The organism is Niveispirillum sp. KHB5.9, from assembly GCF_048066115.1.
In the GTDB taxonomy this organism is placed as follows: Bacteria; Pseudomonadota; Alphaproteobacteria; order Azospirillales; family Azospirillaceae; genus Niveispirillum.
Genome location: NZ_JBLTYX010000011.1, coordinates 112,198 through 169,868, shown reverse-complemented (window position 1 = coordinate 169,868; position 57,671 = coordinate 112,198). Strand labels below are relative to the sequence as shown.

Sequence of the window (57,671 nt, the reverse complement as noted above, 5' to 3'; positions counted from 1 at the left end):
AGCGAATAATCCAGGGTGAACATCCGCGTCAGCCAATTTTCATTGGCATTGAAATAGTTCAGGCGGCACTGGATGCAGGCGGTGTTCTCCGGCGCCTTGCGGAAGGCGACGACCACCTTCTTCAGCTGGTCCGGCTCCGGCTGGTCCTCGGCATCGAAGATCACCAGATATTCGCCACGGGCGAACCGCAGGGCATAGTTGCAGGCCTTGGGCTTGGTCTGCGGCTTGGTCGGCGGCACGCGGATGATCTCGAAAATGCCCTCCAGGCCCAGCTTCTTGGCGGCATTGATCGTCTCATGGTCGCCGGCTTCCAGCACCAGCTTGATGTCCAGCTTGGCGATGGGATAGTCCAGCCGCCTGAGCGCCGCTGCCAGGATGGGCAGCACCTCCGGCTCCTTGTACATCGGCACCAGCACCGTGAAGGTCGGCAGGTCGTCATCCTGCAGGGCCGCCACCTCGGCATCGGTGACCTTGCGGTCCACCTGCTTGGCATCCGCCCCGTACCAGACCAGGATGGTCTTCAGGGCGAAATTACCCAGATAGAACATGCCCATGATGACATTGGCGGTGATCAGCGTGCCGATCGGCGCGAAGGCCAGGCCCAGCAGGAACACCGACAGCAACCCATAAAGGAACAGGCTCTGCCCCGGCGTCACCACCGTGCGGGCGGAACTGGTCGGGTCCATGTCGGCCAGCGCGTGCACGGCCAGATGGTTGAACTCATCCTCGAACAGGCGCTGCAAAGTCCAGACGATGTCGAACTTCGACGTCACCACCATCCTGGTCCGGGGCCCATAGGTCTGGCGGGCGAACAGCATGGCCTTGGGGCCGGGATCGGCGGTCGCCACCGTGACGACATCGCCCTCCTTCTTCCAGGGCAGCAGCAGCAGGCGGCTGTATTCCCCCATCATCTCCTTCTGGGCCAGGCCATCCTGCGGCCGTTTCGCCATCATGTCGATGAAGGGCAGGCGGAAACGGTCGGCCAGGGCACGATAGAAATCCCGGGCCTTCACCATGCCCTGGGAGATGACGACGTCGCCGAACGGCACCTTCCATTGCCGTTGCAGCTCCAGCGCCTTTTCCACCTGCGCCACGGTCAGCAACCCCTTGGCCAGCAACAGCTCGCCGATGGGCGGGACCATGTCACCCGTGGGTGGCACCATGGGGGGCGGGTTCGGGGCCATGGATGGATCAGGCCTTCGGCGCGCGGTTGCGGTACCAGCGGCGCAAGCCACCCACGGCGACCAGCGTCAGCAGGCCCCAGGCACCCAGCACCAGCACGATGCGGAAACGATCCAGCCAGTCGGCCCAGCCATCGTCACCGGCCACCACGACGCGCACGGCGCGGTCGCGGACGGTGTCGAACGCCATCAGCAGGCCCGTCTGGTCGGCAAAGGCGACATTGCCCTTGTCGAAGGACAGGCGCGGCAGGCCGGCCGGCACCTTGCCATCCGAACTGGACAACGACAGGCCGGGCGTACCGTCGATCGTTGCCAGCTGTGCGGTCAGCAAGCCTTGCGCGCCGGTCACGTCCAGCAACGTCTGGCCGCCGCGATCCTTCACCGACACCGCACCGCCATCCAGGCGTACCGGCAGGTCAACCTTGCCCGGCAGCGTGGTGCCCGGCAGCTGGATGAAGGGCGTGGCCGGCTTGGTCTTGCCGTCACCGACGATCACCGACAGCGGTGCCGACGCCGGCACCAGATCGGCCGCCACACGCGCCGCCAGGTTCAGGGCGTCGATATCGCCCAGCTGGGCCTGGGTCACCACCAGCGTGGCGCCCTTCTGCATGGAAGGCGACAATGTATAGAAATCAGTCGGTGCGGCACCGTCCGGCGTCAGGGTGACGCGGCTGCCGGGCAGGATCTGCGCCGGGCTGGCCATCGGCGCCTCGCGGCAATCCCCGCCGGCCGGCTGGCGCTGCAGCACCGCGCGGATGGCATTGGACCGGCCCAGCAGCCCATCGGGCAGCGGCACGGAAATGCGCTGCACCTTGCCGCCATCGGGCAGGGCCACGCTGCGCAACAGGGTATTGTTGACGAAGACATGCAGCAGCTGCGGCTTGTCACCCATGGTGCTGCCGGGCGCCAGCTCGATCTCCAGCGCTGCCGGACGCTGGCCCTGCGGCACCTGGGTATAATCCAGACGCAGCGGCCATTCCGCCCGATCCACCAGTTCCTGCACGCCCTGGCCCAGGCCAAGGGCGGCGAACGGAATACCGTCATTGCCGGCCATACTGCCCGGCTGCGGCCTGGCACCCGTCACCTTGGCATTGAAATCATTCACCAGCGGCGACCAGCCATCCAGCAGCAGGCGCACCTTCTCCCCGTCGATCCCGTCCAGCAGGGCGATGGCGGGTATGCCCCCGATGTGGAACAGGGAGACATCGTCGCCTTCCCCGGCCGGCAGGCTATAGCGCTCCGCAGCACCGGAACCGGCCTGGGCGCGCAGACGGTCCTTAAGGGCGTTCAGTTCCGCCCTGGTCGCCAGGAAGATCGTGCCCGTGTCCATCTCCGCCAGCGTCGGCATCGGCGGGGGCGGCGGCAGGTCGACCTTGGGCGCGTCGGGCGCGGGCGCCTTGGCCTCCCCCGGTATCCGGATCAGGTGGACGCGGCGCCCCTCACGCATCAGGGTCGCGGTCAACTGAACGGCGGCCTGGAACTGCGCCGGCGTCAGGGCGTCACCGATGAAGATGGTGACCCGCGGCCCCAGCGCCGACCAGGCCGCCCGCACGCTGTCGATCTTCGCCGGGTCGATGCTGTAGGTCACGGCACTGTCGGGCGACAGGGTGACGAAGCCGCCGGGCAGGCGCTGGTCGACGCAGCGATTATCCGTCCATTGGGCGCCCCAGGCGACGGTGGCCTTGGTGAAGGCCTCGCGGACATCCGCGCGCGGCAGGGCCAGCGACAGGGCGTAATCCTGCGTCCCGGTCTTGACGGCCCCGGTCCAGCGCGGTTGATCATTGATCATCACCTGCACCGACCCGCGCTGCCCCTCGGCCAGGGCCCCGGTTAGCTTGGCATCCAGGGTCAGGCCGCTGGTCGGCACCCAGGCCGGCAGCGGGAAGAAGATGTCCTGGCGGGCGGCGATGCCGGACAGGGTCAGCCCGTCCGGATAGCCCAGGTCGCGCAGCGTGACGCTGCGCGCCTCCGGCTTGGCCGGGTCGGCCGCATGGGCGGCGGATACCAGGGCAGTGCCAGTGAACAGGGTCGTGAACAGGGCGGTGATCAGGGCGTTGCGCATGGGGCTTACCATTGACAGGAGGGCCGTGACCGGTGCCCGATGGCGCCCGGCATTGCGTGGAAGGAAGGAAGCGGGTGATGGCAAAGATCGCCTCGCGGCGGGGAATTCTGCGGATGGGGGCCGGTCTGGCAGGGCTTGGCCTGCTGCCGGGCGGCGGCACCCGGGCCGTCGCGGCCCCATGGCGCGGCGCCAACCTGATCGCCACGCCGGAGGCGCCGCTGGGCTCGCCCGCCTGCGGACAGGCCTTGAAAAACCTGCGCGACCTGGGCGGCAATGCCGTGGCCCTGATCCCCTTCCTGTGGCAGCCGGCACCCGCCAGCCCGGAGATCGTGCTGGGCGACGCGGTCAGCCCGGAGACCTTGCGCGCCGGCATCCGCCAGGCGCGGGACCTGGGCCTGCGCGTCATGGTCAAGCCACATGTCTGGGTACCCCAGACCTGGGCCGGCGCCATCGAATTCAGCAACGCCGTTGACCAGACCCGCTGGATCGGCCGCTACCGCGCCATCCTGCTGGATCTGGCGCACCTGGCGCAGGATGAGGGGGCCGAGGCGCTGGCGCTCGGCACCGAACTGCGCGGCGTCAGCGGCGATCCCGCCTGGCCCGGCATCATCCGCGCCGTCCGCGAGCGTTTCAAAGGTACGGTGACCTACGTCGCCCATTGGGACGGCGAACTGGAAAAACTGCCCTTCCGTCCCCTGCTGGACGTCGCCTGCAGCAGCCTCTACCCGCCCTTGGGCGATGATGATGCCGGCCTTGCCGCCCGCATCGACGGGCTGGCCGCCGATCTGGCCCGGCGGAAGCCGCTCTGGATCGGTGAACTGGGCCTGCGCAGTGCCGTGGGCGGACAGGCCAAACCCTGGGAAAGCCCGGAAGAACGCGATGCCCATCCCGATGGCGACCTGCAGGCCCGCGTGCTCGACCATTGGCTGGCGGCTCTCGCCCGCCACGGCCTGCCCGACGTGCTGGTCTGGCGCTGGTTCAGCGACCCCGCCGCCGGCGGCCATCACGACACCGACTTCACGCTCCAGGGCAAGCCCGCCGAAGCCGTCCTGCGCCGCCATTTCAGTGGCTGACACCCCGGCTTTCTCCTCACGCCCGGCCATAGGTATCTTCCAGGCGCACGATATCGTCCTCGCCCAGATACGAACCCGACTGCACCTCGATCAGGTTCAGCGGCACCTTGCCGGGATTCTCCAGCCGGTGGACGCTGCCCAGCGGCAGATAGATCGACTCGTTCTCGCGCACCAGCACCTGTTCCCCGTCGCGGGTGACCAGGGCCGTGCCATTCACCACGATCCAGTGCTCGGCGCGGTGGAAATGCTTCTGCAGGGACAGCTGATGCCCCGGCTTCACCGTGATGCGCTTCACCTGGAACCGGTCGCCGGCATGCACCGACTGGTAATAGCCCCAGGGACGATAGACGCGGGGGCGGCTCTCCGCCTCCTTGCGCTTGTCGGCCTTCAGCTTCTGGACGACGCCCTTCACATCCTGCACCGCGTCCTTGTGCGCCACCAGGATGGCGTCCGACGTGGCGACCACGACGACATCCGACAGGCCCAGCACCGCCGTCAGCACCCCGTCGGTGCGCACATACGATCCCGTGCAGTTGCGCACGATCACGTCGCCGCGCAGGGCATTGCCGGCCTCGTCCTTCTCCACCACCTCATGCAGCGCCGACCAGGAACCGACATCCGACCAGCCGATGGAACAGGGCACGGTGGCGGCACGCGTGGTGCGGGCGAAGACGGCATCATCGATGCTGACCGACGGGGCGGCCTTGAAGGCATCGGCCCCCAGGCGCACGAAATCCAGATCGCTGGCGCGGCCCGACACGGACGCGGTCACGGCCTCCAGGATCGCCGGCTCGAACGCCTGCAACTCCTCCAGCATGCTGGCCGCGGAAAAGATGAACATGCCGCTGTTCCAGGAACAGCCATCGCGCAGCAGTTCCTCCGCCTTGGACAAAGCCGGCTTTTCGACAAACCGGTCGACGCGGAAGGCGCCGTCGATCCCGTCCAGCCCGGCACCGGGCCGGATCCAGCCGAAACCGGTTTCCGGCGTTTCCGCCTTGATCCCGAAAGTGACCAGATGCCCTGCCGACGCCGCCTTCGCAGCGACATGCACGGCTGCCGCCCAGGCGGTACCGTCACGGATCACATGATCGGCCGGCAGCACCAGCAGCAGCGCTTGCGCGTCGATCTCACGTGCCAGCAGGGTGGCGGCGGCGATGGCGGGTGCGGTGTTGCGCGCCGCCGGCTCCAGCACCAGGGCGCGGGGCGTGATGCCCATGTCGCGGAACTGCTCGGCCAGCACGAAACGATGCGCCTCCGCCCCCACCAGGATCGGCGCCCCGAATCCGGCCGTCATGCAGCGTTCGACCGTCTGCTGCAACAGGCTGCGGCTCCCGGCCAGCGGCAGGAACTGCTTGGGATATTGCTCACGCGAAAGCGGCCACATGCGCGTACCGCTGCCACCGGACAGGATGACGGGGATGATGGTGGGGGACATGACTGCCCTTGTCGTTCATTGGGGGAGATGCTCTGACCCAACCTTTCGAATAGGCGCTAACCTTTTGAATAGGAAGGGAGAACGGGGACTCTTCTCTCTTCGACATGTCTAGTGGATCAAGCCCGGACGGGCCACACGCGGGTGCGTATCCTGAAGAATAGGTTAAGGATCGCAGCCGCAATGATTGAAGAATACGGCAGGCCGGCAACCCTTCCAAAAGGGGGAATCCCCCGCCGAACGGCCTATGCCCCACACCCGATGGGCGGGGGCCAAAATCCCGCTGCGCCCCCGAAACGCACGGTCACCACCGTTGCCACCCTCTTTACCGTCACCCCGGCGAAGGCCGGGGCCCAGGTCGTAGAGCAAGGTGCTTGTCATCTGGGCCCCGGTCTTCGCCGGGGTGACGGTGGATATTGCTGGAACCCTTACGGCCCAAGAGTTTCGCGGGGGAGGTAAAAAGGCTGCTCCAGGAACGGTTCTCTACAAATCCGACAGACCCGCTCACAACCCCGCCGCGACCGCCAGCTCGTCCAGCGCCACCAGGCCCGTATCCTTCCAATGGCGGGTGCGGCGCAACTCGTCGCGGACCAGCACCATCAGCGCCGCCGCCAGATCGCGTTCCCCGTCGCGCAAGGGGTCCTCCTGGCGCAGCCGGTCGGTGACGGTGCGCACCAGCCCCTTGTCCAGCAGGGTGATCCAGCTTTCCGCCCCGCCGCCCAGCGGCTTGGAGATTTGCAGCATGCGCACCGCCTGGGCCAGCCGGTCGGACGGCGATACGGCACGCGGATCGGACAGGGCCTGCTGGAACGACGCCTTGGCATGCTCCAGCACCTGTTCCTTGAAATTGGTGTGGCCGGAGCCCCAATGCATGACCCGGCCGATGACCGCGCGCCAGCGCACGCACAGGCCCAGCGCCCATTCCAGCGCGTCCTGGTCCGGCAGCGCGCGTTCGATAGTGCGGCCGGCGGCGATGCAGCGATCGACCAATGCTGGATACAGATTACGCTCCACCGCCTTGACCATCAGGTCCATGTAATCGCGCGCCTGGGCACCCAGGCGCGGATCGTCCAGGATCTCGAACTCCTCATAGATGCCCAGGATGGCATCCAGATGCCCCAGTTCCTCGCCCAGCGTCAGCCGGCGCAGCGTGGTGGCGGCAAGCGGTCCCTTGATGGGGTGGCCGGCCCCGGCCAGCGCGCCCCCCTCCTGCCCGATGCGGGCACAGGTGCGGCCGAAATGGCTGTCCAGCGCCTCCAGGATGCGGGCCTGCACAGTGGGTGAACCATCCAGCAGGAAGGGCACCACGGCGCGATAGGCGCGGCGGCGATGCATCAGCGACAAGGGCACCATGAACAGCGCCATGCGCGCTTCCGGCGTGGTCAGCGATTGCAGCGGATGCAGGGCGAAGGACGCCGCCAGCTCCACCATCACACCCGCCGACCCGCTGCCCGCCAGTACGGAATTGGCGATGGAACGCAGGGCCGCCCCATGGGTCAGCACGCCGCGGATGGTGATCAGATCCTCGGTGGTCAGCGCCCGGGGCGTGAAATCCACCCCCATCCGGCGCAGCTCCGCCGCCCGCCAGCTGTTCAGCGCCGCCAGCACCTTGTGCAGCCGGGCGGCATCGCCGCTCAGCCATTCCAGCGCGCCGCGCCGCGCCTGTTCCTGCAATCCCTGGATTTCCGGCAGGGCCAGCACCAGGTCCAGCGGATGTTCGGCCACCAGGGCCGGCATCTTCGCCTCGATCTCCGCCGCCAGCTTGGCCAGCGGCCCCGCCGCCGCCTGGGTCCAGACGGCCCCCATATCCACGGCGTGCAGCACGCCCAGGCTGGAGAAGCCGGGCCGCAGCATCTCCATATCCGCCGTCATGAACGGTTCGAACAGCTGGGTGAACAGTCGGCGCCCATGCTGCTGGCGCGAGGCGTTGATCCGCTCCACCAGGGCGCGGCGCACCACGGCCAGCTTGCCATTGGTCTCCCCTGCCCCCGCCAGCTCGCCATAGAGCAGGCGCGCCGCCCCCGTGGGCAGGCGGGAAACCAGGGCCGCAACCGTCTTGCCGATCTCGTCCGGGCCGCTCATGCCGCACCCACCGACGACAGGGTGACATCCATGTGCGGCCAGGGCATCTCCGCGGCGATCTCCGCCGCCAGCGCCATCAGGCCGGAACCATTCTCCGCACCCTCGACCAACAGGGAGAATCTGCCCCCCTCCCCGCGGCAGACCCATTTGTCGGCCCGGTCATTGACGCTGGAAAACACCTCGATCAGCTTGTCCCTGATCTCGTCCGCGCCATGCTGGCCCAACTCCAGCTTCAGTTCCGGCCAGTCGGGCAGGCTGACATCCAGCCGCACGCCGCGCACGAAGATGCCGTCCAGCGCCTGCCGGCAATCGACACTTTTCAGCCGCGCCCCGGCCGGCGGGCGCAGTGCGGTGCGCAGCCGGGCGGCCAGCGCCACGGGTGCGACCGGCTTCACGATGTAATCGGTGGCCCCGGCGGCAAAGGCCGCCGCCAGGCTCTCGCTTTCCTCAAGCGCGGAGATGACGATCAGCGGAATATTGGTCAAACGCGGATTGGCATGGATTTGCGCTGCCGCACTGATCCCGTCGATCCCCGGCAGCATCACATCCATCAGGATGGCGCGCACATCCGATGCGGGGCCGGACGCCCTGTCGATCTCAAGCAGTTGCAACGCATCCTCGGCACTGGCCACGGCCTGGGCGGGGCCCAGGTTGGAATGGGTGATGATGGCCGACAGGATGATGCGCTGTTCCTCGCTATCCTCGACAATCAGGATCATCACCGCCCCTCCCCACCGGTTCCGGGACTTTATCCCCGGCTGAATGCTACTGCATAGCTATCCAGATTATCACGGGTGGATGGGGCACATGCCAGATGCTTTACGTTGCGCGTGCCCCCCAATCCTGCCGGCCGGCCCATTCCTCCAGACTGGTCAGCCGCACGGGCAGGTCGGCCAGGATCGGCGCCATGTCCACGGTGAAGGGCTTCTCCTCCCCGTAATTGTACCATTCATAGATGCGGCGCAGCTCCCCCGTCAGCCGGTCGCGGTCCAAGGTCGTCACATCCTTGAACACACCCGCCATGGCGTCGCAGAAATCCGGGATCGGCCGGAAATCGAACCGCAGCGGGCGCCCCAGCACCGCCCCCAGCCGTCGCGCCAGGTCCGGCCCTCTGATCGCCTCCGGCCCCCCGACATTATAGGCGCGGCCCGACAGGTCCGGCCGGTCCAGGGCGGCGATCATCAGGTCGGACACATCATCCTGGCAGATCCAGCAGACATCCAGGTCCGGGTGATGGGGATAAAGGATGCGGCCCTCTTCCAGGATGTGCTGGCGCGCCCAGGCGCGCAACAGATTGTCCAGATAGATCACCGGCTGGATCGACACCGTCGGCACGCCGCTGTCGCGCAGCCTCTCCCGCATCTCCCAGCGTGCATCATGGGCCGCGAAGCCACGCTTCTCGTCCTTCACGATCATCGAACTGTTGAACACCGCCATGCGCAGCCCTTGGCGCCGCGCCGCCTGTCCGATGGCGTCCACCGCCCGGATCAGCGGGTCCGCCGCCTGGAACGATGTCGACGGCATGGTGACGAACAGCGCATCCACCCCGTCCAGGACGCGGGCCAGACTGTCGGGATCGCGGTAATCGGCCGCCACGCTGTCCACCCCCGCTACACCCAGGCGGGACGGGTCGCGGGCCACGGCCACGGGCGTATGCCCGGCCGCGATCAGGCGGCGCAGCTGCGCCGCCCCCTGGTCGCCCGTGGCCCCGAAGACGAGGATTCTCACGACGCTTTCTCCAGTTCCGCCTGGGCGGCACGGAAGGCGCCCAGGCCGCGCAGCATCAGGACAGAGGCACCGATGCTGGAGGCTGAACAGACCAAAGCCAGCGACCAGCCCACCATGCCCGGATCACCGAACAGCCGGTCGGTGATCAGCGCGATGAAGGTGGGCGCCAGGCCCAGCCCGACGATGGAAACGGTGAAGACATAGAGGGATGAGATGACGCCGCGCATGCGGTTCGGCGTCACCATCTGCAACGCCGACGCCGCCATCGCCATGGGCAGCGTGTAGAAGAAGGTCACCCCGATGGCCATGCTCAGCGCCAGCTCATAGGTCGGGCAGAAGGGCAGCGCCACGGCGAAGGGCACGACGCCCAGCGTGGCCAATGCCGGCGTGCGGAACGCCGCGTCGCCATAACCACGAGCGGCCAGGAACTTCGCCAGATACGGCCCGCACCACACGCCGACCGAGCCGGCGATCAGCACCGACGCCCCATATTCCAGCCCGACCGACGACATCGACACCCCGTAATGCCGGATCAGGAAGGAGGGTATCCAGGCCGGAAAGGCGTAAAGGGCGATGACATGCAGCGACATGCCGCCATAGAACGCCCCATAGAAACCGCGCCGTTCGCGCAGGAAGTGCCATATCTGGGCCAGGGTGAACCGTTCCTGCTCCCCCTTCCCGCCCTTCGACCGTACCGGTTCCAGCACCGTCAGCATCAGTGCCGCCAGCACCATCCCCGGCACGCCCACCACGATGAAGGCCAGATGCCAGGGGTCCAGCAGACCGAACGGCCCGGCATTCACCGGCCCGACATGGCCCAGTTCCTGGATGATCAGCCCGCCGAAGATCAGCGCCAGCCCGCCACCCAGATAGGGTCCCATCAGTAAGATGCTCATGGCGCGCGGCAGCTTGTCCTTGCTGAAATAATCCGACAGCAGCGACCAGGCCGCCGGCATCAGGCAGGCCTCCGCCCCGCCCACCCCCATCCGGGCGCCGAACAGCTGCCAATAGCTTTGCGACAGGCCGCAAAAGATGGTGAAGACCGACCAGATGGTGACCCCGGTCCAGATGATGGTGCGGCGGTTGCCGATATCGGTCCACCGCCCGAACAGCGGCCCCATCAGCACATAGGCCAGCGTGAAGGCCAGACCCTGCAACAGGCTGATCTGCGTGTCGGTCAGCAGGAACTGGCCCTTGATGGGCTCCACCAGCAGGTTCAAAATCTGCCGGTCCACGAAGGCCACGGCATAGGCCACCGTCAGCAGCACCGTGACATACCAGGCGTAAAGCCCGTCACGCGGCACCGGGCGGGCCTCAGGCTTCGCGGAAAGGGTGACGCCGGACATCAGGCTGTGGGTCATCAGGCGGCACTCTCCCCCGACTGGTGGTACAGGCGCCAGCTGGGCAGTGGTTCGGGATAATCGGCCGGGCGGCGGTCGCCATAGGCGCGCTGGCGCAGCGGATCGCCCAGCGCCTGGGCATATTCCGTCACCGGCAGATAATAGAAGAAGGTCAGCAACCGGTCGGCGAACCGCCATTTCCCATCGGCCCCGCGCCGGTATTGATCATTGTAACGCAGCGCCGTCAGCATGGCCTGACCATTGCGCCAGACCTCGGCATGGGAGGTGACGATGCCCGTCGCCCGGTCGGGGTCGCCCTCATCGAAATCGATGACATGATCATGGGTGAAATGGTTGCACGGCCCCAATGCCGCGAACCGGCCGCGATACTGCTCCATCACCGCCGCGCGCCCCTGCGCATTCAGCACGCCATCCTTGGACCGGAAGGCCCCATCCGGCGTGAACAGATCGCCCAGCCCTTCCAGGTCGCGGTCATCCACGGTCAATCCATAGCGGCCGATCAGGTTGGAGATCGCGGCCCGCGCCTCCAGCCGGTCGATGCGCTGTTCCAGGGTCAACATGCCGTATTCTCCTTGGCCGTAGGTCAGGTCGAGCGTCAGCGAGCCCTGACAAGCGACGGTGCCGAAATTGTCAGGGCTCGCCTGCGGCTCGACCTGATCTACGCATCAAAACTTCGCCGACAGCTCGATGCCGTAGGTACGCGGCACGCCGCCCCACACCGCGCGATGCGTGCCGCCATCGAAGCCGAAATCATAATATTCGGCATCACCCAGGTTACGGCCGAACACGGAGATCGTGTAGCTGTCATCCAGGGAATAGCTGACCGAGGCGTCCCACAGCCCATAGGCGTCCAGGGCCAGCGACGGGCTGTTCAGCGTATCGATGAACTGGTCATCCACCCAGGTGTACGACGTGCGGAACCGCAGCGAACTGTTCGCCGATACCGGCACCTCGTAACTGGCCGCCACCGCGTACTGCCATTTCGGCACGCGCTCGAACTTCAGATCCTTGGCGATGGGACCATCGATCGCCGGCTCGTACACGCCGTTGCGGTTGGTGTCGATATTGGCAAAGCTGTCATAGGAGGCGTTGGTGTAACCCAGCGAGGCATCCAGGGTCAGCGCATCGGTGACCAGATAGGAGCCTTCCAGTTCCACGCCCCAGATCGTGGCCGACGCGGCGTTGCGCGGCACCTGAGTCACGGTGGGCAGACCGTTGACGATCACCGTGTCGGATACGGTGCGCTGGATATTGGTATAATCCGACAGGAAGGTGGCGGCGTTGAAGCGCAGGCGCCGCCCCATCAGCTCGCTTTTGAGACCCGCCTCGTATGACGACACCGTCTCCTGGTCCACCGGCCCCAGCACGGCGGCGTTGGTGGCACGGGCATTGAAGGAACCGGAGCGGAAACCCTTGGTCCAGGACGCGTAGGCCAGCACATCCTCATCGATCTTCCAGTCCAGGCCGACCTTGGGGGAGAAGCTGTTCCACTTGTCATCGCCGCTCAGGCGCGCCACCGGACAGGCATTGAAGTCCAGCGAGTTGTAGAGTGCGGCGTTGAACGGGCACAGCTCGATCTCCTTCTTCTCCACCGTATAGCGGCCGCCCAGGATCAGCGACAGCTGGTCGGTGAACTTCACCGATCCCTGGCCGAACACGGCGTAGGAACTGTCGTCGGTCTTGGCGATGCCGACGGTGCGGGAGATGACGGGGGCGGTCGCCGGGCCGCTGGCGTATGCGGCACGCCGCTCGGCGATATACATTTCCTGGGTGAAATAATAGAGGCCGGCGGTGAACTCCACCCGGTCGGAGAAGCTGGACGCATAGCGCAGCTCGCCCGAATATTGGTGCTGGCTTTCGCGGTTGTCCGGAAACTCGAACACCGTATAGGGCGACCCGTCGAAATCGGTGGAGGAATTGAACTTCACGTCGCGATAGCCGGTGACCAGCGATACCACGCCATGGCCCACATCCAGGCTGGCATCGATGATGCCATGGGCGGCCGTGGTGTCGACATAGCCCTGGTCATTATGATTGATGTCGTACTTGTCGGCTGGCGGCGCGTAGCCGAAGACGCGCTGGACCGTGGCGGGAGAGGCCACCAGCTGGCCGTTGACCAGCAGCATGCGTGGATTATTGCGGCTGTCCAGGTTCTGGGAAGCAGACGAGCCGCCCTTGTCCCGGTAATATTCGCCGATCAGGTCGATGGTCAGCACCTCGTTGGGTGTCCAGCGGAAGGTCGGGCGCAGGATGGATGTATCCACGTCCGGCTTGTTCCGCCCCGTGATCAGATTCTTGAAATAGCCGTCGCGGCTTTTCGACATGGCGGCGATCTTGCCGGCCAGCTGCCCCTCGATAATGGGGAACTGTACCGCCGCCGACACGTCCAGCCGGTCGTAATTGCCATAGGTGATCTTGATATCGGCCCCCAGCTCGCCATCGGGCCGGGTGGACATCACGGATACCGCACCACCGGTCACGTTCTTGCCGAACAGCGTGCCCTGCGGGCCGCGCAGCACCTCGACCGAGGCGATGTCGAACGTGTCCTGCATGGAGGCCGGGCCGAAGCCGATATAGATGCCGTCGACGAAGGTGCCGACCGCCGGATCGACGGTGCGGATCGTGTTGGACGACCCGATGCCGCGGATGAAGAAGTTGGAAAAGCCGCCGAAGGTGCCCGACTGGTTCAGCTGGATATTGGGCGCCATGCGGCCCACATCCACCAGATCGGTGGCGAAGCTTTTTTCCAGGGCGTTGGCGTCGAAGGCGGTGATGGCGACCGACACGGCCTGCACATCCACCGCACCCGCCCGCTTCTGGCTGACCACGACGATCTCGTCCAGCATCGGGGCTGCATCGGTCTTCTTCTCCTGCGCCGTCGCCGGCAACACACCCGACAGCAGCGCCAGGCCCAGGACCGGCAGGGATGGACGCCAGGACAGTTCCGCACGCTTAGACATCTTGAACCTCCCCATGGGACCGTTCAGGCCGGCCCCCTTGCTGTGCGGCGCCGATATCGCAGCGTATATGGGAAAACCCATCCAGGTCCACCACAGGCGCTGTTCGATCCAACGCTATCGCTTGTTGTGTATAAATTCTATACGGTTTGTGTATGCATGACGGCAAGGACAAATCACCCGCCAAACCAAATTTTTTGTAACGAGCGTTGGAAATCAGGTTTGGGCATGGCGAAGCCATACCAAAGGCTTACGGCATGATGTACCTTGAAGGTCGCAGTTTGCTGCCGCTGCGGCGCACGCGCCCGCACCAGGGACCGGCAATGTCGCCGGGGCCTTCTCCGTATACAGAATCGGCAATCCCATATGCCGTGCACCGCGACGGTTGGAACCGATGCCCGGGAAGCAGCCTGGGCGATTATCCCTGCGCACCGGCACGCGGCATGGTAGATTCCGCCCGCCGGAACGAACGGAGAAGATGGATGCAGGTGTCGGGTTTTCCAGGCCGCAAGGCATTGCTGCTGGCGGCATCCCTGTCCGCCCTGCTGCTGGTGTCAGGCTGCGGCGACCCGCAGGCGGAGGCCAACAAGCGGGTGGTGGAGGCGGCGCAGACCCTGTCGACGCTGACGGAAAAGACATCGGCGGCGGAACGCGTGGCCGCGCTGGAGAAGGCGGAAAAGCTGCTGGCCAGCATCCCGGCGGAGCTGGCGGAAACCAGCGTCGCCGTCGATATCGTGGCGGGAAAGCCCGTGGGCGGCCACCGGCTGGCGGATATCAGGGTGACGTTGGTCGTGGCGCGCCGGCTGGCGGCACAGGAGAAGTGCCAGACCGAACCGTCCGAACAATGTCTTGTCGACCTCTATGTGGCGGCGTTCGACACCCTTAAGAAGGATAGTGACCGCGACTACTGGCGGATCATCTGGGTAGAATATCTGATCCGGTCGGACCGGCTGGAAGAGGCCAGGGCGGCGGCCAAGGATCTGTCGCGCGCCGATGCCGCGCTCTTCGCCCATGCACTCGAAGGACGCTCGTTCGTGGAGGCCGCGGCGGAGTTGCTGCGGTCGGGCGGCAATCCGATCACCATTGTCGATGATGCCGCCAAGGCCGGCGACAAGGCCGCCCTGACGGCATTGCTGTCGGACCCGGCCATCATCCCCCATCTCAACATTTACCACATCTCCGCGCTGGACCTGGACGGCGTGCAGATTGACGCGGCGGCACGCCAGCAGCTGATCGACGAGACCTGCCGCACGCTGTCCCCTCCCGAGTATGGCGACACCATCCTGGCCCCTTACAAGGCGTCACATTTCGTCAAGGCCATGGACAAGCTCGGCGCCCGTGACACGGCCAGGACATTGGTGGAAAAGCTGGAGGAAAGCTGGCGGCGGCGCCTGGCCTCCCAGGGCCCGCTGAACGACCTCCTGACGGACGGGCGCCTGTTCGCCAGACTTTACAATGATCTGGGGCTGGTGGACCGCCGCAACGCCGTCAGCGCCACGGTGCTGGAAACCGCACTCAAGGCGCCGGACAAGGGCGTCAGCCAGCTGGTCGAGAAATGCGAAGATGTCTGCCTCTCATTGACCGACGCCCATCTCGCCCGTCTGGTGGAACTTTTGGAACGCGACCGGGACGGTCGCCGCCGGGCACAGCTGGGTCTGGCCCTGATACAGACGGGGCGCGGGGAACTGGGTGAACGGCTGCTGAAGGGCAACGAGGGGACCTTGACCGACCTCGACCTGCTTCAGTACCTGAGCCGGCCCGGGGATTATCCGCGCTACCTGCAGCTGGCCCAGGGCATCAACGAGCCGGAGGCGTTCGTGCGTGCCGAGATTTTGCGCCTGGGATGGGCCAAGGGCAAAGACCGTCAGGACGCGATCAACCGGCTGGTGACGCTGATCCCCCAGGTCCGCTCGCCCGATCAGCGTTACTATTACACCCAGCGGGCCTTGACGGAAATTCCCGAACCCCGGGACAAGTGATCCCTACTTCCCCGCCACCTGCTTCAGCACCCCGTACACATAATCCACGCCCTCATGCACCGACTTCACCGCCACCCGCTCATCATGGCCGTGAACACGGGAGCCGGTGTCCGGATCGGTGGGAAACGGCCGGATGCCATAGACGGGCACGCCGCGCGCCCGCCACGGCCCGGCATCGGTGGACGCCTGCAGCATCACCGGCAGCACCTGGGCCTGCGGCCAGACCCGCTTGGCCTGTTTCTCCAATGCGGCGAACAGGTCGGTTTCGGTGCTGGAGGGCTGGATTTTGCTGCGCTCGCGGAAGAACGCTTCCTGTTCCTCCTTGGGCCTGGAATTGACGATCTCCACCTCGATACCTTGATTGCCGATCAGGGCCTTCACCTGTTCCACGAACTGGTAGACATCGACACCGGGCATCAGGCGGGCATTCATGATCGCCTCGGCCTCGCCCGGAATGATGTTGGGCTTCACCCCGGCATTGATCATGGTGACGACCATCGTGTCGCGCATCAGGGCCGACAGGGTCGGCGCCTCCTTCGGATGCGCGGCCAGCAATTCCTTCGCCGCCACCAGCCGTGCGGCATCGTCACCCGCCGCCAGCAGCCGATCCACCGCCCCCGACAGCGGCCCGGGATAAAGCTTCGCCAAGCCCTTGAAATAGGCCACCGCCGGCGGGGTCAGCTTGATCGGTGTCTCCGCAAACGCGATCTTGCCCAGGGCCGCGATCAGCTGGCCATTGGCCGTCTCCATCGGCGGCACGGCCAGCGACGAATGCGCCGCCTTGCCCCGCGCGGTCAGCTTCAGATTGAGGGTCTGCTTGTCGGCGACGGAGATATTGATCTGCCGGACCTTGCCGTCAGGGTCCAGCATGGTATTCCCGCCCTCGTTCAGGGCCACGGCGGCATCGATCTTGGCCCAATGGTTCTGGGCCAGCCAGCCGGTATTGAACCGCCCCTGCTCCTCGTCCGCCTCGGCCAGGAAAATGATGTCGCGCTTCAGCCGCACCTTCTCCTTGGCAAGCCGCATGACCGCACGGGCGAACACCGCCACCGCACTCTTATTGTCCAGCGCACCGCGGCCATAGACGAACCCGTCCTGGATGGTCGCGGCGAACGGATCGACGGTCCAGAATTCCCGCTCCACCGGCACCACATCCGTGTGCGCGGCCAGCAGCACCGGCGCCATGCTGCCATCCCCCTTCAGCCGGGCGATGAAATGAGCCGCCTTGCCATTGGGCGACAGGATGATCTCCGTCTCCACCCCCAGCGGCTTGAACAGGCTTTCCAGATGGGCCGCCAGTTTCGTGGTGTCGCCGGGCGCGTTCACCGTGTCGAAGCGGATCAGCTCCTGCAACAGGGCGACAGCGGCATCGCCCTCCGCATTCTTCGATGCGGCCTGGGCTGCGGGTGCCGACAGGGCCAGCAGCAGGGCCGGAACCAGCAGATTGCGAAGGGGATGCCTCATCGTCGGATACTCCGTTACTTCACGGTGATCTGATAGGAACCGGCGGATTCATGCCCGTTGGCCGCGATCACAGCCCAATCCACCTTATAGGAACCGGGCGCCAGCTTGGCCTTCGGCGTCACGGTCAGCGACTGCTCATCAGCACCGTCCGTGACGGTGACCCCACCAGCCGGTGCCGGCGACAGGGTGACGCTGGCCTTGCCCGGCGTCAGCTTCTCCGAAAAGGACAGCGACAGGGTGGCGGGCGCCGGCCCGGTGCTGTCCACCGCCGGATCAGCCGCCTTCAGCTTGGGATGGGCCAAAGCCGGGGCGGTCAGCAGCAGCGACAGGGCGGCGGCGGTGAAAAGGCGATGGATGCGCATGGGAATGGTCCTTCTGGTTGGGGGGAGGGAGCGAGAGAGAAGCGTTAAAACCGATACGTCGCCTTCACATGGAAGGCCCTGCCATTCACCCCGTACGGCGCGATATAGGCGTAGGGGAAGGTGCCGTTATTGTCCGCACCATTGGTCCCGGTGGCCACCGATGCGGCGGTCGAGGCGATCTGCTTTTCCGGATACTTGTCGAACAGGTTCGACACGCCGGCCGACAGGGTGAAATCCTCGGTCAGGTCGTACCCCGCCTCGACATCCACCACGATGTCGGCGCGGTAATACTGGATGATGTCGGAATTGGCCGAACCGGGGGCCGCCGGCACCAGCTTCACCTTGTAACCCGGCGTCAGCGCCGCCACCTGGGCCGGCGTGCGGTTGGTCAGCGCCACCTGCGCCACCTCGCCATAGCGCGTGCCGGTCAGGCTCAGGCGCATCGCGTCCTTCTGCCAGTTCAGGTTGGCGGTGATCTTGTCCTTGGGCATGCTGTCGGTGAAGCGCACCTGCTGGGTCAGGTCGAACAGCACGGTGGTGATGCCGATGGCGGACAGGGCGGCCGGCGTACCGGCGATGCGGTCGAACTTGGTGTCGTTGAAGTTGGCGGCCAGCGTGCCGGTCAGCACACCCAGGTCGTCCAGGTCATGCTTGTACCGCAGGGTGACGTCCAGGCCCTTGGTCGTCGTATCCACGGCATTGGTCAGGTAGGAGATGGCACCCAGCCCCGGATAGCCCTGTGCCGCCAGCATGTTGGTCAGCGCCGTCGACTGGAAGTTCGACGACATGGCGATACGGTCGGTGATCTCGATCCGGTAATAATCCACCGTGGCATCGAAATCGCCGCTGCTGAACACCACGCCCGTGGAGATATTGTCCGACTTCTCCGGCTTCAGCGGCCCGGCACCGACCAATGCTGCCGTCGGATGATAGACGGAGATGTTACGGATGCGCAGCGGCTGGCCGTTGACGAAGCTGACATTGGTCGAACTGAAATAGGACTGGGCCAAAGCCGGGGCGCGGAAACCGCTGCCGAACGACCCGCGCACCGCCAGTTCGTCGGTGATCTCGAACCGCCCCGCCAGCTTGTAATTGGTCGTGTCGCCGAAATCGGAGAAATCCTCGTAGCGCAAGGCACCGGACAGGGTCAGGCGCTCATCGAAGAAATCGCGCTCCAGCTCCAGATAGGCGGCCTTGCTGTTGCGGCTCTGGTCGGTGGCGTCCTCCGGCGTGTTGCCGCCGCCGGGCTGGGCCCCCACCGGCGCCGGGCGGCCGGCATTGGGGCCGTCCAGGATGGGCACGCCGCCATTGGCATAGCTGTCGGGCTCACCCACGCCCAGCTCATAGAATTCCTTGCGATATTCCAGGCCGAACGCGACCTTCAGCGGCTCGCTGTCGCCCAGCGGGATTTGTCGGGTGACATCCAGGTTGGTCGTCCATTGCCGGAAATCGTTGAAGCCACGGTCGAAGCTGGTCTTGCTGGCCGTGCCCTGGGAAACGTTGGCGGTGTTGGAATAGCCGGTATTGATCCGCGACCCGCCATACAGCGTCGACAGGTCCCAGCCGAACCCGGCCAGATCATCCCCGCGCACGCCGAACGCACCGGAACCGTTGATGATCTCGATCTCCTGGATGGGCATGAACCCGTCGGGATAGAAGGCACGCAGCGTCTCGTCCTGGCCGGCACGGCGGTAGAAGTTGAAGCTGTTGCCCTTCACCCGGCTGTACCCGCCGAAACCATAGGCCGTCACATCGTCCGACAGCGGCTTCTCGGCATTCAGGAACAGGGCAAGCTGCTCGTATTTCGGCTCACCGAACTGCCACATGTTGCGGTCGATGGTCGCCTCGCGCGGGTCCAGCGTGCCGTTGGATGGCGTCAGGCCGATGCCGGAACCATAATTGGCCGATGGCATGACCAAGGCGCCGGCGGCGTTGCGGCCGAAATATTGCTGGCGGGTGTCGGGCGCGGCGCGGTTGGTCTCCTCATGGTCCTTGTACTGCACCGTCAGGCGGGCAAAACCGTCATCGCCCAGCTCGATGCCCTTGGCCACCGACACTTCCACATGCTGGCCGTCACCTTCCTCGGTGATGCCATACATGGCCGATGCGGTGCCATCCGTGCCCTTGGCCAGCTGCACATTCATCACGCCGGCGATGGCGTCCGACCCGTACTGGGCGGCGGCACCGTCGCGCAGCACCTCCACCCGCGTCACGGCGGCCGACGGGATGGCGTTGAAATCATAGGCCACGTCGCCGCGCCCGATCTGGTTGCCGGCATTCACGCCGGGGGCGGTGTGGCGACGCTTGCCATTGACCAGCACCAGCAGCTGACCGGTCGACAGGCCGCGCATGGTCGGCGGCGTCAGGAAGTCCAGGGCACCGGCCGCCGTGGGGCGCGGCGTGCTGAAGCTGGGCACGACCACCTTCAGCATGCTCTGCAGGTCGGTGGCACCGCCGCGCGTCAGTTCTTCCGCCGAAATGCTGTCGATCGGCGTGGCGCTTTCGGTGACGACGCGCGGCTCGAACCGCGAGCCGATGACGATGATCTCCTCCAGCTCCGCCGGCTGCGCCAGGACGGGGGCCGCCACCAGCAGCAGGGCCGTGGTGGAAAGGCAGGCTTTGGTGAGTTGCTTCAGTCCCTTACCCATGATGATGGTTCCCTGTTCTCGTCTGTTGGTTTGGTGGCTTGGGGGCACCTCTGCCGGGTGCCTTTGGTGCGCGCCTGGTGCTTTCGGGCATGGATCGCCCGTTCACGGATGGCGATGCCTCCCGTGGGGAAATGGTCCGGTGATGTCGGGGGATGGGGCGGTTTATCTCATGGACGCTCCATGCGGGTTTGCGGTGACATCTCCATCCCTAAGTCCGTGGGCACCTTCATTCCCGCCTCCCCCACCGTCACCCCGGCGAAAGCCGGGGCCCAAGTGACAAGCACTTCGCTCTACGACATGGGCCCCGGCTTTCGCCGGGGTGACGGTAGAGATTGCTGTTACCCCAGCGGCCCAAACCGCCGCGGGGAAGGCGGGAATACCCCCCGTCAATGCAGCACCTGGCCCAGGAACGTCCGGGTCCTTTCATGCTGCGGATTGGTGAAGAATTCGGCCGGCGGGGCCGCTTCCACGATCTGGCCGGCATCCATGAAGATGACGCGGTCGGCCACCTGCCGGGCGAAGCCCATCTCGTGCGTGACGCACAGCATGGTCATGCCCTCACCGGCCAGTTCGACCATGATGTCCAGCACCTCCTTGACCATTTCCAGGTCAAGCGCACTGGTCGGCTCGTCGAACAGCATGATCTCCGGCGACAGCGACAGGGCCCGCGCGATGGCCACCCGCTGCTGCTGCCCGCCCGACAATTGGCCGGGGAATTTGCGCGCCTGATCGGGGATGCGCACGCGGGCCAGATAGGCCATGGCGATCTCTTCCGCCTCCGCCCTCGGCATGCGCTTCACCTGGGTCAGAGCCAGGGTGCAATTCTCCAGGATGGTCAAATGCGGGAACAGGTTGAAGCCCTGGAACACCATGCCCACCCGCCGGCGCACCGCCTCCACCGACCGCGCATCGCCGGTCAGCTCCGTCCCCTCCACCGCGATGCGCCCGGCCTGATGTTCCTCCAGCCGGTTGACGCAGCGGATCAGGGTGGATTTGCCCGACCCGGACGGACCGCAGATGACGATCCGCTCCCCCTTGGCGACGCTCAGGTCCACATCGCGCAGGACATGGAAATCCCCGTACCATTTATTGACGCGGGCCATTTCGACGGCGGGTTGTTTGTTCCCAGGCTGGGTGTTCATCGTGCGGCTCCCCGTGACATCCGCAATTCCAGCCAGCGCGCATAGCGGGAGATGGAAAAGCAGAGGATGAAATAGATCAGCGCGATCAGCAGATAGGTCTCTGCGAACGGCGCCGGCCAGTCGGGATCGGCCAGGGCGGCGCGTCCGGCACTCAGCAGGTCGAACAGGCCGACCACCAGGACCAGGCTGGTATTCTTGACCATGACGATGATGGTGCTGGTCAGCGGCGGAATGACTTTGGCGATGGCCTGCGGCAGCACGATCAGCCGCGTGGTCTGCCACCAGTTCAGGCCCAGCGCCTGTGCCGCCTCGTTCTGCCCCCTGGGGATGGCCTGCAACCCGCCGCGCAGCACCTCGGCAATGTACGCCGCCGACACCAGCGTCATGGCGGCCAGGGCGCGCACCAGCTTGTCGATGCTCACCCCCTCCGGCAGCATGATCGGCAGCAGGATCGACGCGATGAACAGCAGCGACAGCAGCGGCAGCCCACGGATCAGCTCGATGATCCCGATCGACAGATACCGCGGCACCGGCAAACCGGCCCGCCGCCCCAGCGCCAGCAGCACCGCCAGCGGAAAGCCCAGCCCCAGCGACCAGACGGTCAGCAACAGGGTGATGGGCAGCCCGCCCCAGGCGGACGTGGGCACGGGCTTCAGCCCCAGCACACCCCCGCCCATCAGCACCAGACTGGCCAGCATGCCGCCCACCCACAACCCGATGGTCATCCTGGTCCAGTTGCGCGGGGCCAAGCTCCATAGCCCCAGCCCCAGGATCAGCACACAGACCGCAACCGGCCGCCATTGTTCGGCCGGCGGATAGATGCCGAACAGGATCTGGGGATATTTCTGCGCCAGGAACGCCCAGCAGGCCCCGGCCTGCCGGCATTCATCGCCCCCGCCGCTCCACACGCCATTGACCACCGCCCAGGACAGCAGATGCGGCAGCATCCAGACCAGCGCCAGCAATCCGGCCAGGGTCATCGCCGCACTGGCCATGTCCCCGAACAGCAGCAGCCACAGCGGCCGCGACAGGGCCACCGGTGCCGGGCGCGGTGCCGTGGCTCCCTGGCGGACGAAGACGGGCGTGGGTTGGGTCATGTCCGTCATCGCGTCACCAGGGCGATCCGCCGGTTGTACCAGTTCATGAACACAGACGCGGTGACCGACAGGGTCAGGAACACCAGCATCAGGATCAGGATGCCTTCCACCGCCTGGCCGGTCTGGTTGATGGTGGTGGCCGCGACCAGGGCGATGTCGGGATATCCCACGGCCAGCGCCAAAGTCGTGTTCTTGGTGATGTTGATATACTGGCTGGTCATCGGCGGGATGATCACGCGCAGCGCCTGCGGGATGATGATCAGGCGCAACAGGCGGCGCTCATCCAGGCCCAGCGCCCGTCCCGCTTCCCACTGCCCGCGATCCACGGCATCGATACCGCCCCGGATGATCTCGCCGATGAACGCGGCGGAATAGAGCAGCAATCCGGCGAACACGGCGGTGAATTCCGGCGACAGGCCCATGCCGCCCGTGGCGTTGAACTTGCCCATCACCGGCTTGTCCAGCGCCAGCGACAATCCGGACGCCGCCCACACCACCCCCATCAGCAGCAGCGCCGACACTGCCCCGATCATCCCATACCGGTTCGACACACCCGTCCGCAGCCGCAGCCGCTTGCCAAACCGCCAGGCCGCCACCGTCCCGCCCAGCCCGATCAGCAGGGCCAGCAGCAACGGCCCCTTGTCGCCCAGCACCAATGGACGCGGCAAATACAGCCCCCGGTCGGCCAGGATCACCCCATCCACCGGCGTGAACGCCGCATGGATATTGGGCAGGCCCAGCGTCACCAGCGCGTACCAGAACAGCAATTGCACGACGAGCGGCGTATTGCGCATCGCCTCGACATAGACCGTGGCCGCCCCCGACGTCAGCGGATGCGACGACCGCCGCGCCAGCGCCACACCCAGCCCCAGCAGCGTGGCCGCAAAAGCCACCGTCACCGCCAGAAACAGCGTATTGCCCAGCCCGACCAGAAAAGCCCAACCGAAACTGTCCGTGGGCCGATAGCTGAGAATGCTCTCGGCAATGGGAAACCGCGCCGCCCGGTCCAGGAACCCGAAGCCACCGGCAATGCCGCGTTCCTCCAGGTTGGCCATGGTGTTATGGACCAGCCAGGCCACACCCCCGACCAATCCGGCCAGCAGCAGCGCCTGCAACGCGATCTGGCGCGTGCGGGTGTCGTGCAGCAAATCCCCAATCTTTCTTCTCCCGTCATCCCGGCGAAAGCCGGGACCCAGGGGCGGCGCGCCCGACCTACCGGCAGCTTTGATCGACGCAGCGTCGAGGATCGTTCCTGTGGCCCCTGGGTCCCGGCTTTCGCCGGGATGACGAGGAAGGGGGGAAGCGGATGTCATCTGGCCCCCCTCAGTTGAACGCCATGGGAACCATCAGGCCCCCGTCGCGGAACAGGCGGTTGGGCCCACGCTCCAGCTTCAGCGCACTGCCGGCACCGACATTGCGCTCGAACATCTCGCCGTAATTGCCCAGCTGCTTGACGACGCGGTACGTCCATTCCTCATCCAGGCCCAGGGCGGCGCCATTGCCCGGCTCCACACCCAGGAACCGGCGGATGGTCGGGTCCTTGCTGTCGCGCATCGCATCGACATTGGTCTGGGTAATCCCCAGCTCCTCCGCCATCAGCAGCGCCTGGAACGACCACTTCACGATGTCGAACCATTGATCATCGCCATGGCGCACGGCGGGCGTCAGGGGTGACAGCTTGCCGTCGGCCGGGAAGATCACGAAATCATCTGGATTGCCGGCCATGGTGGCCCGCACCGACGCCAAACCTGATGCATCGGTGATCAGCGCGTCGCACCGGCCGGAGAAAAACGCCTGCCTTGTGGCCTGCGTACTGTCGAAGATCACCGCCTTCAGGTTCGGTGCCACCCCCGCCACCAGATTGGTGAAGGTCACCTCCGTCGTCGATCCCGTCTGCACACAGACCGACGCCCCATCCAACTCCTTGGAACTGTTTACGCCCATGGCTCGGCGGACCATGATCCCGTCATAGTCGTAATAATTGGGCAGGGTGAAATTCACCCCGTTGGCATCGCGCGACAGGGTCCAGGTGGTGGTGCGCGGCAGGATGTCGATCTCCCCGCTTTGCAGGGCGGTCAGCCGCTGCTGGCCCGTCAGGGGCACGAAGCGGGCCTTGTCCTTGTCGCCCAGCACGGCGGCGGCCACGGCGCGGCAGGTCTCGATATCCAGTCCGCGCCAGTAACCCTGCGCATCCGGCGCCCCGAAGCCCACCGTGCCCGTGCTGGCCCCGCAATTGATATGGCCCCGGTCACGCACCGCCTTCAGCGTGCCACCCGACGGTCCAGCAGCCGCCTGCTTCTTCTCCGCCGCCGCCTGGCCGCATCCGGCCAGCGCCAACAGGCACAATCCCGCCAGAAGCTGCTTGCCGATCCGCCGCATGGCCCCGCCCTCCCCGCTTCAGCTCAACCGGCCAGAACGGGTACGGCCAGCGCCGCGAACAGGGCCTCCAGGTCGGCCCACAAGTCGGCCGGGTCCTCCATGCCCACGGAAATGCGCAGGATCACCCCCTCGTCGGTCCAGTCGGTGGCCACCCGGTCGGCCTTGATCGCCATCGGCACGATCAGGCTGCGCGTACCGCCCCAGGAGGCACCGATGGCGAACGTCTTCAGAACGCCGAACGCCTCCTCGATCACCGCGTTAGCCTCTGGTTTCAGCACCACGGAGAACACACCCGACGCACCGGCGAAATCGCGCTTCCAGATTTCATGCCCCGGACAGGTGGGCAGCGACGGATGCAGCACCCGCTCCACCGCCGGCAGTTCCACCAGACGCCGGGCGATATCGGTCGCCACCGCATCGGCATGGCGCATGCGCACGCCCATCGTCTCCAGCCCGCGCAGCGCCAGCCCGCAATCGTCCGGCGACACACCGATGCCGATCATCCGCATCGTGTCCTTCAGACGCCGGAACAGCGCCACATCCTTGACGCTGATCGACCCCATCAGCAGGTCGGAATGTCCGCCGACATATTTGGACAATGCCTCGCTTGAGAAATCCACCCCATGCGCCAGCGGCTTGAACAAAAGCGGGGTGGCCCAGGTATTGTCGCAGCCGGTCAGGATGCTGCGTTCCTTCGCCACCTTGACGATGGCCGGCACATCCTGGAATTCCATGGTGGTGGAACCGGGGCTCTCCATCCAGATCAGCTTGGTATTGGGCTTGACCAGGGCCTCGATCCTCGCCCCGATCAGCGGGTCGTACACGGTGTACTCAACCCCGCGCAGCTTCAGGTAATTCTCGCAGAACCCGCGGCAGGGCGGGTAGGCGGTGTCCGGGATCAGCACATGATCACCCGGCAGCAGCACGGTCAGGAAGACGATGGTGATGCCCGCCTGTCCCGACGGCACGATCACCGTCCGCTCCCCCTGCTCCAGCGCCGTCAGCTGCGCCTCCAGGGTGCGGGTGGTCGGCGTGCCGTGTAGCCCGTAGGTATAGCCGTCCGGCCCCCGGTACTTGCGGTTCGTATAGGACTTGGCATCCTCGAACACGATGGTGGAGGCGCGATAGGTGGGCACGCCCAGGCTGGCGAACCCCTCATGCGATACGGGCGGATGGATGACGCAACGGGACAGGTCGCGCATGACGTTCCTCGTAATGTTGATGACAGGAGTGTGTCGGCGCTGGGGTACAATTTCAATTGACCGGTCGGCACGAGTCTATGCATTGATGTTATAGGTTTGCCATCTGAGGCCACATCCATGCATTTCAGGCAGCTTGAGATTTTCCGCGCCGTGATGATCAGCGGGTCGGCCTCACGCGCCGCCGAACTGCTGTCGATCACTCAACCGGCCGTCAGCCGCGCGTTGGTGGAACTGGAGGAAAGCCTGGGCTTCTCCCTGTTCGACCGGGTCAAGGGCCGTCTCGTCCCAACCCCCGAAGGCCAGATGTTCTTCCGCGACGTGAATACCAGCTTCGTGGGCCTGGACCGTTTACGGGCGTCCGCCGCGCGCATCCGCGATTTCGGGTCCGGCAGCCTGCGCATCGCCTCCATGGCGGCCTTCGGCACCACGGTCGTGCCCAAGGCCATCCACGCCTTCCGCAAGAAGCACCCGCAGATCGCCATCACCCTGCAGGTCCTGTCATCGTCGGCCGTGCGCGACCTCGTCGCCAACCAGCAGTTCGATATCGGCCTGGCGGCGGATGAGGTGGATCTGTCCGGCGTCGATCACCGCGTCTTCGGCAGCTTCCCCGCCGTCCTGGCCCTGCCCCCCGGCCATCCGCTGGCCGAAAAGCCGGTGATCACCCCCACCGATCTGCATGGCCAGCCCTTCATCGCCCTGGCCCCCGAAGACCGCGCACGCCACCGTATCACCGAGATTCTGGATGAGGCCGGTGCAAGGCCCGAAATCGTGGTGGAAACCCCCAGTGCCGGCACCATCTGCGCCCTGGTCCTGGAAGGTGTCGGCGTCGGTCTGGTCAACCCGGCGGCCACCGACGGCTACGCCCAGCGCGGCCTGATCTTCCGCCCCTTCAAACCCGACGTGCAGTTCAAATCCCACCTGCTCTTCCGCCCCGACGCGCAGAAGGCACAGCTGGTGAAGGCCTTCGTGGGGGAGTTGCTGACATTCAGGAACAAGGTGACGATGCAACACCATCTACGATAAAATATATGGCACATATTTATTTTAAATAGATTTTGTAATATCTTTTTCGTCACATCTCAATGGCAGGTGGCGGAGAGAGAAGATGGCAACGGTAGTCATTGATCCCGGACATGGTGGCGCCAACGCAGTCGGCGGTTCCAGCCCCAACAATGCACAGGGACCGACGGGATTGCTGGAAAAGGTGGTAACGCTCGATCTGGCGAAGCGAACCGCACCGTTGCTGAAGGCCGCCGGCATCACCGTACTTCTAACACGGGCAACAGACGTCAATCTCGGCCTTGAGGCCCGCGCGACCGTTGCGAAGAATGCCGGCGCCGATGCCTTCGTTTCAATCCATCTCAATGGTTTCGACGGCGAAGCCCAGGGTACGGAAACCTTCCACCACCCCGACGCGTCCGCCGACAGCAGGGCCCTGGCCGACCATGTGCTGAAGGGCGTTCTGACCGCCACGGGGTTGAAGAACCGCGGCGTGAAGGTTGACAGCCTTGGCGTCCTGAAGCCCAGCTACCACGCCGACAAAACCGCGGCCTGTCTGTTGGAAGTCAGCTTCATGGACGTCCCGGCGGAGGAGGCCAGATTGAAGACCGACACATACAAGGACGGGATCGCCAAGGCGCTGGCCGATGCGATCAAGGCCTGGCTCTCGGCCGACGGCCGCCTCCCATAGGCGCTCCGCCATGCCGCTGGCGATTGGTGGGCCCGGAGGGACTTGAACCCCCAACCAGACCGTTATGAGCGGCCGGCTCTAACCATTGAGCTACAGGCCCCCACCATGCGCGGGGGCGCACAATGCCCCAAACGGCTCTGCCCTGGCAATACGGGATTTACAACCCGGCATTTCCCCTTTTCCGGTCGGGCACAATGCCCCCCGCCGCGCTTGCCCCTTGCAACGGCGGCACAAGGCTGGCAACCCTTGGCCCGCCTGAACCCCAAGCGGAGTGCCGACCGTCATGCCCGGTCCCGTCACCGTCGATTTCTATTTCTCGCCCGCCAGCCCCTATGCCTATCTGGCCGGCACGCAGATGATGAAGCTGCAGATCGAGACCGGCTGCCGTGTGGACTGGTACCCCGTCGCCGCCCGGCTGGTGATCAAGGCCGCCGGCTATGACATGGAACAGGCCGTCCCCCATTCCGGGCAGTTCCGCCCCGATTATCGCCGCACCGATCTGGCGCGCTTCGCCCGGCTCTATGGCGTGCCGCTGCGCGATTACAAGGATGTGGTGATGCCCAACCCGCCGCGCCTGGCCCTGGCCTGCGTGGCGGCGCGGCGCTTCGATGCCGGCCAGGTCTTCGCCCGCGCCCTGATGAAGGCCATCTTCGTCGATGGCGTCAGCCCGGCCGACGATGCGCTGTGCGTGAAGATCGCCAACGACACCGCGGGGATCGAGCCGCACCTGTTCCAGCCCATGCTGGACGATCCGGAGACGGCCCGCATCCAGGACACCTATGTCCAGGCCGCCGTTGCCGCCGGCTGTTTCGGCGTGCCCAGCTTCGTGGTCAATGGCACGGAGATGGTGTTCGGCAATGACCGCCTGCCCCTGCTGCGCCAGGCGGTGCTGGAGGCCAAGGCGGCGGGCTGACCCAAATTCCGGCAAGTTCAGCTTGCCGGAATTTGGACGGCGGCAACGGCCGCCGCGCCGCGCGTGCGGCGTGCCGCCGGACAGTAGCGCCGGCGATTGAGGCCCGCTGATCGGTACGATCAGCAGGAACGCGCATCAAGCCACCGCGGTGTCGCCATTGCGGTTGGCCACCGGCGGCGGGGCCGGGAAGACGGAAACGACGGAATAGCCCTGTTCGGGACCGTAGCGCTTTTCCACCTTGGCGCGGGCCACATGCTCGTCGGGCGCCCAGACGCGGAAGCGGCGCTGGCCTTCCCAGGGGGGCCCGTGGCGGCCGATATTGACCATTGGCGCCTCCACCGTCACATGCCAGCCGACATCGGCCCCGCCGCGCTTCTCGTCCAGCACGAAGGTGCGGTTGGCGGGGTGGGCCAAGCGTTGCAGCTCGCCATCGACCTGGCTGATCTCCTCGATCAGCACATCGGCCGTGCGCTGCTGGTTGCGCACCTCGCGGCCCAGCGTCAGGCTTTCGCGACCCGCCACGCGCAACCGGTCCACCTGCTGCTGGCGCTTGGTGAGAAGCTGGGTCACGCGGCGGCGCGTATCCTTCACCCGGCGCATGGATTGTTCCAGGGCCACGGCAAAGGCCACCGCCACGATCATCACCACCAGCAGGATGGGACCGGTCATCGGCCCCTCAACCTGCTGCTGCTTCAGCGGGCGCCGTGGCGCTTTCCACCGTGATGTTCAGCAGGGAGAAGCCCAGCGGCATGGGGAAGATGCGACCGACATCGCGCTTGGCATCGGACAGGCTGTCGGCCCAGATCTCGATCACCTGCGGATTGGCCCATTCCATGTCCAGGGTCGCATGGCGCTTGCGGTCGGTCAGGGCCTGCTGCACCTGCCGGTTCACCATCCAGGCGCGGAACTTGACGATCGCCTGCCCCTCCGGCCCGACGATGCGCACGGGCGAATTCGCCTCGCGCCTGGCATCGACCAGGGCCTTTTCCTGGAGGAAACGGCGGCGGCGCAGCTCACCCAGTTCGGACTGAAGCTCGGTCAGCCGCGCCTTGCGGTCGCTGCGGCGCAGGTCGAACTTGGCTTCCAGCAGGGAGCGGCGGGGCAGAACCTCTTCGATCCGCTTCAGGTCTAGGCCCGACTGGATGGAGCTTTCCGCGTACCGGCCCATCAGATAGGTGAAGAGATAGGCGCCGAGGCCCATCACCATCCCCATCATCAAGGCCTGCGTCCAACCCATGGTCCCGCCATCCCCGTCAGCGGCTGCACAATCAATATGCAACCTATAGGATCAAACTCTATCTGGCATTTAAGATAAACGTTCGCGAGACTCAAGGAAACCTCTGATCCGATACCACTGAAGCCCAGGCCTGCGACAAGTTGGACAGGGCCACCCTACCGCTTTTGGTGGTGCCCGATCGGACCGCCCCCACATCCCTATGCGGTATAATGGCCGGTGGCTGGCGTCCACGGGAACACCCTCCAGGCCGGCGACCGCCGGCCCGCGACCCCATGGTCGCGTGAGCCAAGGGCGCGGATGCGCCCGCCCGGCGCCTGAGGGCGCATGTATCATGTATATAGTTATCAGGCATGAGCCGATGAGCACCCGGTCCCCTTGCGGCGCCTGCCCGCCCTGGCTAGGGTACGCGCCGCAAATCATGCCGCATCGGGTCGAGGTACGAAGGTGTCCTATATCAGCACGCGCGGCCAGGCGCCCGCCCTGGCGTTCGACGATGTCCTGCTGGCGGGTCTGGCCCGTGATGGCGGGCTGTACGTCCCGGCCGCGTGGCCGACGCTGACCCATGATGATCTGCGCCGTTTCCGGGGCCTGACCTATGCCGAACTGGCGGTCGAGGTGATGCTGCCCTTCCTGGGCGGCACCATCTCCCGCGAGGATTTCACCCGCCTGGTCAATGCCGCCTATGGCACGTTCCAGCACAAGGCCATCGTGCCGCTGGTGCAGCTGGACGCCAATCAATGGATGATGGAGCTGTTCCACGGCCCCACCCTGGCGTTCAAGGATGTGGCACTACAGCTGCTGGGCCAGCTGTTCGACCATGTGTTGGCCAAGAAGGACAGCCGCGTCACCATCGTCGGCGCCACCAGCGGCGACACGGGTTCGGCCGCGATCGAGGCCTGCCGCGACCGGGAGCGCGTGGATATCGTCATCCTGCACCCCCATGGCCGCACGTCGGAGGTGCAGCGCCGGCAGATGACCACCGTCCTGTCGTCCAACGTCCACAACGTCGCCTTGGAAGGCACGTTCGACGATTGCCAGGACGCCGTGAAGGCCATGTTCAACGACCAGGCCTATCGCGACGCCCTTAACCTGTCGGCCGTGAACTCCATCAACTGGGCCCGCATCATGGCCCAGATCGTCTATTACGTCGCCGCCGCCGTGGCCCTGGGCGCACCCGACCGGGAGGTGGCCTTCGCCGTGCCCACCGGCAATTTCGGCAATGTCTATGCCGCCTATGCCGCGCGTCAGATGGGCGTGCCGGTGGCCAAGCTGATCATCGGCACCAACGAGAACGACATCCTGGCCCGCTTCTTCGCGTCGGGTGAGATGAAGGCCGACGGCGTGGTCCCCACCCTGTCGCCATCGATGGATATCCAGGTCTCGTCCAATTTCGAACGGCTGCTGTTCGATCTGATGGACCGCGACGGTGCCGCCACGGCCCAGTGCATGGCGGGATTCCGTGAGACCGGCCGGTTCGAGGTCAGCCAGGGCCAGCTGGCCCGCGTGCGCGAACTGTTCGCCGGCTACCGCTGCGACACCGAACAGACCCTGGCCACCATGCGCGACGCGTATGAAGGCTCGGGCTATCTGGTCGATCCGCACTCCGCCGTGGGCGTGGCCGTGGCGCGGGAAGCCGGTCTGGACCCGTCCATCCCGGTCGTCGTCATGGGCACCGCCCATCCGGCCAAGTTCCCCGACGCGGTGGAACGGGCCACGGGCCTGCGCCCGCCCCTGCCGCGCCATCTGGCCGATCTATACGAACGTGAAGAACGTATGGATATCCTTCCGGGCGATATCCAGATATTGAAGGATCATGTGCGCGCCCGGTCCCGCGTGGCGCGCGGCCAGGCCTGAACCGATACAGGAATTACGTGAGCACCAGCCCCTTCCCCGCCGCCCCCGGCACCCGCGTCACCACGCTTCCCAACGGCCTGCGCGTCGCCACCGACGTCATGCTCCATGTCGAAACCGTCACGGTCGGCATCTGGATCGGCGTGGGCAGCCGGCATGAACCGCTGGCCGCCAACGGGGTGGCGCATCTGGTCGAACATATGCTGTTCAAGGGCACGCCGACCCGCGATGCCTTCGCCATTTCGGCGCAGATCGAAAATGTCGGCGGCCACCTGAACGCCTATACCAGCCGCGAACAGACCTGCTACTACGCCAAGGTCCTGAAGGAAGATCTGGGTCTGGCACTCGGCATCCTGTCCGACATGGTCCAGCATCCCCTGTTCGATGAGGGGGAGCTGGAAAAGGAACGCCAGGTCATCCTGCAGGAGATCGGGCAGGCCGAAGATACGCCCGACGACATCGTCTATGACCATTTCCTGGCCACGGCCTTCCCCAGGCAGCGGCTGGGCCGCCCGGTCCTGGGCACGGCCGATGTGGTGGAAAGCCTGCCGCGTGCCGCCATGGTCGATTACGTGACCGGCCGGTACATCCCCGCCAACATGGTGGTGGCGGCATCGGGCAATGTCACCCATGAACAGGTGGTGGAACTGGCCGCCCGCCTGTTCACCGATCTGCCCCAGGGCGACGCGACCGTCGCCGAACAGGCGCTCTATACCGGGGGCGAGTTCCGTGAGGATCGCGACCTGGAACAGGTGCATGTGCTGCTGGGCTTCGACGGCGTGTCGAACAACAGCGACGAGCTGCACACCGCCATGGTGCTGTCCACCCTGCTGGGCGGGGGCATGTCGTCCCGCCTGTTCCAGGAGGTGCGGGAAAAGCGCGGGCTGGTCTATTCCGTGCACAGCTTCAACTGGTCCATGGCCGACAGCGGCGTGTTCGGCATCTATGCCGGCACCGGCCCGGACCGCACCGCCGAACTGGTCCCCGTCATCTGTGACGAGGTTTGCCGGCTCGCCGGCAGCCTGACGGAGGAGGAGCTGGCCCGCGCCAAGGCGCAGCTGAAGGCCAGCCAGCTGATGGGCCTGGAAAGCACCAGCAACCGCGCCGAACAACTGGGCTCCCAGCTGCTGACCTATGGCCGGGTGATCCCGCCGGCCGAAACCGTGGCCCGTCTGGATGCCGTCGATCTGGCTGCCGTGGCGGCCTGTGCGGAACGCATCTTCGCCACCGCCCCCACCCTGACGGCGCTGGGGCCGCTGGACGGGCTGGAAGGCCTGGACAGCGTCACGCGCCGTCTGGCGGCGTGACGCAAACCCGCATAAACTGAACGTAACAAGAAACCGTCAGCGCGGGGGGACAGCAACAGGATGATCCGTTTGATCCCTGATGGTCTGTTGAGCCCCCCGCCATTGCGCATCGACGGCAATGCCGTGTTCATCCGCCCGGCCCAGCCGCGCGACTGGAAGCAATGGGCGGATCTGCGGGAGGCCAGCCGGGAATTCCTGGTGCCGTGGGAACCAACCTGGCCGCCCGATGCCCTGACCCAGACCTCCTTCAACCGTCGCCTGCGCCGTCAGGCCGCCGAATGGCGCGATGACGAAACCTACAGCTTCCTGACCTTCGAACAGCGCACCGAACAGGTGGTGGGCGGTATCGGCCTGACCAATGTCCGGCGCGGCGTGGCCCAGATGGGCTCCATGGGCTATTGGTCCGGCCGCCCCTTCGCCCGGCGCGGCTATACGTCGGAAGCCGCAAGGCTGCTGCTGTCCTTCGCCTTCGGCCAGTTGGGCCTGCACCGGGTGGAAGCCGCCTGCCTGCCATCCAACCAGGCTAGCAGCGGCGTGCTGGAAAAGGTCGGCTTCACCAGAGAGGGCTATGCGCGGGCGTACCTGCGCATCAACGACAAATGGGCCGACCACGTCCTCTACGCCATCCTGCGCAACGACTGGGTGGCGCAGCAGGGACGGTAATAGCAGCCCCCGCTCTCCCCCTACCCCGTCATCCCGGAGAAAGCCGGGGCCCATGTCGTAGAGCAAAGCGCTTGTCACTTGGGCCCCGGCCTTCGCCGGGGTGACGGTAGTGAGGATGGAATTGGTCTGCTCAAACGCTTAACTTAGCGCCCATGGGCTTTCGCCGGGATGATGGAGAAGGGGGAAAGCATTTACCCGCCCAACAAAAAAGCCCGCCCCTCACAGGGCAGACTTTTCTGGAACCACACATCCCAACGGTCACCTCCGTGACCGTTGGAGGCCGCCGACTGGCGGCCCGGCGCACGTGCGCCGCAAGCCAAGCCGCCGGATGGCGGCGCCCGGCTTCTTGAGGGAAAACTTACAGACTCTGCTCGATCCAGCTCTTCAGCTGGCTCTTCGGCAGGGCGCCGATCTTGGTGGCGGCGACTTGGCCGTCCTTGAAGATCATCAGCGTCGGGATGCCGCGCACGCCATATTTGCTGGGGGCAGTCGGATTCTCATCGATATTCAGCTTGGCGATGGACAGCTTGCCGTCCAGTTCGCTGGCCAGGTCCACCAGGCTGGGGGCCAGCATCTTGCAGGGCCCGCACCATTCGGCCCAGAAATCCAGCAGAATCGGGCCTTCGGCCTTCAGCACGTCGGCTTCGAAGCTGGCGTCGGTGACATTGATGATTTCAGCCATTTTTCCCTCGGGGGGTTCCGTGTCAGTGGTGCAGCCCCCTCACGGGCCGCCTCTCAACAGGAAATGTAGGCACCCCCCCGACCCCTGGTCAAGCCGCTGCCCGCCGCACGCCTGCACTGCGCGATGCTTGTCTTGAAATCACCGGTTGGGGCCACGGAAAATTGTCCAACTCGCTAAAATACGAGATATAACAAAAGGCATGCTGCGATTGCGCACAATGCCCGGCCCCGGTCGGGTACGGCGGCGACTGGAACCCGCTGATCGGCGATGACCGGTGGGAGCGTGATGGATGGTTCGACGGATTGGCGGGCGATGACGGATCAGGCGGATGGCGGGCGCACCCGCAAGATGATGGAAGAGTTCGCGCCCGCAACGTTCGAGGAGCGCGGCGTCACCGTCCCCTTCACCACCCCGCTGCTGAGCCAGGCGCGCCTGCGCCGCGACCAGAACGAGAAGTTCGAATTCCTGCTGCCCAACTTCACCGCCGGCAAGGGCACCTATGTCCTGCCCTGGAAGGGGTTGCCCAGCGTCATGACCCTGACGCTGCATGACCGGCTGCTGTTCGAGGCGATCGAACAGCTGGAGACCCATTCGCCCGAACAGATCCGCGCCTGCGCCCTGTCGGTGCAGGCCACCGGCGTCTGCGGCCCCGACGCCGCCACCCGTGCCGCCGAACTGCGCGACCAGGATGCCCAGTATCTGGTGCTGACCCAGTTCATCCTGGTGACCGAACTGCTGAAGCTGGTCAATATCAGTGCGGCCGACCTGCTGCGCCCCGGCATGACGGCGGATGACAGCAAGCGCGTGGCCCGCCAGGCCCTGGCCAAGGTGGCCGGCATGGTCGATATCCAGCCCGACGACATGACCATGCGCGTCGACCAGCTGGGGGAGGCGGTGGCCCCCGTGGGCCTGCCGCACGCGCCCAAGCCCGGCCGCCTGCGCTCGCTGGCCAACCGGCTGGACGCGTTCGCGCAGGGCACGCAGCATTTCGCCGATACCGACCCGTCGGAGGCGGCGATGCTGGGCACCTATGTCGCCGCCGTCGCCAACCACACGCTGACCTTGGCCCGCCAGCGCATCGGCAAGCTGGACGCCGCCTGCCGCGATGCCAAGCAGATCATCAACGACGCGCCCAGCCTGCACAAATCCATCCAGGAATTCGTGGCCCGCATCTCCTGGCTGCTGGATGGCTGGGAATTCCTGATCGTCATGTGGGAAAGCGTGAAGGACGAGCCGTCGGCCACCCGGCAGACCAGCATCACCGACATTTCCCGCCTGCTGCCCATGATCCCGAAGGAGGAGATCAGCGCCGCCGCCGAAGGGCTGGATCTGGACGCCATCCAGCGCCTGCAGAAACGCTGGGTGCGCATGAACCAGGACTGGCGCACGGGCGTGCTGGATATGGACGCCGTCATGCGCCTTGAAGCCATGAAGACGGCCATGGGCTGAGGGGCGGCGACAGCATGAACGACAAGAACAAGCCCACCCAAGCCGCCGCACCCAAGCCCGTCAGCGACTGGGCTCTGCTGGGCGCCGACGTCTCCCGCCTGCCCGACCGCAAGCTGCTGCAGATCTACCGCCTGCTGGAACAGGTGGGCGACAAGCCGGAAGTGTCGAACGCGTTCGATGCGATGCGCCCGCGCCTGACCACCCTGCGCCCGCCGCGCCGGCCGGCCTTGTCGCGGCTGTTCTTCCTGCCATGCGAAGACCTGCTGGACGATCCCGACCATTATACCCGCCGCCTCAACCGCATCTGCCGCACCACCCTGGCACCCTGCTGGCAGGCGGCGAAGGAATTCATCCCCGCGCCCGTGCTGCAGGAGGCGCAGCGCGAGACCGCGACCGTCGATTATCGCGACGGTGCCGCCATCGCCGTCATCTGCGAGCCGCTGTGGCAGGCGGGGGTGGAGGCGCTGGCCAAGGTCATCGCCGAATGCCAGAACAACCTGAAATACAAGATTTCCCTGTTCGGCCGCGATGACGACGTGCAGCGCCAGCTGGACACGCTGCGCCAGGTGATGTCGGTGGCGTTCCGGATCGAGAAGCTGAAGGCGGCCCTGCCGCCCAAGCCCATCCTGGACCTGGCCGAATCGCATGTGGAGACCATCCGCAACGCCCTGATCGACTTGGGCAAAGAGGATGCCGGGCTGACCCAGCCGCTGCTGCTGGTCCTGGCCTCGCGCATGCAGCGTCCGGGCGAGCTGCTGCGCATGCTGGGGGAGGTGCGCCTGGGCGGCACGGTGGCGGAGAAGGAGAACCTGACCCGCGAGATGTCCGGCTATGTGGTGGGCAACCTGCTGCGCCAGACCTCGGATTTCGACCGCGAAAACCCGATGGTGCAGGGCGACCCCGCCAGCCTGGCCGCCGCCGCCGAACGTCTGGCCGACGGTCTGAATTCCGTGAACGACACGGTGCAGAGCCTGAAGGACAAGGACATCACCAACAAGGTGAAGAATGCCCGCGCCGAGATCGGGCAGTTCGTCCTGAAAAACATCTGCGCCGATGTCGACAAGGGCCTGACCGAGGCCCTGTTCGGCCACGGTCCCGGCCCCGCCAGCGACGAGGCGGTGAAGAAGGCCGAACAGTTCGCGCTGGCGCTCCGCCGTTCGTCCAAGCTGGCCGGCCCGCTGGGCATCCAGCGCGAAGTGGCGGCCAAGATCACCGAGGCGCGGCAGCAGGTGGTGACCAACACCGTCGCCTCCCTGCGCAACGCGCCGCGCAACCGCGACGGCTCCATGGGCCCCGACGCCCAGCGCCAGATGTTCAACGGCCTGCGCATGGTGGAAATCCTGGCCGGCTCCGACGAGGCCGAACGCCTGTTCCGCGAATGGAGTTCGCAGTACCGTTAAGAAACGGATTTCCAGCAATATCAAGGCCGGCGACCGCCGGCCCGCGCCACGTGGCGCGTAAGCCAAGCCCACGGATGTGGGCGCCCGGCGCCTGAGGGAACAAACAAATACCACCAGATGCGAAACGTTCGCAGCTGTGATAACCTCCGCATCCGTTTTGACAGCAGAAGGGGGGCCGGCCCATGGCCGCCAATGTCCGCATCGAAACCGACAGTTTCGGGCCGATCGAGGTACCGTCCGACCGTTACTGGGGTGCGCAGACCCAGCGGTCGCTGCATAATTTCAAGATCGGCGGGGAGCGCATGCCCCCGGCCCTGATCCGCGGCCTGGGCATCGTCAAGAAGGCCGCCGCCAAGGCCAATGTCGCCCTGGGACAGCTGGATGCCGGCATCGGCGACGCCATCATGCGCGCGGCGGACGAGGTGATCGACGGTACCCTGATCGATCATTTCCCGCTGGTCGTCTGGCAGACCGGGTCCGGCACCCAGACCAACATGAATGCCAACGAGGTCATTTCCAACCGCGCCATCGAGATGCTGGGCGGCGACATGGGCTCCAAGAAGCCGGTGCATCCCAACGACCATGTCAACCGGGGCCAGAGCTCCAATGACAGTTTCCCCACCGCCATGCATATCGCGGCGGCCGAGCGCATCCACCATGACCTGATCCCGGCATTGGAACAGCTGCACGCAGCATTGGCCGCCAAGGCCGGAGAGTTCGACAGTATCGTCAAGATCGGCCGCACGCATCTCCAGGACGCCACGCCCATGACCCTGGGCCAGGAATTCGGCGGCTATGCCCAGCAGGTGGAATACGGTATCGGCCGGGTGAAATCCGTCCAGCCCTCCCTGCTGCGTCTGGCCCAGGGCGGTACGGCCGTCGGCACCGGCCTCAACACCGCCAAGGGCTTCGACGTGGCGTTCGCGGCGGAGGTGGCCGCCATCACCGACCTGCCCTTCATCACCGCCCCCAACAAGTTCGAGGCTCTGGCCGCCCATGACAGCATCGTGGAGGCGTCGGGTGCGCTCAACACCGTTGCCGTCTCCCTGATGAAGATCGCCAACGATATCCGCCTGCTGGGCTCCGGCCCGCGCAGTGGCATCGGGGAGATCAGCCTGCCGGAGAACGAGCCCGGCAGCTCCATCATGCCCGGCAAGGTCAATCCCACCCAGTCGGAGGCCATGACCATGGTGGCCGCCCAGGTGATGGGCAACCATGTCACCATCACCCATGCCGGCGCCACGGGCCATTTCGAACTGAACGTGTTCAAGCCCGTGCTGATCTACAATCTGCTGCAATCGATCAAGCTGATCGCCGATGCCAGCCGCTCCTTCGCCGAAAACTGCGTCGTCGGCATCACGGCGAACACCGACCGCATCGCCAGGCTGATGGGCGAAAGCCTGATGCTGGTCACGGCCTTGAACCCGCATATCGGCTACGACAACGCCGCCAAGATCGCCAAAAAGGCCCACCATGAGGGCACGACCCTGCTGGAAGCCGGGCTGGCCCTGGGGCTTTTGACCGAGGCGCAGTTCAAGGAATGGGTGAAGCCGGGCGATATGGTGCATCCGGGGTGAGGGGGGGGTAACCCTCTCCCTTCAGCTTGGCGTCCCCCACGGAAGTTTGGGCTGTAACGCCGTTCCCCACTCACTACCGTCACCCCGGCGAAGGCCGGGGCCCAGGTCGTAGAGCGAAGCGCTTGTCACTTGGGCCCCGGCCTCCGCCGGGGTGACAGGTAGAGAGAAACGAGACAATGAGAAAGACGCTGCTCCTGATCGCCCTGATCCTGGGCCTTCTAGGCCTGGGCTATTTCCTCCACGCCTACCTCACCGTGGATCGCTGCCTCGACAGCGGCGGGCAATGGGATCGCACCAACGGCCTCTGCGTCGGTGCCGAAGCCAGCCTGAAGCATTAGCCGGGGTCAATCCGCCCCCACCCCCCACCCCCCGGCGTCTCGATCACGAACACATCCCCCGCCGCCATCGCCGCCTTGGCCGTCGCCGACAGCACCTCCACCGTCCCGTCCACCCGCTCCACCCGCGCGCGCCCCGGCAGCGCATCGCCGCCGCCCTCCAGCCCATAGGGCCGGACCCGCCGGTTGTTGGACAGGATGGCGGCCACCATCGGCTCCAGGAAGCGCACCCGGCGCTCCACCCCTTCCCCGCCCCTCCATCGGCCCGTCCCACCGGACCCGTCGCGCAACCGGAACTGATCCAGCATCACCGGGAACCGCCATTCCAGCACCTCCGGATCGGTCAGCCGGCTGTTGGTCATGTGCGTATGCACCCCGTCGGTGCCGGCGAAGCCCGGTCCGGCGCCCGACCCGCCGCAGATCGTCTCGTAATACTGGTACCGCTCATTGCCGAAGGTGAAATTGTTCATCGTCCCCTGCGATGCCGCCAGCACGCCCAGCGCGCCATAGAGTGCATTGGTCACCACCTGGCTGATCTCGACATTGCCGGCCACCACGGCGGCCGGATAGACCGGGTTCAACATGGAACCTTCCGGAATGATGATCTCCAGCGGAGCCAAACACCCATCATTCAGCGGAATATCGTCATCCACCAGGGTGCGGAAGACATAGAGCACCGCCGCCCGCACGATGGCCGACGGCGCGTTGAAATTGCCGGCCTGCTGCGCCGACGTCCCGGTGAAATCGATCGTCGCCGACCGCGCCGCCCGGTCGATGGACACGGCCACCTTCACATGCGCGCCGCTATCCATTTCGAGATCGAAATGACCATCCTTCAGCACGCCGATCACCCGGCGCACCTGCTCCTCGGCATTGCGCTGGACATGGCCCATATAGGATGTAACCGTTTCGATCCCGAAAAGATCAACCATCCGCATCAACTCATCCCGCCCCCGCGCGTTGGCGGCGATCTGGGCGCGCAGGTCGCCCAGATTCTGTTCGGTATTGCGCGCCGGATACGGCCCGGTGGTCAGCAGGTCGACCACTTCCCGTTCCAGCAGCACCCCGTCACGGACCAGCAGGAAATTATCGATCAGGATGCCTTCTTGATCGATATGGGTGCTGTCGGGCGGCATCGATCCCGGCGTGATGCCGCCGATATCGGCCTGATGCCCCCGGCTGGCCACCCAGAACAGGATTTCCCGGCCCGCCTGATCGAACACCGGCGTCACCACCGTCACGTCGGGCAGATGCGTGCCGCCGCGATAGGGGTTGTTCAGCATCACTGCATCGCCGGGCCGCAAGCTCTCCCGCCGCGCGTTGATCACCGTGCGCACACTGTCGCCCATCGACCCCAGATGCACGGGGATATGCGGGGCATTGGCGATCAGGTTGCCGCCGTCATCGAACAGGGCGCAGGAAAAATCCAGCCGTTCCTTGATATTGACCGAATGCGCCGTGTTCTCCAGCGCCAGGCCCATCTGCTCGGCGATGGACATGAACAGATTGTTGAAAACCTCCAGCATCACCGGATCGGCATCCGTGCCCACGGCCACCCGCGCCGGCAGCGCCACAACCCGGCGCAGCACCAGCCCGCCACGCGCCGTCACCCGCGCCTGCCAGCCCGGCTCGACCAGCGTCGTCCCCGTCGCTTCGGTCAGGATCGCCGGCCCATCGACCGTCACACCGGGCGCCAGCCCCTCGCGGTCATGCACCGCCACCGACAGCGCCTCCCCGCCCATCCAGACCGGCACAGTGGCGCGCGGCACCGGGGCCACCTGCACATCCGGTTCGCTCAGCGCATCACCGTCCAGCCGCTCGCCACTGGCCGCCACGGCTTCCGCCGACAGGCTTTCCACCACCAGCGGCCGGTCGGGCACGTCGAAGCCGAAGCGCTGGCGATGTTCAGCCGCGAAGGCGGCGCGCATGCCCCCCTCATCCCCGAACGGCACCTCCAGCGTCGCATCCGTCCCCGCCACCTTCAGGCGCGCCGTCCGGATCACCCGGATGCCACCGGCATCCACCCCCTGTTCCTGCAACTCCGCCGCCGCATCCGCCCCCAGGGCGTCCAGCACCGATGACAACTCGCCCAGCGCATCCGGCCCCAGCTCCAGCTCCACTGACCGGTCGCGCAACGCCCCCAGATCGGCCAGTCCCATGCCATAGGCCGACAGCACGCCTGCGAACGGATGCAGATAGACCGTCTTCATGCCCAGCGCATCGGCCACCAGACAGGCATGCTGCCCCCCCGCCCCGCCGAAACAGTTCAGGGCATAGCGGGTGACGTCGTATCCGCGCTGGACGGAGATATGCTTGATGGCATTGGCCATATTCTCCACGGCGATCTTCAGGAACCCTTCGGCCAGCGCGTCGGCCCCCATCGCCCGCCCCGTCACCGCCGATACCTCGGCCGCCAGTGCAGTAAACTTCTCCCGCACGACGTCGGCATCCAGCTTCTGGTCGCCATTGGGACCGAACACGGCCGGAAAGAAATCCGGATGCAGCTTGCCGACCATGACATTGCAGTCGGTCACGGTCAGCGGCCCGCCGCGGCGATAGGCGGCCGGGCCGGGGTTCGACCCGGCCGACTGCGGCCCCACGCGCAGCCGCGCCCCGTCGAACCGGCAGATCGACCCGCCGCCCGCCGCCACCGTATGGATGCGCAGCATCGGCACGCGCAGTCGCACGCCGGCCACCACGGTTTCCAGCGACCGTTCATAGGTGCCGGCATAATGCGACACGTCGGTGCTGGTCCCGCCCATGTCGAATCCGATGATCCGGTCGAACCCCTCGGCCGCTGCCGTCCGCACCGCCCCCACGATGCCGCCCGCCGGTCCCGACAGGATGGCATCGCGCCCCTGGAAGCGACCGGCCTCCGTCAACCCGCCATTGGACTGCATGAAATATAGCGGAATGCCGGGCAGCGCGTCGGCCACCTGCGCCACATACAGGCGCAGGATCGGCGACAGATAGGCATCGGCCACCGTCGTATCCCCACGCCCGACCAGCTTCATCAACGGGCTGACCTGATGGCTGGCCGACACCTGGGTAAACCCGATCTCCCGCGCACATGCCGCCACCGCCGCCTCATGCGCCGGATAGCGGTATCCATGCATGAACACGATGGCGCACGCCCGGTACCCCGCATCGAACGCCGTCCGCAGCCCCGCCCTGGCCGCCTCCAGGTCCAATGGCTGGCGCACCGTGCCATCGGCCATCACCCGCTCCGGCACTTCCAGCACGCTGGTATAAAGCTGTTCCGGCAGCTCGATCCGCCGCGCGAAGATCTTCGGCCGCGCCTGATACCCGATGCGCAACTGATCGCCCAGCCCGCCGGTGATGACCAGCAGCGTACGCTCGCCCTTGCGCTCCAGCAGGGCATTGGTGGCCACCGTCGTGCCCATGCGCACCTGATCCACCGCGTCCGCCGGCACGGATTCGTCCCGCGCCACGCCCAGCAGCTCCCGGATACCGGCCACGGCCGCATCCGGGTAGCGTTCGGGATTCTCCGACAGCAGCTTATGGGTCAGCAGCTTTCCATCCGGCCGGCGCGCCACGATATCGGTAAAGGTGCCGCCACGGTCGATCCAGAACTGCCAACGCCCATCCACCATCACGCACCTTCAACCCAAACCCGAGGAGGCGCGGAGTTTAGACCGGCTTTCCTTTGACTGGAAGCAATCCCCCTGTCCGTCATCCCTCTCTCTCTCCCCGTCATCCCGGCGAACGCCGGGATGACGAAGAAAGCACGCATTGGCACCATCGGGGGTGCCAGGGCAGTGGCAGCAAACGGGTCCATCCTTTATCCTGACCCCACCCGCCACCGCACCTAGCACCGCCCCATGCAGTCGCCCCCGCCCTTGTCCCGCCTCCTGGTGATCTGGATCGCCGCCTCCATCGCGGTGGCCATCGCGGGACCGTTCGGCACGATCAGCTTTCCGTTCGAACTGCGCCTGCCCTACTGGCTGGGACTTATCGGCATAAATCAGCTGAAATGGACCCTGTGGTTCCGCTTCGGCGTGCGGCGCTTCGGGCCGCAGCCGCGCACCATGATGCTGCTGGCGCTGGTCGGCGTCGTGGTCATCAACCTGCCGCTGCCGCTGGAGGTGATGCTGGCCAACATGGCCGTGGGGGCAAAGGGCGGCATGCATTACGCCACCGTCTATGGCAGTTCCGCCGCCATGGGCGTCACCCTGGCCCTGGGCATCGCCGCCCTGCAGCTGACCCGGCGCAAGACTGAAAGCGATGTTCCCATCCTGGAACCGGAGGTGCCGGCCGAATCCGCCCCCCTGACCGATGGCATCACCGGCAGCCTGCTGACCCGCGCCGGGGTAACGGATGCCGCCCAGGTGATGGCGGTGGAGGCGGAGGATCATTACCTGCGCCTGCATCTGGCCGACGGGCGCAAGCCGCTGGTGCTCTACCGGCTGCGCGACGCGCTGGCCGAACTGTCGCATCTGGAAGGCGAACAGGTGCATCGCGGCCATTGGGTCGCCGCCCGCGCCGTCCAGGGCCTGGAACGCCGCGAGGGCCGCAAATGGGCGCTGCGCCTGGAATGCGGCCTGCTGGTGCCGGTCAGCGCCACCTTCATGCCCGCCGTCCGCCGCCGGGGCTGGCGGGAACTGGCGGTTTAAACCCTATCCGGCAACAAACCGTAGGTCAGGTCGAGCCGGAGGCGAGCCCTGACAGCATGGCTTTCAATCCTTCTCTGTCAGGGCTCGGGCTTCGCCCTCGACCTGACCTACGCGCACCGACACCTATTCCGCCGCCACCGCCGCATCGACGCTAGGCAGGTTGAACATGTCCAGCACCGCCCCTTCGCGGGCGGCGAACGCACCGGGGAAGGCGCGCATGGCGTCGCGCTCGATGGCGGCCATGGCCTTGTCGTCATGGTCGGGATCATGGTGGAACAGGCACAGCCGCTTGGCACCCGCCGCCTGCACCAGCTTCACGCCCTCGTTCCAGGTGGAATGGCCCCAGCCGACCCGGGTGGCGTACTCCTCCTCGGTGTAGGTCGTGTCGTACAGCACGACATCGGCCCCCTCGATCAGGCGCAGGATATTCTCGTCCAGCTTGCCCGCCACATGCTCGGTATCGGTGACATAGCAGAAGGCCTTGCCGCCATATTCGATGCGGTACCCCAGCGCCCCGCCCGGATGGTTCAGGTCGCCGGTCTTCACCACCAGACCGGGGCCCAGATCCAGCTGGTCGCCGGCCGCCAGGTTCTGAAACGCCATCTTGGCGCGCATGGTGGTCAACGGCACGGGGAACAGCGGCTTTTCCATGCAGCTGGTCAGCACCTCGCCGATACAGTCACAGCCCGACAGGTCGCGGGCGAAGATGTCCAGGTTGAATTCCGGCCAGTATCCCGGCTCGAAGAACGGGAAACCATTGATATGGTCCCAATGCGCATGGCTCAGCAGCAGGGTGGCATTGCGCACCTTGTCGCGCAGGAAGCGCTTGCCCAGCGCGCGCAAGCCCGTGCCGGCATCCAGGATCAGCGTGCGGTCACCCGCCGTCACCTCGACGCAGCTGGTATTGCCGCCATAGGTCAGATGCGAGGCATAGGCGCAGGGAAAGGTACCGCGCACACCCCAGAACTTAACCTTGAACTCCATGATACGCCTCTGTGGCCGGGCATGCCCGGCCGTTGCTGCCCCCGGTTCCAACGGACACATTCCGCCAGACGCTTCGAAGGTTCCACGAAAATAAAGGCGGGCGTGCCGGTGCTCCTGTGACGCGGCACACAGGTCCGGTCACGAATCCGTCATGGCGGCAGTGCAATGGGATATCTTTTCGCCGGAGCGATGCATGACTACCACAGGGGCGCGCCTTCCCCGCGGAAATTCCGGCTGTGAGAGTTCCACACTCTCCACCGTCACCCCGGCGAAGGCCCATAGGCGCTGACTTAAGGGATTTGCACTGCCGTAGCAGCCCCTTCTACCGTCACCCCGGCGAAGGCCGGGGCCCATGTCGTAGGGCGAAGCGCTTGTCACTTGGGCCCCGGCCTTCGCCGGGGTGACGGTGGAGAGTGTGAGAACCCTGGCAGCCCAATTGTTGCTCACCGCCGTATCCGGTGATCCAGCCGTTCATCATCCAGCCCCGCCGGCTCCTGATGGATGGCGAACTCCGCATTGGGAAACGCCGCGCGCAGCTCGCGCTCGATCTCGTCGGTGATGTCATGGGCCTGGGCCAGCGTCAGGTCGGGGTCCAGTTCCAGGTGGAACTCGATGTGCTGGCCGATACCGGTGGAGCGGGTGCGCAGATCGTGCAGGCCCCGCGCCTGCGCATGCCCGCGCACCACCTCCTTGATCTTCGCCCTATCCTGGTCCGGCAATTCCCGGTCCATCAGCACGCCCAACGCCTCGCGCAGGATGCGGGTCGATCCCCAGACCAGGAAGATGGCGATCCCCAGCGCGAACAGCGGGTCCCAATAGGGCCATCCCGACCATGCCGTCAGCCCCAGCGACGCGATGACGGCCGAATTCATCAGCAGATCGCCGCTGTAATGCATGCTGTCCGCCGCGATCGCCATCGACCCCGTCCGCCGGATCACGAAGCGCTGCACACCCAGCAACAACGCCGTCATGGCGATGGCGAAGACCATGGTGATGATGCCCAGCTCCGGGCTTTCCACCGGCCTGGGTTCCGCCAGCCGTCCCACCCCCTCATAGGCCAGGAACATGCCCGACCCGGCCACGAACGCCGCCTGGGCCAGGGCTGCCAGCGGTTCCGCCTTGCCATGGCCGAACCGATGGGTGCTGTCGGGCGGCTGCAGCGCCTGCGCCACGCCCAGCAGCGTGACGACGGAGGCCAGCAGGTCGACCGAACTGTCCATCAGCGAGGACAGGATGGAGACCGCCCCCGTGGCCATGTAGGAGGCGAGCTTGACCGCGATCAGGATCAGGGCCACGGCGACGCTGGCATAGGTCGCCAGCCGCCGGTACCGCTCCGTCACATCCACCTTGTCCGCCACCTGGCACCCTTCCGTCAGGGATAAAGCCGGCCCTTGGCCCATTCCCCCTCACCCTCGCGGGTGAACAGGATACGATCGTGCAGCCGGTATTCGCGATCCTGCCAGAATTCCACCCGGTCGGGAACGACGCGGAAGCCGGTCCAGTGCGGCGGGCGCGGCACGGTCTCGCCGAACCGCGCCTCGGTATCGCGCACCGCCTGTTCCAGGGTGGCGCGGCTGTCCAGCGGACGCGACTGCTGGCTGGCCCAGGCGCCGATGCGGCTGCCATGCGGGCGGCTGGCGAAATAGGTATCGGCCTCTTCATCCGTCACCCGCTCCACCGGCCCCTCAATCCGCACCTGCCGGCGCAGCGACTTCCAATGGAAGGTCAGTGCGGCAAAATGACAGGCGGAAAGCTGGTCGCCCTTGCGGCTCTGCGTATTGGTGAAGAAGGTGAAGCCGCGATCATCCAGGCCCTTCAGCAGCAGGATACGCACCGACGGGCGGCCATCGGCCCCCACGGTCGCGACCGACATGGCATTGGCGTCATTGATCTCGGCGGCCTCGGCTTCCGCGAACCAGGCCTGGAACTGCGCGAACGGGTCGGTGGCATTTTCCAAAGTCATGGCATGTCTTCGTCATAGTTGCGCCTGAATTGGTGGGAAGGATAAGCAGCATGGGTTGTTTGTCCATGCCGTCCCCCGCATGGCACCCGTCCGCCGGTGGAAACGCCCGACGGTGAATAGTTGATGGGGGAAAGCATGATCCAAGAAAGGTCCTGAAGAATGCTGAGGAAGATCGTCGTCGCCACCGCCCTGGTGGCCCTGCTGGCCGGCTGTCAGAGCACGGCCGGCAACAAGCAGACCGGTGGTGCGGTCATCGGCGGCCTGATGGGCGGCCTGGCCGGCAGCCAGATCGGTGGCGGTTCGGGCAAGCTGTGGGCCACCGGCGCCGGTGCGGTGCTGGGTGCGCTGATCGGGTCCGAAGTGGGCGCCTCGCTGGACAAGGCCGACCGCGCCGCCCTGGAGCGCAACACCTACGCCTCGTTCAACGCGCCGCTGAACCAGCCCATCGTCTGGGACAATCCCAACAATTCCAATCGCGTCATCGTGACCCCGACGCAGGAGGGCCGTCAGGCCGGCACCGGCGCCTATTGCCGCGAATACCAGCAGACGATCATCGTCGGCGGCCGCAGCGAGGAAGCCTTCGGCCGCGCCTGCCAGCAGCCCGACGGCAGCTGGAAGATCGTGAGCTAAACACTCACAAACCCTATCCACCCTGCGCCAAGGCACCCCCTTGGCGCAGGGTTTTTTATACGGATGAGTTGGCGTCCCCCTGTCGGGCGGCTTGACCGGGGGCCACCGGGGCGTAGGATGCGGCAGTATTTCCCTTATCCGTGACCCTGGTGACCATGCGCGATCCCTACCTTGTCCTCGGCATAACGCGTAGTGCCTCCGCCGATGACATCAAGCAGGCCTTCCGCCGCCTGGCCAAACAGTACCATCCCGACCTGAACCCCGGCCGCCCCGACATCGAACAGAAGTTCAAGGAGGTCAACGGCGCCTACAGCCTGCTGTCCGATCCGGACAAGCGGGCGCGGTTCGACAAAGGGGAGATCGACGCGGGCGGCAGCGAACGGCCCGACCGTGGCTTCCGCCGCGCCTGGCAGAATGCCGGCCGCACGGGTCCGGGCGCCGGCCCGCGCGGTCCCGGTGCCGGTGGCCGTACGGGTGGCGACTCCGCCGACGACCCGTTCGCCGATGATTTCTTCAACGATATCTTCGGGGCCACCAAGCGTCGCTATTCCGCCGGTGGCGGTGCCGGGGTGAAGGCCAAGGGCAGCGACGTCAATTATTCCGTCTCGGTCAGCTTCGCCGACGCCTGCCTGGGCGCCAAGCGCCGCCTGACCCTGTCCACCGGCAAGACCATCGAGGTCAACATTCCCCCCGGCACCAGGGACCAGACCAAGCTGCGCCTGAAGGGCCAGGGTCTGGCCGGCCTGGGCGGGGCCGGGGCCGGCGACGCCATCGTGGAGGTCCTGGTCGACAACCACCCGCTCTTCACCCGCAAGGATGACGACATCCACCTGGACGTGCCGGTGACCTTGGCCGAGGCGGTGCTGGGGGCGGCCATCAAGGTGCCGACCCTGGACGGCCAGGTGGCGGTGAAGGTGCCGGCCGGTGCCAACAGCGGCACCGTCCTGCGCCTGAAGGGCAAGGGCATCCCCAATCCCGACCGCAAGGTTACGGGCGACCTCTATGTGAAGCTGGTGGTGATGCTGCCGGAAAAGCCCGACGCGGAACTGTCGGGCTTCATCGAGCGTTGGTCGAAGGGCAAGGATTACGACGTGCGTCGCAAGCTGGGTGTGTGAGTTTTACGCGTTCCCTCAAATACAGGACACCCACCGGCACGAGACATTGTCTCGTGCCGGTGGAGGCCAGCGACTGCTGGCCCGCGACCCCATGGTCGCGTAAGCCAAGCCGCCGGATGGCGGCGCCCGGCGCTTGAGGGCGCATGAAATGGTTCACTTCTTCTCTTCCACCTTTTCCATGGCGGCATCCGCCTTGTCGCGCAGATCGTCGACGGCCTCGCCGGCCTTGTCGCGCGCGTCTTCCAGCTTCTCGCCCGCCTTCTCGGCGGCATCGTCGATCTTCTCGCCGGCGCGCTCGGCCGGGCCCTTGTTGTCACAGGCGGTCAGCGCCAGCGGGGCGGCCAGCAGCAGGGCGGCCAGGGCGGTGTTGCGCAGAATATCCGTACGCATGATGTCTCTCCGTTGATTGTGCCACGCGGGGCCACTCCTGTTGGGTGGCCTTCCGGGTGGAAAACAGGGCGGACACGGCGAAGGTTCCCACGACCGAAAAGCCACGCCCGTCCCGTTAAGTTCCCGCGTCGCGATACTTCGCCGCTTCTGCTGTTGCGCTGATTTCCGGTTGCACTGTATCCATGGCATTCCGTGGAACCGTGCCGACAAGCGCCGGGAACGGTGTGGACGGGAAACGGACGGGATCAAGGCGCGCATGTCGGTGAATGGACAGGTCCCGGTCGATCAGGCGCTGGCGGCCTATATCCGCTTCTTCCAGGAACTGCGCCCGGAAACATTGGCGCGGCTGGACCGGCTGGCCGTACCGGACGTGCATTTCAAGAACCCGTTCAACGAGTTCCGGTCCCGCGACCGCATGAAATCGGTGTTCACCGGCTTGTTCGATCTGCTGGAACAGCCGCGCTTCATCGTCCGCGACCATGCCGTGTCCGAACAGACCGCCTATCTGCGCTGGGGCTTCGTCTATCGCCGCAAGGGCCAGCCGCGCCCCAGCACGATCGAGGGCATGTCGGAGGTGCGCTTCGATCTGGCCGGACAGGTGACCAGCCATGTCGACCATTGGGATTCCGGCCGGCAATTCTATGAAAAGCTGCCCATCCTGGGCTGGGTCCTGCGCAAGATCAGGTCCCACATGGCGGAATAACGCTTGCGGCGGGGCGGCTGAATGCCTACCTCCGTAACCGCTTGTCGCCCATCTGCCGGGAAACGATCCATGACCCTGCCCATCGTCCGCACCGTCGCCGATCTGCGCGCACAGGTGTCCTCCTGGCGGGCCCAGGGCCTGAAGGCGGCTTTGGTCCCCACCATGGGCGCCCTGCATGACGGGCATCTGACCCTGGTGCGCCGGGGCCGGGAACTGGCCGACCGGGTGATCGCGACCGTGTTCGTGAACCCCACCCAGTTCGGCCCGAACGAGGATTTCGCGCGATATCCGCGGGATGAGGCCGGCGACGCCGCCAAGCTGGCCGGCGCCGGCTGCGACCTGTTGTTCGCGCCGACCGTGGATGTGATGTATCCGGCGGGCTTCAGCACCAGCATCGATGTCGGCCCCGTCACCACCCGCTGGGAAGGCGCCTTTCGCCCCGGCCATTTCCAGGGCGTGGCCACCGTGGTGACCAAGCTGCTGCTGCAGGCCGGCGCCGATACCGCCTGTTTCGGGGAAAAGGATTACCAGCAGCTTTGCACCATCCGTCAACTGGTGCGCGATCTGGACATTCCCGTCGCCATCGAAGGCGTGCCGACGGTGCGCGAGGCCGATGGCCTGGCGCTCTCCTCCCGCAACGCCTACCTGTCCGCCGAACAGCGGCAGGTGGCGGGACAGCTGAACCGGGTGATGCGCACCACCATCGACCGGCTGCACGCCGGCGGGAGCGTCGAAACCATCCTGGCCGACGGCACCGCCGCCCTGCTGGCCGCCGACTTCACGGCGGTGGATTACCTGGCCCTGGTCGATGCCGCCACCCTGGAACCGCTGCCCACCCCCGCCCCCGGCCGCCTGATCTGCACCGCCCGGCTGGGGGCTGTGCGGCTGCTGGACAATATGGCGGTGTGATCCCCCCTCCCCCGTCATCCCGGCGCACGCCGGGACCCAGGAGCCACAGGAACAACCCTCTACGCCGCCTTGCCCAACGCTGCCGAGAGGTCGGGCATTTGGCCCCTGGGTCCCGGCTTTCGCCCATGGGCGCTAAGTTAAGGGATTTGCACTGCGGTAGAAGCCCCTTCTACCGTCACCCCGGCGGAGGCCGGGGCCCACTTCGTAGAGCGAAGCGCTTGTCACTTGGGCCCCGGCCTCCGCTGGGGTGACGGTAGTGAGAGCGGAATTGGTCTGCTCAATTGCCTAAGTTAGCGCCTATGGGCGAAAGCCGGGATGACAGGGGAGAAGCGGCAACGACAACCGCCCCCGCCCCCCAAAATCACCACACGCCAACATTCGCCATGCTGGTCCACGGCTCCGCCGGCGCCAGCGCCCCGCCCTTCTGCAACAGCTCGATCGAGATATTGTCCGGGGAGCGGATGAAGGCCATGCGGCCATCGCGCGGCGGGCGGTTGATGGTGACGCCCTTGTCCAGCAGCGACTGGCAGGTGGCGTAGATATCCTCCACCTCGAACGCCAGATGCCCGAAATTGCGCCCGCCCGTATAGACCTCCGGGTCCCAGTTATAGGTCAGTTCCAATTCGGCCTCGGGGTTCTCGGCGGCCCCCAGATAGACCAGGGTGAAACGGCCGGCCGGATGCTCGCTGCGGCGGGTTTCCTTCAGGCCCAGCTTGTCGCGATAGAAATCCAGCGACTGTTCCAGGTCGGCCACACGGACCATCGTATGCAGGTACTTCATCGTTTCGAATCCATGGGTTGGCGGGAATCATATCCCCATAACATGGGCGACGCCGGCCGCATATCCCAGCCCCGGCATGCATCTGCACACATGCGCACCCGCATAATTGGTATGAAAGTTCGATTGCAATGCAGCATGATCCGTGTTGGCATGGATGTTAGCGGTTCGAAACAATAATCATTTCCAATATTTCCGACGCCACCCCCTTACAGGGCAGGGATAGGCGCCGGCGGGGATTTGGATGACGAGTGATCCGGTCATTCATGTGTGGGTTCTGGTGGCGACGGCCCTGGTCTTCGCCATGCAGTTGGGATTCTGCCTGCTGGAGGTCGGGTTCGTCCGGGCCAAGAATTCCATCAATGTCGCCATCAAGAACGTGATGGATTTCTGCATCGCCGGATTCCTGTTCTGGCTGTTCGGCTATGCCATCATGTTCGGGCCGTCCTGGCTGGGCCTGATCGGCACCGACGGCTTCATGCCCGACCATCTGGATGCCTCCACCCCGCTGGTCTTCATCCTGTTCCAGATCATGTTCTGTGGCACCGCCACCACCATCGTCTCGGGTGCCGTGGCCGAGCGCATGGGCTATGGCAGCTACATCATCGTCTCCGCCGTGCTGTCGGCGCTGATCTATCCCGTCTTCGGCCATTGGGCCTGGGGCGGCATGGCCGGGCCGCAAAGCCAGGGCTGGCTCTCATCCATGGGTTTCATCGATTTCGCCGGCTCCACGGTGGTGCATTCGGTGGGCGGCTGGCTGTCACTGGCCGCCGTGCTGGTCATCGGGCCGCGTACCGGCCGCTTTGATCCTGGCGTGCGGGCATTGGGCAGCAACAACCTGACCATGGCCGCGTCGGGCGTGCTGGTCCTGTGGTTCGGCTGGCTGGGCTTCAATGGCGGGTCGGTGCTGGGCGACCTGGACAAGGCGCCGGGCGTGCTGCTGAACACGGTGGTGGCGGGCTGCGCCGGCGGTCTGGCCGGGCATTTCCTGTCGGTGCTGCTGGAACCCAAGCCGCGGGTGGAACATTTCCTCAACGGCATCCTGGGCGGTCTGGTCGGCATCACCGCCGGCGCCCTGGTCGTGGGCACCGCATCGGCCGCCCTGATCGGCGCCATCGCCGGCATCATCGTCATTGCCGGCGGCGCCCTGATGGACCGGCTGAAGATCGACGATGCCGTGGGCGCCGTGCCCGTCCACCTGTTCGCCGGCGTCTGGGGCACCCTGTCGGTGGCCCTGTTCGGCGATGTCAGCCTGTTCGGCACCGGCCTGGGCCGCTGGGAACAGCTGGGGGTGCAGGCGCTGGGCGTGGTCGCCTGCGGTGCCTTCACCTTCGGTAGCGGCTATATCGTGCTGCGCATCATCAACCGCTTCTTCCCCCTGCGCATCGATGTGGAGGCGGAACGGCTGGGCCTGAACGTCGCCGAACATGGCGCCACCTCGCCCATGCTGGATCTGGCCGCCGAGATGGAGCGCCACCGGCAGGAGGGTAATTTCGACCGCCCCGTGCATGTGGAGCCGCAGTCGGATGTGGAACTGATCGCCGCCCAGTACAACCGCGTCATCGACCGGGTGACGGCGGAGATCCAGCGCCATTCCCTGCTGCTGGAGGAGTTGGGCAAGGCCAAGGTGGAGGCCGACAATTCCAACCTCGCCAAGTCGCAGTTCCTGGCGACCATGAGCCATGAGCTGCGCACACCCTTGAACGCCGTCATCGGCTTCTCCCAGCTGATCGCCGACCAGGCCTATGGCGATATCGACCAGCATTATGTCGAACATGCCCGTGACATCCATGATGGCGGCAAGCATCTGCTGGCCCTGGTCAATGACGTGCTGGATTTCTCAAGGCTGGAAGCCGGAAAGTTCCAGCTGAACGAACAGCCGCTGGACCTGCCCCGCGTCATGCGCGGCGTTCACCGGCTGATGCTGGCGCTGGCTGAAAGCAACAGCCTGGGCCTGACCTTGGAGGTCGACCCCAGCCTGCCGGCCCTGATGGGCGATGAACGCGCCATCCGTCAGATCCTGATCAATCTGGTCGGCAATGCCGTGAAATTCACGCCCGCCGGCGGCAAGATCCGCATGGCGGCCACATTGGAACCCGACCGCCGCCTGTGCCTGACCGTGGCCGATACCGGCATCGGCATGGAGCAGAACCTGGTATCCCGGGCCCTGGAACCCTTCACCCAGCTGGAAGGCGGTCTGGCCAAGGGCCATGGCGGGTCGGGTCTGGGTCTGTCGCTGGTCAATGCCCTGGTGCGCCTGCATGACGGCACCCTGGTCATCCAGACCGCCCCCGGCAAAGGCACCAACGTCTCCATCCGCCTGCCCGTCGAACGCACGATCGAGGCGGCGGCGGCGGAACGCAAGGTGGGGTGAGGGATACCCTTCCCCCTCTCCACGTCATCCCGGCGAACGCCGGGACCCAGGGGCCACAGGATCAAACCTCTACGCCGCGTCGATCAACGCTGCCGAAAGGTCGGGCACGCCGCCCCTGGGTCCCGGCGTTCGCCGGGATGACGGCAGAAGGGTAAGACCCCTCACCCCCGATCCACCCGCCCCGCATAGCACCCGCGCCGCGCCAGATGCACATGCAGATAGGCCACTTCCGGCACCTCCAGGTACCGGCGGAACAGGGCGTCGGCCTCCTTGCCCTCCACCACATCGGCATCGACGATCATGTCGTCCGCGTCATAGGCCCGGACCGACAGGATGCGCTTTTCCATCATCCCCGGCACCGCATCGGTCGCCACCACGGTCTCCGCCGGCCCCTCCGTCACAAAGATCGGCCCCTCGGCGCGATAGGGCCCGTTGGCCGGCTGGTGCTGGTATGACAGCAGCAGCACGGGCGTCCCCGCCGGCACATCCGCCAGGGTGACACGGCAGGGATAAAGCCCGTCCCCCGGTGCCACCATGCGGCGGACACCCTTGTCGGCCAGCGCCTGATCATCCAGGCCGAACAGATGGGCGAAAGGGGCGGATTGCAGGCCGGTGACGCGGTAGGCCATGGGGAAACTCCGTGGAGGGGATATCGATGGCCCGACCGTGCCATCCCCTTCCCCGCCCCGCGACCCGGTTCTTGCGATTCCGTAGGTCAGGTCGAGGGCGAAGCCCGAGCCCTGACAGAACAGGCTTTCCAGCAATATTGTCAGGGCTCGGCATTTGCCTCGACCTGACGCTTCACAGCAACCACCGCCCCTCGGCCCAGCGCAGCGCCCACAGCGCCGTGCGGCCCAATGTCCAGCGCCCGGCCCAGCTGGCCAGCGCCTCGCCATTATCCAAATCCACGAACAAAGGCGGGCGATGCCGGGGCGCCTTGCGCGGCACCAGATCGGTGACCAGGGCCGACAGGTTGTAGCCCAGCACCCCCCAGCCCGCATGCCGCCCCCCGGCCGGCCGCACCGCCTGCCCCACCGCCAGCACATGGTCCAGCCCGGCCACCCGCAGTTTCTCATCCGTGCGCAGGCAGCCGTCGCCATCGACATCCAGCAAGCTGGTGCGCAGCCAGGCCGGCCCCGCCGGCCCCGTGGCATTCAGGAACAGGTCGAAGGCCACGCGGTCGCCGCCGTCCAGCACCGCCTCGTTGCCCTCCACCGCCTTCACCGACGCCATTTCCTGCAGGATCGCGCCATGGGCCGCCAAATTCTCCAGCAACCGCACGCCTGCCCGTTCCGGCAGCCCGGTCAGCAGCCGGCGGCGCGCCAGGATGGTGATGGACACATGCCCGCCCAGCCGGGCCGCCAGCGCGATGATGGCAATGGCCAGTCCCACCGCCTCCACCCCGCCCCCGGCGATGGTCAGCGCCACCACCCGGCCCGGATGCTGCTCGAACCGCGCCTCCAGCGCCGCGCGCAGCTCCAGCAGCCGCGACAGGGGCCGCGTGGCGAAGCACCTTGCATGCCCCGCCGTGCCCGGCAGCGGCCGCGTGCCGGCATCGGGTGCCAAGGACAGGATGTCGAACCCCACCGGCTCGCCCTCATGGCGATGCACCAGCCCGGCCTTCAGATCCAGGCCCAGCACATCATCATCGATGAAGGATGCCCCCGCCGTGCGGGCCAGATCACCCGCATCCAGGCGGGCGGTGGCGGGATCGATGCGGCCGGACAGCACGGCCGGCACGGCCTCGGCCCAGATTTGCGGGGCCGGCGCCAGCAGGGTCACCGCATGCCCACGCCCGGACAGGGCGGACAGGCGTTTCAGCAGGGGTGGCCGCGCATGGCCGCCACCCAGAAGCAGGATGCGCTGGCCAGCCCTCACCCGGCGGCCTTCGCCGCCACGGCACCCTCCGTCGGGTCGCGCAGCACATAGCCGCGGCCCCAGACGGTCTCGATATAATTCTCGCCCTCGGTGGCGGTGGTCAGCTTCTTGCGCAGCTTGCAGACGAAGACGTCGATGATCTTCAGCTCCGGCTCGTCCATGCCGCCATAGAGATGGTTCAGGAACATCTCCTTGGTCAGGGTCGTGCCCTTGCGCAGCGACAGCAGCTCCAGGATGCCATATTCCTTGCCGGTCAGATGCAGGGGGGCCCCCTCCACCGCCGCACTCTTGGCGTCCAGGTTGACGGTCAGCTTGCCGGTGCGGATGACGCTTTCCGAATGGCCCTTGGACCGGCGGATGATGGCCTGGACCCGCGCGATCAGCTCGCGCTTGTCGAACGGCTTGGTCAGATAATCATCGGCGCCGAAGCCCAGGCCCTTGATCTTGTTGTCCAGGTCGGACAGGCCCGACAGGATCAGGATCGGCGTGTTGACGCGCGAGGCGCGCAGGCGGCGCAGCACCTCGTACCCGTCCATGTCGGGCAGCATCAGGTCCAGGATGATGATATCGTAATCATAGAGCTTGCCGATCTCCAGCCCGTCCTCACCCAGGCTGGTGGCATCCACGATGTAGCCGCCTTCGGCGGACAGCATCAGCTGGATGCTTTTCTGCATGGCGGCATCGTCTTCGACCAGCAGGACGCGCATGATCAGGTTCCTCGGGCTTTCAATGGGCATTAACCCATCTAAGGCAGATAGGTTAACAGAGCCTCTACGGATATGCTATCCGACCATAGGCAATGCTAGGGGTATAGGCATGTCCATTGGTATGTGTTGGTCTGTTCCGGCACAATCATGCCGAGGATTTGGAGCCCTCCATGCTTGACCATGATCAATTGCTGCAAGAGATCAACGGCTTGCCCGCCTATGCCGTGTTCGGCCGCGTCACGTCGGTGCTGGGCATGATGGTGGAGGTCGGCGGGGTGGAACGCCGCCTGTCCATCGGCGGGCGCTGCCGCGTCATCACCCGCGGCGGCAAGCCGGTGCCATGCGAGGTTGTGGGCTTCCGTTCCGGCCGCGCCCTGCTCATGCCCTTCGGCACGCTGGACGATATCGGCCTGGGCTGCCGGGCGGAGGTGGCGGAGGGTCAGGCGTCGATCTACCCGACGCAAGCCTGGCTGGGCCGCGTCATCAACGCGCTCGGCCAGCCCATCGACGGCAAGGGCCCCCTGCCTCAGGGGGAGACCCCGATCCTGATCAAGGCCAGCCCGCCGCCGGCCCATGCCCGCAAGCGGGTGGGGGCCAAGATGGATCTGGGTGTCAAATCCATCAACACCTTCCTGTCCTGCTGCCGCGGCCAGCGCATGGGCATCTTCGCCGGCTCCGGCGTGGGCAAGTCGGTGCTGATGTCGATGCTGGCCAAATATACCGAGGCCAATATCAGCGTCATCGGCCTGATCGGCGAACGCGGGCGCGAGGTGCAGGAATTTCTCGAACACGACCTGGGGCCGGAGGGCATCGCCCGCTCCGTGGTCATCGTCGCCACGTCGGACGAGCCGCCGCTTATGCGTCGTCAGGCCGCCTATATGACCTTCGCCGTATCGGAATTCTTCCGCGATCAGGAACAGGATGTGCTGTGCCTGATGGACAGCGTCACCCGATTCGCCATGGCCCAGCGCGAGATCGGCCTGTCCGCCGGTGAACCGCCGACGACCAAGGGCTATCCCCCCACCGTCTTCGCCGAACTGCCGCGCCTCTTGGAACGCGCCGGCCCCGGCACGGGCAAGGGCACGATCAGCGGCCTGTTCACCGTGCTGGTCGAAGGCGGCGACATGGAGGAACCCATCGCCGACGCCGTGCGCGGTATCCTGGACGGCCATATCGTCATGGAACGCCGCATCGGGGAGCGCGGGCGCTATCCCGCCATCAACATCCTACGCTCGGTCAGCCGCACCATGCCCGGCTGCAACACGCCCGAACAGAACGCGCTGGTCGGCAAGGCGCGGCGCCTGATGTCGGCCTATTCGGACATGGAGGAGATGATCCGCCTGGGCGCCTATC

General features: G+C 66.1%; 48 protein-coding genes and 1 tRNA gene (2 of these 49 only partly in view). 19 read left to right on the top strand and 30 right to left on the bottom strand.

What is annotated here, in order from left to right:
* Both ACM9HJ_RS18560 and ACM9HJ_RS18555 read right to left on the bottom strand, forming a co-directional pair.
* A protein-coding gene (locus ACM9HJ_RS18560; protein WP_416573250.1) for a glycosyltransferase family 2 protein crosses the window boundary here: on the bottom strand, positions 1–1,184 show its 5' portion. The gene continues 727 nt to the left of window position 1, outside the view; the window shows 1,184 of its 1,911 coding nt (coding positions 1–1,184); the start codon lies at positions 1,182–1,184; the stop codon falls past the left edge of the window.
* 7 nt (positions 1,185–1,191) lie between these two features.
* A complete protein-coding gene (locus ACM9HJ_RS18555) occupies positions 1,192–3,243 on the bottom strand; it encodes a cellulose biosynthesis cyclic di-GMP-binding regulatory protein BcsB (protein WP_416573249.1) in 2,052 nt (683 codons plus the stop codon).
* A 77-nt stretch (positions 3,244–3,320) separates the two neighbouring features.
* On the opposite strand from ACM9HJ_RS18555, the gene ACM9HJ_RS18550 reads away from it, so the two are divergent.
* Positions 3,321–4,316, top strand: a complete 996-nt coding sequence (locus ACM9HJ_RS18550) for a glycoside hydrolase family 113 (RefSeq protein WP_416573248.1) — start codon at positions 3,321–3,323, stop codon at positions 4,314–4,316.
* Between the two features lie 16 nt (positions 4,317–4,332).
* Here ACM9HJ_RS18550 and ACM9HJ_RS18545 read toward each other — a convergent pair whose 3' ends face one another.
* The 7 genes from ACM9HJ_RS18545 to ACM9HJ_RS18515 all read right to left on the bottom strand — a co-directional run bounded on the left by ACM9HJ_RS18545 (position 4,333) and on the right by ACM9HJ_RS18515 (position 13,879).
* Positions 4,333–5,751: a mannose-1-phosphate guanylyltransferase/mannose-6-phosphate isomerase gene (locus tag ACM9HJ_RS18545; protein WP_416573247.1), complete on the bottom strand. Its 1,419-nt coding sequence runs from the start codon at positions 5,749–5,751 to the stop codon at positions 4,333–4,335.
* A 501-nt stretch (positions 5,752–6,252) separates the two neighbouring features.
* The gene (locus ACM9HJ_RS18540) at positions 6,253–7,830 is read right to left on the bottom strand and encodes a hypothetical protein (RefSeq protein WP_416573246.1); all 1,578 of its coding nucleotides are present in this window, start codon (positions 7,828–7,830) and stop codon (positions 6,253–6,255) included.
* Complete coding sequence (locus tag ACM9HJ_RS18535; RefSeq protein ID WP_416573245.1) at positions 7,827–8,549, bottom strand: response regulator; 723 nt, start codon at positions 8,547–8,549, stop codon at positions 7,827–7,829. Before ACM9HJ_RS18535 ends, ACM9HJ_RS18540 begins: the two co-directional genes overlap by 4 nt.
* Before the next feature lie 100 nt (positions 8,550–8,649).
* Positions 8,650–9,558 carry an SDR family oxidoreductase gene (locus tag ACM9HJ_RS18530; RefSeq protein WP_416573244.1) on the bottom strand — a complete coding sequence of 303 codons (909 nt, stop codon included), beginning with the start codon at positions 9,556–9,558 and terminating at the stop codon, positions 8,650–8,652.
* Complete coding sequence (locus ACM9HJ_RS18525) at positions 9,555–10,919, bottom strand: spinster family MFS transporter (protein WP_416573243.1); 1,365 nt, start codon at positions 10,917–10,919, stop codon at positions 9,555–9,557. The genes ACM9HJ_RS18530 and ACM9HJ_RS18525 overlap by 4 nt, the downstream gene beginning before the upstream one ends.
* Entirely contained in the window at positions 10,919–11,479 is a 561-nt protein-coding gene (locus ACM9HJ_RS18520; protein WP_416573242.1) for a nuclear transport factor 2 family protein, read from the bottom strand. Before ACM9HJ_RS18520 ends, ACM9HJ_RS18525 begins: the two co-directional genes overlap by 1 nt.
* 105 nt (positions 11,480–11,584) lie before the next feature.
* Positions 11,585–13,879, bottom strand: a complete 2,295-nt coding sequence (locus ACM9HJ_RS18515; RefSeq protein WP_416573241.1) for a TonB-dependent receptor — start codon at positions 13,877–13,879, stop codon at positions 11,585–11,587.
* 479 nt (positions 13,880–14,358) lie between these two features.
* Between ACM9HJ_RS18515 and ACM9HJ_RS18510 the strand changes: the two genes are divergently transcribed.
* Positions 14,359–15,855, top strand: coding sequence for a hypothetical protein (locus ACM9HJ_RS18510; protein ID WP_416573240.1), 1,497 nt, complete (start codon positions 14,359–14,361; stop codon positions 15,853–15,855).
* A gap of 3 nt (positions 15,856–15,858) precedes the next feature.
* On the opposite strand, the gene ACM9HJ_RS18505 is transcribed toward ACM9HJ_RS18510, so the two are convergent.
* The 8 genes from ACM9HJ_RS18505 to metC form a co-directional block, all read right to left on the bottom strand.
* Positions 15,859–17,319: a M20/M25/M40 family metallo-hydrolase gene (locus tag ACM9HJ_RS18505; protein WP_416573239.1), complete on the bottom strand. Its 1,461-nt coding sequence runs from the start codon at positions 17,317–17,319 to the stop codon at positions 15,859–15,861.
* Positions 17,320–17,333: 14 nt separating this feature from the next.
* Positions 17,334–17,681 (bottom strand): copper resistance protein CopC, encoded by a 348-nt coding sequence (locus tag ACM9HJ_RS18500; protein ID WP_416573238.1) that lies wholly within the window; start codon positions 17,679–17,681, stop codon positions 17,334–17,336.
* Between the two features lie 44 nt (positions 17,682–17,725).
* The gene (locus tag ACM9HJ_RS18495; RefSeq protein ID WP_416573237.1) at positions 17,726–20,329 is read right to left on the bottom strand and encodes a TonB-dependent receptor plug domain-containing protein; all 2,604 of its coding nucleotides are present in this window, start codon (positions 20,327–20,329) and stop codon (positions 17,726–17,728) included.
* Positions 20,330–20,715: 386 nt separating this feature from the next.
* Positions 20,716–21,471, bottom strand: a complete 756-nt coding sequence (locus ACM9HJ_RS18490; protein WP_416573236.1) for an amino acid ABC transporter ATP-binding protein — start codon at positions 21,469–21,471, stop codon at positions 20,716–20,718.
* Positions 21,468–22,568: an amino acid ABC transporter permease gene (locus ACM9HJ_RS18485; RefSeq protein WP_416573235.1), complete on the bottom strand. Its 1,101-nt coding sequence runs from the start codon at positions 22,566–22,568 to the stop codon at positions 21,468–21,470. Before ACM9HJ_RS18485 ends, ACM9HJ_RS18490 begins: the two co-directional genes overlap by 4 nt.
* A gap of 5 nt (positions 22,569–22,573) precedes the next feature.
* Positions 22,574–23,716: an amino acid ABC transporter permease gene (locus ACM9HJ_RS18480; RefSeq protein WP_416573234.1), complete on the bottom strand. Its 1,143-nt coding sequence runs from the start codon at positions 23,714–23,716 to the stop codon at positions 22,574–22,576.
* Between the two features lie 175 nt (positions 23,717–23,891).
* Positions 23,892–24,947, bottom strand: a complete 1,056-nt coding sequence (locus tag ACM9HJ_RS18475; RefSeq protein ID WP_416573233.1) for an amino acid ABC transporter substrate-binding protein — start codon at positions 24,945–24,947, stop codon at positions 23,892–23,894.
* 23 nt (positions 24,948–24,970) lie between these two features.
* Positions 24,971–26,149, bottom strand: coding sequence for a cystathionine beta-lyase (gene metC, locus ACM9HJ_RS18470; protein WP_416573232.1), 1,179 nt, complete (start codon positions 26,147–26,149; stop codon positions 24,971–24,973).
* A gap of 117 nt (positions 26,150–26,266) precedes the next feature.
* On the opposite strand from metC, the gene ACM9HJ_RS18465 reads away from it, so the two are divergent.
* Together ACM9HJ_RS18465 and ACM9HJ_RS18460 are read left to right on the top strand one after the other, a co-directional pair.
* The gene (locus ACM9HJ_RS18465) at positions 26,267–27,172 is read left to right on the top strand and encodes a LysR substrate-binding domain-containing protein (RefSeq protein WP_416573231.1); all 906 of its coding nucleotides are present in this window, start codon (positions 26,267–26,269) and stop codon (positions 27,170–27,172) included.
* A gap of 82 nt (positions 27,173–27,254) precedes the next feature.
* A complete protein-coding gene (locus ACM9HJ_RS18460) occupies positions 27,255–27,839 on the top strand; it encodes an N-acetylmuramoyl-L-alanine amidase family protein (protein WP_416573230.1) in 585 nt (194 codons plus the stop codon).
* Positions 27,840–27,863: 24 nt separating this feature from the next.
* On the opposite strand, the gene ACM9HJ_RS18455 is transcribed toward ACM9HJ_RS18460, so the two are convergent.
* Positions 27,864–27,939, bottom strand: a tRNA-Ile gene (locus tag ACM9HJ_RS18455).
* 183 nt (positions 27,940–28,122) lie between these two features.
* Between ACM9HJ_RS18455 and ACM9HJ_RS18450 the strand changes: the two genes are divergently transcribed.
* A complete protein-coding gene (locus tag ACM9HJ_RS18450; protein ID WP_416573229.1) occupies positions 28,123–28,752 on the top strand; it encodes a 2-hydroxychromene-2-carboxylate isomerase in 630 nt (209 codons plus the stop codon).
* A 135-nt stretch (positions 28,753–28,887) separates the two neighbouring features.
* On the opposite strand, the gene ACM9HJ_RS18445 is transcribed toward ACM9HJ_RS18450, so the two are convergent.
* Complete coding sequence (locus tag ACM9HJ_RS18445) at positions 28,888–29,421, bottom strand: hypothetical protein (RefSeq protein WP_416573228.1); 534 nt, start codon at positions 29,419–29,421, stop codon at positions 28,888–28,890.
* Positions 29,422–29,428: 7 nt separating this feature from the next.
* Entirely contained in the window at positions 29,429–29,989 is a 561-nt protein-coding gene (locus tag ACM9HJ_RS18440; RefSeq protein ID WP_416573227.1) for a hypothetical protein, read from the bottom strand.
* 444 nt (positions 29,990–30,433) lie between these two features.
* On the opposite strand from ACM9HJ_RS18440, the gene thrC reads away from it, so the two are divergent.
* From thrC to ACM9HJ_RS18425, 3 genes are all read left to right on the top strand, one after another.
* On the top strand, positions 30,434–31,843 hold the full coding sequence (thrC, locus tag ACM9HJ_RS18435) for a threonine synthase (RefSeq protein WP_416573226.1): 1,410 nt from the start codon (positions 30,434–30,436) through the stop codon (positions 31,841–31,843).
* A gap of 98 nt (positions 31,844–31,941) precedes the next feature.
* Complete coding sequence (locus ACM9HJ_RS18430) at positions 31,942–33,147, top strand: M16 family metallopeptidase (RefSeq protein WP_416573283.1); 1,206 nt, start codon at positions 31,942–31,944, stop codon at positions 33,145–33,147.
* 60 nt (positions 33,148–33,207) lie between these two features.
* Positions 33,208–33,810, top strand: coding sequence for a GNAT family N-acetyltransferase (locus ACM9HJ_RS18425; RefSeq protein WP_416573225.1), 603 nt, complete (start codon positions 33,208–33,210; stop codon positions 33,808–33,810).
* A 358-nt stretch (positions 33,811–34,168) separates the two neighbouring features.
* On the opposite strand, the gene trxA is transcribed toward ACM9HJ_RS18425, so the two are convergent.
* Positions 34,169–34,492 carry a thioredoxin TrxA gene (gene trxA / locus ACM9HJ_RS18420; protein ID WP_416573224.1) on the bottom strand — a complete coding sequence of 108 codons (324 nt, stop codon included), beginning with the start codon at positions 34,490–34,492 and terminating at the stop codon, positions 34,169–34,171.
* A 285-nt stretch (positions 34,493–34,777) separates the two neighbouring features.
* Between trxA and ACM9HJ_RS18415 the strand changes: the two genes are divergently transcribed.
* The 4 genes from ACM9HJ_RS18415 to ACM9HJ_RS18400 all read left to right on the top strand — a co-directional run bounded on the left by ACM9HJ_RS18415 (position 34,778) and on the right by ACM9HJ_RS18400 (position 39,256).
* Positions 34,778–35,941, top strand: coding sequence for a hypothetical protein (locus tag ACM9HJ_RS18415; RefSeq protein ID WP_416573223.1), 1,164 nt, complete (start codon positions 34,778–34,780; stop codon positions 35,939–35,941).
* Positions 35,942–35,955: 14 nt separating this feature from the next.
* Entirely contained in the window at positions 35,956–37,341 is a 1,386-nt protein-coding gene (locus ACM9HJ_RS18410) for a hypothetical protein (RefSeq protein ID WP_416573222.1), read from the top strand.
* A gap of 182 nt (positions 37,342–37,523) precedes the next feature.
* Entirely contained in the window at positions 37,524–38,918 is a 1,395-nt protein-coding gene (fumC, locus tag ACM9HJ_RS18405; protein WP_416573221.1) for a class II fumarate hydratase, read from the top strand.
* 176 nt (positions 38,919–39,094) lie between these two features.
* On the top strand, positions 39,095–39,256 hold the full coding sequence (locus ACM9HJ_RS18400; protein ID WP_416573220.1) for a hypothetical protein: 162 nt from the start codon (positions 39,095–39,097) through the stop codon (positions 39,254–39,256).
* Here the strand turns inward: ACM9HJ_RS18400 and ACM9HJ_RS18395 are convergent.
* Complete coding sequence (locus ACM9HJ_RS18395; protein WP_416573219.1) at positions 39,253–42,867, bottom strand: hydantoinase B/oxoprolinase family protein; 3,615 nt, start codon at positions 42,865–42,867, stop codon at positions 39,253–39,255. The genes ACM9HJ_RS18400 and ACM9HJ_RS18395 overlap by 4 nt on opposite strands.
* A 228-nt stretch (positions 42,868–43,095) precedes the next feature.
* Between ACM9HJ_RS18395 and ACM9HJ_RS18390 the strand changes: the two genes are divergently transcribed.
* Positions 43,096–43,887, top strand: coding sequence for a LytTR family DNA-binding domain-containing protein (locus tag ACM9HJ_RS18390; protein WP_416573218.1), 792 nt, complete (start codon positions 43,096–43,098; stop codon positions 43,885–43,887).
* A gap of 123 nt (positions 43,888–44,010) precedes the next feature.
* On the opposite strand, the gene ACM9HJ_RS18385 is transcribed toward ACM9HJ_RS18390, so the two are convergent.
* The 3 genes from ACM9HJ_RS18385 to pdxH all read right to left on the bottom strand — a co-directional run bounded on the left by ACM9HJ_RS18385 (position 44,011) and on the right by pdxH (position 46,834).
* Positions 44,011–44,871, bottom strand: coding sequence for an MBL fold metallo-hydrolase (locus ACM9HJ_RS18385; RefSeq protein WP_416573217.1), 861 nt, complete (start codon positions 44,869–44,871; stop codon positions 44,011–44,013).
* A 443-nt stretch (positions 44,872–45,314) separates the two neighbouring features.
* Positions 45,315–46,229, bottom strand: a complete 915-nt coding sequence (locus ACM9HJ_RS18380) for a cation diffusion facilitator family transporter (RefSeq protein ID WP_416573216.1) — start codon at positions 46,227–46,229, stop codon at positions 45,315–45,317.
* A gap of 14 nt (positions 46,230–46,243) precedes the next feature.
* The gene (pdxH, locus tag ACM9HJ_RS18375) at positions 46,244–46,834 is read right to left on the bottom strand and encodes a pyridoxamine 5'-phosphate oxidase (protein ID WP_416573215.1); all 591 of its coding nucleotides are present in this window, start codon (positions 46,832–46,834) and stop codon (positions 46,244–46,246) included.
* 159 nt (positions 46,835–46,993) lie between these two features.
* Between pdxH and ACM9HJ_RS18370 the strand changes: the two genes are divergently transcribed.
* Positions 46,994–47,464, top strand: coding sequence for an RT0821/Lpp0805 family surface protein (locus ACM9HJ_RS18370; RefSeq protein WP_416573214.1), 471 nt, complete (start codon positions 46,994–46,996; stop codon positions 47,462–47,464).
* 155 nt (positions 47,465–47,619) lie between these two features.
* Entirely contained in the window at positions 47,620–48,579 is a 960-nt protein-coding gene (locus ACM9HJ_RS18365; protein ID WP_416573213.1) for a DnaJ C-terminal domain-containing protein, read from the top strand.
* Between the two features lie 153 nt (positions 48,580–48,732).
* Here the strand turns inward: ACM9HJ_RS18365 and ACM9HJ_RS18360 are convergent, their stop codons facing one another.
* On the bottom strand, positions 48,733–48,969 hold the full coding sequence (locus tag ACM9HJ_RS18360; protein ID WP_416573212.1) for a hypothetical protein: 237 nt from the start codon (positions 48,967–48,969) through the stop codon (positions 48,733–48,735).
* A gap of 256 nt (positions 48,970–49,225) precedes the next feature.
* On the opposite strand from ACM9HJ_RS18360, the gene ACM9HJ_RS18355 reads away from it, so the two are divergent.
* Positions 49,226–49,672: a nuclear transport factor 2 family protein gene (locus ACM9HJ_RS18355; protein ID WP_416573211.1), complete on the top strand. Its 447-nt coding sequence runs from the start codon at positions 49,226–49,228 to the stop codon at positions 49,670–49,672.
* Between the two features lie 69 nt (positions 49,673–49,741).
* Entirely contained in the window at positions 49,742–50,581 is an 840-nt protein-coding gene (panC, locus tag ACM9HJ_RS18350) for a pantoate--beta-alanine ligase (RefSeq protein WP_416573210.1), read from the top strand.
* Positions 50,582–50,942: 361 nt separating this feature from the next.
* Here the strand turns inward: panC and ACM9HJ_RS18345 are convergent, their stop codons facing one another.
* The gene (locus tag ACM9HJ_RS18345; RefSeq protein ID WP_416573209.1) at positions 50,943–51,362 is read right to left on the bottom strand and encodes a VOC family protein; all 420 of its coding nucleotides are present in this window, start codon (positions 51,360–51,362) and stop codon (positions 50,943–50,945) included.
* A gap of 241 nt (positions 51,363–51,603) precedes the next feature.
* On the opposite strand from ACM9HJ_RS18345, the gene amt reads away from it, so the two are divergent.
* The gene (gene amt, locus ACM9HJ_RS18340) at positions 51,604–53,733 is read left to right on the top strand and encodes an ammonium transporter (protein WP_416573208.1); all 2,130 of its coding nucleotides are present in this window, start codon (positions 51,604–51,606) and stop codon (positions 53,731–53,733) included.
* A 161-nt stretch (positions 53,734–53,894) separates the two neighbouring features.
* Here amt and ACM9HJ_RS18335 read toward each other — a convergent pair whose 3' ends face one another.
* The 3 genes from ACM9HJ_RS18335 to ctrA form a co-directional block, all read right to left on the bottom strand.
* Positions 53,895–54,362 carry a DUF1203 domain-containing protein gene (locus tag ACM9HJ_RS18335; protein WP_416573207.1) on the bottom strand — a complete coding sequence of 156 codons (468 nt, stop codon included), beginning with the start codon at positions 54,360–54,362 and terminating at the stop codon, positions 53,895–53,897.
* A 172-nt stretch (positions 54,363–54,534) separates the two neighbouring features.
* The gene (locus ACM9HJ_RS18330; protein ID WP_416573206.1) at positions 54,535–55,611 is read right to left on the bottom strand and encodes an NAD(P)/FAD-dependent oxidoreductase; all 1,077 of its coding nucleotides are present in this window, start codon (positions 55,609–55,611) and stop codon (positions 54,535–54,537) included.
* Complete coding sequence (gene ctrA / locus ACM9HJ_RS18325) at positions 55,608–56,318, bottom strand: response regulator transcription factor CtrA (protein ID WP_416573205.1); 711 nt, start codon at positions 56,316–56,318, stop codon at positions 55,608–55,610. Before ctrA ends, ACM9HJ_RS18330 begins: the two co-directional genes overlap by 4 nt.
* Before the next feature lie 170 nt (positions 56,319–56,488).
* On the opposite strand from ctrA, the gene fliI reads away from it, so the two are divergent.
* Positions 56,489–57,671, top strand: partial view of a flagellar protein export ATPase FliI gene (gene fliI, locus ACM9HJ_RS18320; RefSeq protein ID WP_416573204.1) — the 5' portion only. The gene runs 143 nt beyond the window's last position; only the first 1,183 of its 1,326 coding nucleotides appear in the window; the start codon lies at positions 56,489–56,491; the stop codon falls past the right edge of the window.

Coding starts and splice junctions, on each gene's coding strand:
- ACM9HJ_RS18555 (WP_416573249.1), bottom strand. CDS start 3,243: ATGCGCAACGCCCTGATCACCGCCCTGTTCACGACCCTGTTCACTGGC.
- ACM9HJ_RS18550 (WP_416573248.1), top strand. CDS start 3,321: ATGGCAAAGATCGCCTCGCGGCGGGGAATTCTGCGGATGGGGGCCGGT.
- ACM9HJ_RS18545 (WP_416573247.1), bottom strand. CDS start 5,751: ATGTCCCCCACCATCATCCCCGTCATCCTGTCCGGTGGCAGCGGTACG.
- ACM9HJ_RS18540 (WP_416573246.1), bottom strand. CDS start 7,830: ATGAGCGGCCCGGACGAGATCGGCAAGACGGTTGCGGCCCTGGTTTCC.
- ACM9HJ_RS18535 (WP_416573245.1), bottom strand. CDS start 8,549: ATGATCCTGATTGTCGAGGATAGCGAGGAACAGCGCATCATCCTGTCG.
- ACM9HJ_RS18525 (WP_416573243.1), bottom strand. CDS start 10,919: ATGACCCACAGCCTGATGTCCGGCGTCACCCTTTCCGCGAAGCCTGAG.
- ACM9HJ_RS18520 (WP_416573242.1), bottom strand. CDS start 11,479: ATGTTGACCCTGGAACAGCGCATCGACCGGCTGGAGGCGCGGGCCGCG.
- ACM9HJ_RS18515 (WP_416573241.1), bottom strand. CDS start 13,879: ATGTCTAAGCGTGCGGAACTGTCCTGGCGTCCATCCCTGCCGGTCCTG.
- ACM9HJ_RS18510 (WP_416573240.1), top strand. CDS start 14,359: ATGCAGGTGTCGGGTTTTCCAGGCCGCAAGGCATTGCTGCTGGCGGCA.
- ACM9HJ_RS18505 (WP_416573239.1), bottom strand. CDS start 17,319: ATGAGGCATCCCCTTCGCAATCTGCTGGTTCCGGCCCTGCTGCTGGCC.
- ACM9HJ_RS18500 (WP_416573238.1), bottom strand. CDS start 17,681: ATGCGCATCCATCGCCTTTTCACCGCCGCCGCCCTGTCGCTGCTGCTG.
- ACM9HJ_RS18495 (WP_416573237.1), bottom strand. CDS start 20,329: ATGGGTAAGGGACTGAAGCAACTCACCAAAGCCTGCCTTTCCACCACG.
- ACM9HJ_RS18490 (WP_416573236.1), bottom strand. CDS start 21,471: ATGAACACCCAGCCTGGGAACAAACAACCCGCCGTCGAAATGGCCCGC.
- ACM9HJ_RS18485 (WP_416573235.1), bottom strand. CDS start 22,568: ATGACCCAACCCACGCCCGTCTTCGTCCGCCAGGGAGCCACGGCACCG.
- ACM9HJ_RS18475 (WP_416573233.1), bottom strand. CDS start 24,947: ATGCGGCGGATCGGCAAGCAGCTTCTGGCGGGATTGTGCCTGTTGGCG.
- metC (WP_416573232.1), bottom strand. CDS start 26,149: ATGCGCGACCTGTCCCGTTGCGTCATCCATCCGCCCGTATCGCATGAG.
- ACM9HJ_RS18465 (WP_416573231.1), top strand. CDS start 26,267: ATGCATTTCAGGCAGCTTGAGATTTTCCGCGCCGTGATGATCAGCGGG.
- ACM9HJ_RS18460 (WP_416573230.1), top strand. CDS start 27,255: ATGGCAACGGTAGTCATTGATCCCGGACATGGTGGCGCCAACGCAGTC.
- ACM9HJ_RS18450 (WP_416573229.1), top strand. CDS start 28,123: ATGCCCGGTCCCGTCACCGTCGATTTCTATTTCTCGCCCGCCAGCCCC.
- ACM9HJ_RS18445 (WP_416573228.1), bottom strand. CDS start 29,421: ATGACCGGTCCCATCCTGCTGGTGGTGATGATCGTGGCGGTGGCCTTT.
- ACM9HJ_RS18440 (WP_416573227.1), bottom strand. CDS start 29,989: ATGGGTTGGACGCAGGCCTTGATGATGGGGATGGTGATGGGCCTCGGC.
- ACM9HJ_RS18430 (WP_416573283.1), top strand. CDS start 31,942: ATGCTCCATGTCGAAACCGTCACGGTCGGCATCTGGATCGGCGTGGGC.
- ACM9HJ_RS18425 (WP_416573225.1), top strand. CDS start 33,208: ATGATCCGTTTGATCCCTGATGGTCTGTTGAGCCCCCCGCCATTGCGC.
- trxA (WP_416573224.1), bottom strand. CDS start 34,492: ATGGCTGAAATCATCAATGTCACCGACGCCAGCTTCGAAGCCGACGTG.
- ACM9HJ_RS18415 (WP_416573223.1), top strand. CDS start 34,778: ATGGATGGTTCGACGGATTGGCGGGCGATGACGGATCAGGCGGATGGC.
- ACM9HJ_RS18410 (WP_416573222.1), top strand. CDS start 35,956: ATGAACGACAAGAACAAGCCCACCCAAGCCGCCGCACCCAAGCCCGTC.
- fumC (WP_416573221.1), top strand. CDS start 37,524: ATGGCCGCCAATGTCCGCATCGAAACCGACAGTTTCGGGCCGATCGAG.
- ACM9HJ_RS18400 (WP_416573220.1), top strand. CDS start 39,095: ATGAGAAAGACGCTGCTCCTGATCGCCCTGATCCTGGGCCTTCTAGGC.
- ACM9HJ_RS18395 (WP_416573219.1), bottom strand. CDS start 42,867: ATGGTGGATGGGCGTTGGCAGTTCTGGATCGACCGTGGCGGCACCTTT.
- ACM9HJ_RS18390 (WP_416573218.1), top strand. CDS start 43,096: ATGCAGTCGCCCCCGCCCTTGTCCCGCCTCCTGGTGATCTGGATCGCC.
- ACM9HJ_RS18385 (WP_416573217.1), bottom strand. CDS start 44,871: ATGGAGTTCAAGGTTAAGTTCTGGGGTGTGCGCGGTACCTTTCCCTGC.
- pdxH (WP_416573215.1), bottom strand. CDS start 46,834: ATGACTTTGGAAAATGCCACCGACCCGTTCGCGCAGTTCCAGGCCTGG.
- ACM9HJ_RS18370 (WP_416573214.1), top strand. CDS start 46,994: ATGCTGAGGAAGATCGTCGTCGCCACCGCCCTGGTGGCCCTGCTGGCC.
- ACM9HJ_RS18365 (WP_416573213.1), top strand. CDS start 47,620: ATGCGCGATCCCTACCTTGTCCTCGGCATAACGCGTAGTGCCTCCGCC.
- ACM9HJ_RS18360 (WP_416573212.1), bottom strand. CDS start 48,969: ATGCGTACGGATATTCTGCGCAACACCGCCCTGGCCGCCCTGCTGCTG.
- ACM9HJ_RS18355 (WP_416573211.1), top strand. CDS start 49,226: ATGTCGGTGAATGGACAGGTCCCGGTCGATCAGGCGCTGGCGGCCTAT.
- panC (WP_416573210.1), top strand. CDS start 49,742: ATGACCCTGCCCATCGTCCGCACCGTCGCCGATCTGCGCGCACAGGTG.
- ACM9HJ_RS18345 (WP_416573209.1), bottom strand. CDS start 51,362: ATGAAGTACCTGCATACGATGGTCCGTGTGGCCGACCTGGAACAGTCG.
- amt (WP_416573208.1), top strand. CDS start 51,604: ATGACGAGTGATCCGGTCATTCATGTGTGGGTTCTGGTGGCGACGGCC.
- ACM9HJ_RS18335 (WP_416573207.1), bottom strand. CDS start 54,362: ATGGCCTACCGCGTCACCGGCCTGCAATCCGCCCCTTTCGCCCATCTG.
- ctrA (WP_416573205.1), bottom strand. CDS start 56,318: ATGCGCGTCCTGCTGGTCGAAGACGATGCCGCCATGCAGAAAAGCATC.